This window comes from Helicobacter marmotae (genome assembly GCF_003364255.1).
Taxonomy (GTDB): Bacteria; Campylobacterota; Campylobacteria; order Campylobacterales; family Helicobacteraceae; genus Helicobacter_C; species Helicobacter_C marmotae.
Genome location: NZ_NXLR01000004.1, coordinates 1 through 57,671 on the forward strand (window position 1 = coordinate 1; position 57,671 = coordinate 57,671).

Here is a 57,671-nt window from a genome sequence, read left to right on the forward strand (position 1 = left end):
TCGGGGCGGGGGATATATAAGGGGGAGGGAGCGACTTCGCAATTCAAGCCCCTCCCCCTTATAGAAAAAGAAAAAAGAGAATCACCAGCGACTCCGTTAGTTTGTCATCACGAGGGAAGGCAACGCCTGACCGAAGAATCTCTCTTATCCGCTAAAGAATCTCTTTCAAAAACACCAAAAAGCACGACTAGTGATTCAGACAGAGATTCTTCGGTCGTTTCACTCCCTCAGAATGACAAACTTTGCTACCCGCAAGGGAAACCCACACATAATAAACACCTGCAAAGGAAATTACTTTGTCATTCTGAGCGTTATGGAGAATCTCTTCACAAAGCCACTAGACAATCCCTATCTTATTGTCATTCTGAGCGAAGCGAAGAATCTCTACCCGAATCACTAGTCGCACTTTTTAGTGACTCTAAAAGAAAGTCTCTAGTATATAAAAGAGATTCTTCGCCTGCTATGCAGGCTCTAGACATGACAATGAATCCAGCATTTACTAGAAATCCAAAAAGCAATGCTTCACAGAAAGCCCACAGAGATTCTTCACCCTTTATCAGGGGTTTAGAATGACAATGAGTCTAATCCGCAAGACAAATTACCCCCTAACCACATTAAAAAGTATAAAAAATGTAAAAGAAATGTGTAATTTCTACCAAAACATATAAAAATGATAGTATTTATTAATACATCTTTAAGTGTGAAGTGATTATAAATTCATTTGGACAAATAGCTTAAATAATAAGAATTATTTGTGATTTTCTCAAAAAGGTTTTACAATGAAACAACATACTCCAAACAAAGGTATGCGCGTGGCTCTAAGCCTTGCCTTAATCAGTGCGCTTGGTATCACAGGCACACTCGCAGATACGCTTCCTCTTAGCGCAACAAGCGAAGATTTAACGGGGGGGGGGGATAATGTAAGAAGTGTGAATCTTGGTCGCTCCGTGGTAAGTGCTACAGGGTATGAGCAAGATATTAAAGACGCTCCAGCTTCTATAGCCATTGTTCCTAGAGAAGAAATCCTAACTCGCCCTATTAGAGACTTAGGTGATGCAGTGCAAGATATTCCCGGTGTGTATGTGGAGTCCTCTAAAACAGGGGGTAATACCATATCTATGCGCGGACTTGGCTCTGCTTATACATTGATCCTTATAGATGGCAAACGTCAAAATGTCGCACAAGGCTTTGATAGCAATGGCTTTAATGGGACTTTTGCTTCATTTATGCCTCCAGCAAGTATGATCGATAGAATCGAAGTCATTCGAGGACCTGCCTCTATCATCTATGGAAGTGACGCTATGGGAGGGGTTATTAATATCATCACAAAAAAGCACAGCGATACCTTTACTTCGGGCATACAAGTAGAGACAGATTTAGCAGAGCATTCTAATACCTTTGGTCATCAATATGGAGCTAATGCCTATGCCAATATCCCATTTATCAAAGATATGCTTTCTTTAAACATTAGAGGAGGCTATAAGCAAGGGGATCAAAATGCTTTCTATAAGCCCGGCTTTGGTCCGCATTCTCCCGTTGTGCAAGGCACAAATAACCCCTATCTAGGCTGGAGTGCAGCGGCATATACCAACTGGAATGCAGGCGGACGGATAAACTACACGCCGAACAAAAACAACTATATTTATTTAGATTCTGAAGTGTATTTTGCTCGAGCAGGGACGCTTAATACCTCAGGAAATGCCATTGGTGCGATACGAGACTTTTATAAATTTAATAATGTCCTAAGCCATGATGCAAACTATGACTGGGGGAAGCTTAGCTCCTATATCCAATATAGCCAAACCCAATGGGCACCGCATGCACAAAATGGGCTAAGCAGCGGGGTAAGCCCGGGAGCTAAAAAGGGTGATAGCGTTGATTGGAGTCAGGCACGATATAATCGCGACTTGGTCTTTCAAAGTGCGTATATGAATGACTTTGACTTTGGCGGGGCGGGAAGCCTCATCTTCAATGGTGGGCTTTATTACCTCTGGGAGGAGCTAGAGACAAAAAACACAGGCTATAAAGGGCATATGAATCAAGTGGCAGTCTTTGCTGAAGGGGAATACCTCATCAACCAATATCTCTCTACCACATTAGGCTTACGATACAACTATAGTGATATATTCCAAGCTATTCCTAATCCGCGATTTTATGTGAATTACAACCCCACAGATTGGCTGACATTTAAAGCAGGGATTGCTACAGGTGTGCTTGTGCCACAGCTTAGCTACCTCTATGATGGCTATACACTCTCCACCGCTAGAGGTAGTAGTAGTACCACCACTGCGATTTATGGAAACAAAGACCTAGAGCCAGAGAGGAGTTTAAGCTATGAACTCAGCACGATAGTAGATAGTGAAAGTGCTATGCTGATACTCACAGGATTTTATACAAGCTTTAGTAATAAAATCTCAAGTGTTACAGGTATCCAAAAGGGTACTAGCATTGATGGCGTAGCATGTGACGCAGATACCGCTACAGAATGTACCTTTTATCGTAACCTTGATAGTGCGATGATTACAGGGGCAGAAGCCAGCCTTAAGGTAAAGCCCATTTATGGCATATCCTTAGATGCAAGCTATGGCTTTACTTACTCTAGGACGCTAGAGGCAAAAGAGGGGCAGGAGTATCTCGTAGGTGAGCCTGTGAATAATGTCCCCCGACATAAATTCACCATTAAGCCTACATATCAGTATAAAAACTTCAACGCCTATATCCGCTGGAGTGGGAATTATAAAACTCCAACTTCTGCTGTAGCTTCAAGCTCACTTGCTACAAGTGCTAGAGGTATTTTAGGGAATTTCTATAGAGACTATCAACTAGTGGATTTTGCCGCTACTTATAAGTTTAGCAAAGTCTTTGCCCTCACCTTAGCGGTAAATAACCTCCTCGATGTTGCCTTTTATGATGATTTAATCGCCTATTCGGGAAACAGAGGCACTACTTCCTATCTCAACCCTTATCAGAGAATCTTACCTAGCAGAAATTATTGGATAAGCTTTAGGGCTGATTTTTAATCCCATTTCACTCTTATTTCACACTTAACTCACAATCTTTAGATAAGATTGTGAGAATTTATTTCACTTCAATTTCACTTTCTTACTTAAGGAGACCCACTTATGAAACTTCACCGCAAATTTTGGATGCAACTGCATTTATACTTAAGCCTCTTTTTCCTCCCTGCAGCTCTTATTTATGCTATTACCGGTGCGCTTTTTATCTTTGAAATACGTGCAAACTCTGGGGCTACCATTGAGAAAATCCCGCTAGATTCTAAACCGGCACGGGGAGAAGAGCGAGACTTTATCATCAACATACTACAAGAGCATAATCTCAAAGTCCCTGATAACACAGAGATAAAAATGGGTAAAGGAGGCAGCCCAAGTATGGGGAATATCAAGTATTCTGCTTCGATAGTCAATGACCAAAAAGATGGCTTAGTGCTACAAGTCATAGATAGAAGCCTCTATGGAATCTTAGTGCTTATGCACTTTAGCAAGGGGGATCGATTTGAGCTTGGGGGCTTTAAGTTTATGTGGTTTGACTTTATTGCCATTACCTTTGGGCTATCGATGATACTCTTTTATCTCTCTGGGCTCATTATGACTTCATTTTGTAAAGGCAAACGCAAAGCAGGCTTTGGCGTGATGATTTTGGGCTTTATAGTAACTATAATAGCTACATACTTTAGTATATAATTCTAAGCTTAAGCCCTAAATATAGGGCTTTAAACCTTAAAATTCTTAACATACAAAAGTTTGAGTCCGCAAAAGTTTAAATTGCAAAGGTTTTAAATCCTTGCTACTCCGCTTTTAATAGCCGCCTCTGCTACGGCATTGGGCACTACTTCAATTAATCGCTCATCAAAGGCTGAGGGGATAATGTATTCCCTCCCAAAGGCTACCCTCTGCCCTAAAAGTATCTCTAGCTTTTCTGTAATCTCCTCTCTAGCAAGCTCTGCTATAGCCCTTGCCGCAGCAAACTTCATCTCTTCGTTAATCTTGCTCGCGCGTACCTTGAGCGCACCTTTAAATATAAAGGGAAATCCTATGACATTATTAATTTGATTAGGGAAGTCGCTTCTACCTGTGGCGATAATCGCATCAGGGCGCACGCTTTTAACGACATCTGGCATAATCTCTGGGATAGGATTGCTTAGGGCAAAGATAAGCGGAGATTCTTTCATACCTAAAATATCATCTGCTTTTAATAAATCTCCTTTGGATAGCCCTAATAGCACATCTGCTCCATGAAGTGCGTCTTTATATGAGCTATAGTTTTGCTTGCAGGCAAACTCTCTTTTAATATCACTAAGATCGCTCCTATCCTCGCTTATTACGCCCTTAGAATCAAACATCACAATATCTCGCACGCCAAGGGCTTTATACATCTTCGCACAAGCAATGGCTGCTGCCCCCGCACCAAAGACTACTACTTTAATATCTTCTACCTTTTTATTCACAAGATGAAGCGCGTTGATGATTGCCGCAGTAGAGATAATGGCTGTACCATGCTGGTCATCGTGCATTACAGGTATATCAAGCTCTTCAATTAATCTTCTTTCTATCTCAAAGCATTCAGGGGCTTTAATATCTTCTAAATTAATCCCACCAAATGTAGGAGAAATTGCTTTCACTATAGCGATGAATTTATCTATATCTTTTTCATTCACTTCAATATCAAACGCATCTACATCAGCAAAAGTCTTAAATAAAATCGCCTTCCCCTCCATAACAGGCTTGCTCGCTAATGCACCAATATCACCTAAGCCAAGCACCGCTGTGCCATTACTAATCACAGCTACAAGATTGCTCTTAGAAGTATAATCATACGCACTTAAGGGCTCTGCCTCTATTTGCTTACAAGGCACACTCACCCCGGGCGTATAAGCCAAGGCTAGCTCATCAATAGAGCGCAATCTTTTTTTAGGCGTAATTGATACTTTACCACCGATATGATATTTGAGGGCTTGAGGGTAGGCAGCCTTAAGACTTTCTAAATTCATCTTTTCTCCTTTATGATTTATAGAAAGCAGATTTATAATACTTTTTCACAAACAAAAATTAATATTTCAAAATTCTACAAACGCTTAAATCAAGTGCTTAGAGGCACTTTAAAAGGAGAAAGATTCCTTACTTTTTAACACTTAGGCTAACTCTAAATACACAATCTCACTTGGGGCTAAAAACCGAATCGCAGGTCCCCAAAATCCCACTCCACTACTGACATAAAGTTGTGTGTGCTTTGCATTAGGGATATGATAAAGCCCATGCACATAATGCTGATCTAACCACACAAGCAAAGAGAGCGGGAAGACTTGCCCTCCATGTGTATGCCCACAAAGCACCACATCAAAATCACTTACATCATTTTGATATACAAATTTAGGCTGATGGGCTAAGAGAATGCTAGGCTTATTGGGGTTAAGTGCGGCTTTTGCAGCTTCTAAATCTGGCTCTAGCTTACCAAAACGATAGCCCGCTAAATCGCTCACACCCGCGAGATTAAAAGACTCAAATTCAATGCTCGTATTATGCACTATATGGAGATTAAGACTCTGCAAGTGCTCTAAAATAGGCTCTATGCCATGATAATACTCATGATTACCCGCCACATAATACACTCCAAGCTTGCTTTGCAAATCTTTTAAGGGTGCTAAATCTGCCTTAACAAATGCGATTTTAGCATCAACCAAATCCCCCACAATCACCACAATATCTACATTTAGGGCATTAATCTTCTCTACAATACCCTCTAAAAACGCCTTGCCTAGTGTATTGCCTATATGCACATCACTTATCATAGCAATACTTATTTTGCTATGAAGATTCTTAACGCGCAAAAAGAGTTTTTTTACAGGCGGGAGGTTTAGGGCATTATGAAAAGCCTTAAAACTAAAGAGGCTAAAAAGTAGCGCTAAAGCCCAAGAAGTCATCTTCGCTCCAAATGCACGACGCGATTGTATGAAAGAATCTTTTGGGCTTATGCGTTTAAAACAAAAACGCACTATATCCACGCATAAACAAGCCATAAAAAGTGTATAGCTAAATACCACACAAGAGCCTACAAGGAGGTATTGCCAACGTGCGATAGGTGCGTCTCTAAGGAGCAAAAGTGCGACTTCCCCAATGGCTAAAATCACTAAAAACCCAATGCTCATATATTTAGGGATAAAGGGATTAAAGCGTAAAAAACGCAAATACACATAGCATTTCATGCCACTAAGCACGATAAAAACAATCCCCACAAAGACAAGAATCTTTAACATCTCTCCTCCTTAAAAAGCACCCCAATCAATGGGGCTTTGAGAATGCTGCTTTAAGTATGAATTTGCCTCTACAAATACATTACTTCCCACAAAGCCACGTGCTAAAGGGCTAGGGTGAGGGGCAGTGATAAGTTTATGTTTCCTTGTATCAATCAAATCTGCCTTTTTCTTCGCGTAATTCCCCCATAGCATAAAGACTAAATGCTCTTTATGCCTAGATAATGCCCTAATCACTCCATCGCTAAATTGCTCCCAACCAAAATGCTTGTGTGAAGCGGGTTTATTAGCCTGCACGGTTAAAATGGCATTAAGCAAAAGCACGCCCTGCTTCGCCCAAGCACTCAAGTCCCCATGTGAGGGCGGAGTAATGCCAAGACTAAGGGCAAGCTCTTTATAGATATTCTGCAGTGATGGCGGGGGAGGTAAGGGGTTGGGCACGCTAAAGCTTAGCCCCATAGCTTGGGGGATAATCTCGCCATTAATAATCATACTGCCATGATAGGGATCTTGCCCAAGGATCACTACTTTTAGTGAATCTAAAGGCGTTAAATTAAATGCGGCAAAAATATCCTTTGGCTTTGGGTAGATAATCTCCCCCTTATGCAAAGCCTCCATATAATGAGCCTTAATCTCTGCAAAATATGGGCTTAAAAGCTCATCTTTAAGGAGGAGTTTCCAATCATCGGGGATTTTAACAGCCTCTAAAGTAACACTACTCAATGATTTTAGGCACAATGAAGAAATTATCTTGCGCGTGTGGCGCGTGGGAGAGGACATCTTTAGCGATGTTTGCATCTTGGGGGACATCTTCTCTCAAAGGTGTTTTAAGCTGCTCTTCAAAGCAATCTTTCTGTACCTCTATGATGGAGAGATTCTCCACAAATCCTAGAATCTCTGTAAGCTGGGCTTGCGTAGAAGCGCGTTTATTCTCATCAATTTTTAACATACTTAGTCGTTCAAGCTTGGATAAAAGTGCATCATCTATCTGCATGGCTCCTCCATTACTCCTTATAAATGCGGGGGATTATATCATACATTCTCTTTTCTATTACTATTGATTTTTCAAGCACTTCTAAAAGTGTCCATACTAAAGACTGCATTGGTAATCAATGCTAAAACAATTAAACTTTTTAATTCTTCTTTTCATTTCTTGCCTTTAAGATATTCAAGTTTAAAGTTTTTGTATCCAATGTAAAATGGCTGATATATTTAATCAAATTCTATTGTTTTACAATTTGTAACAAATTCATCGTTATATATTATTGCTGATTCTGTAAGTATCACATCTTCTATCTTAAGTGTTATGTTTTTTAATCTTTTTTTGTTTATCTCATTTATCTCGTAGTCTGTTTTATTATTCCAACTCCATTCATTTTCATACCCAATGCTTTCTACACTACTTGAAATAATGTAACCCATTTTGCATTCTTGTGCTAATTTGTTTAGCTCGTTTCTTCTATTAATTGTAAATGGATTTTTTCCAATCTCGCATTTTTCTGTGTACGTCTTTAGCTTGGTTGTATAATAAAATTTTCCTAAATCTTTTCGTTCATCTGTATCTTTAATCTTAAAATCTTTCATTCCTATGCTTGCAATTTTCCACTCATTCTTAAAATCTCCCTCTTCATATCCATTTTCACAATAAATCTTAAGCGTTTTTGCTTCTACTACTGCATTTCCCATTGAAATACTTAAAAATAATCCTAATGCTAATTTATGTATCATCTCTTGCCTTTCTTGTTCTCTTAAGTTCTGTAAAGTGTTGGATATTCCTTTGTGTTAAAGTACTCCATTTAAACACTACATATTGTTCTTGGTGTTCTATTTACACAAATTATATCCTCCTTTTTAGCGCTTCATTGCTTTTAACTCAAATCTTTCTCTTGCTTCATTACCTTTTTAGTATCTTTTTATACTCGTTCATTATTCGTTGTGGCATATCTCCCTTAGCCACTAAGAAACCATCTTTTACTTCCTCTCTATAATTTTGCATTCTTCATTTTCTAGTATTTCCTTAATAACTTTGTTGTATTCCTCTGCTATGGCTTTTTCTATTTTGTTTTCTAATATATCTATATATCGTTTGTCTATCCCATATAGCTTTTTTCTTCCTGCTGGATATAACTCTTTTTCTTCTCCTTGTTGTATTTTAGCCTCATATCCCCCTTTGCATTCTTCGCATTTATATATGGTTGCATTTTGAAACCATAGGCTACTATCATCGTATTTGCATACTATCCTTACCTTGTTTTTGTCTATTATTCTTGCTTTTAGTTCTTCCTCTGCCCTTTTCTTTGCCTCTTCCTTTTCTTCTTTGTCCTTTTTTGCTTTTTCTTCTTTGTCTATTCTCTGTTGAATAAGCAAGGCATTTGTGATTATGTCGTTATATGATTTGTAAAATGCGTTTATCACTGCTTTATCAGTATTGTTTCTGTATTTTGTGTAAATTGGGCTTCCATATATACCGCTATATTCTATAATCGCTCTATAGTCGCTTATTATGCTTGTTTTATATCCTTTATCTTTGTAAAAGTCTTTTGTATTGTTTGTTCTCTCTTGCATTGCTTTTTTGTATTCTTTTTGATTTTTTATATATGCTTCTATTGCTTTACTCTTGTAAATATTAACAACTTTAAGATATTCATAGTCGTCTTTGTTTTCGTAGTCTTGCCTGTCAAATACTTCTAATGTTTTTATAAGTAATAAAAAATCTCTTAAGCTTAATAAACTTAAGTATTTGATTTCGTTGCTTTCTAGGTTTATATAACAATCTTTGTTTTGTTCTTGCCACTCTTGTAATAGTCGCCTATAAGTCTTACCTTTTTTAATAGTCGCTTGTATGTCTTCTATTCTCTTCATATATCGTAAGGAGTTACCTGTTGCTTCGTATGCTTCTATTGCTAACACCTTTTTTATGTTTTCTGTGTCTTTAATGATTTGAGTGCAAGTGAGTTCTGCTGTGTAACTTGGCGTGAGTGTAATTGTGCCTATTATTGCTAGCGATGTGAGTATGTATTTCATTGCTTTATCTGTCCTTTGAGTGTTTTTATTTCGGCATTGATGTTTGATAGCCTTATTTATTCTTGTAAGGCTTCTTTGTATCTGCTTCTACATTCTCATCGCTAAAGTAAAACCCTGCGCATAAGTGAGGCAATATCTTGTGCTTGCAAATGCAAACTTGGGAGAAAAAGCTTAAAGGCAAGGGCTGCTTGGTAAATAAGCATATCTCTGCCATCACTGCAAGTGAGATGATAATCTTTTGCCAAAGATAAAAAGGGCGTAACCTTGCCATAAATTAAATCAAAGGCATAAGAAGCTTGGTTAAAAATATCTCTAAGAATCTCCTCGCTACAAGGTAAAAGATTATCATTAAGCCCCGCACTTGTGGTATTAATAACTAAATCATAACTCCCCTCTACGCTAAATTCATCGCTTAAAAAACAATTAAAACCTCGCTGTGTGAAAAACTCAAGTTTGGTTTTAGAGCGATTAAGCAATGTAGTAGCGATATTATGCGCTTTAAGTATGAGAGCTACCGCCTTAGCTGAACCACCCGCACCAATAATGAGCGCACTTTTTACCCCATAGTCTTTAATACACTCATAAAAGCCCTCTGCGTCGGTATTATAGCCCTTAATCGTATCATCAACACTAACCCAAGTATTACACGCGCCAATCTCTTTGGCTATGCCGCATACCTCATCGCATAAATCATAGGCATATTCTTTAAAAGGAATGGTTATATTTGCCCCACTTAGATGATGTGATAAAAAGCTCTCTTTCAAGCTTTTGCCATCAGTGAGTAAAATACGACCATAATACGCGCCTATGCCTAAATGCGCATAAGTAGCATTATGCAAAAGCGGTGAGAGGGAATGTGCGATAGGATTCCCATACACGGCAAAGAAGCGAAGCATTATTTTTCTTTAGCAATAAAATGAATAGAGATGTAGCCATATTCTTTATTGGGTAAAAGAATCTTCGCCCACTCATCTTGGATTTGGAGCACTATAACGCGCGCATTATACGCAAGGCGAGTGAGAAGCGGGGCTTGCTTATCTGGCTTAGTCCTTACATTAAGAGCATTGGAGAGCACAACATAGATCTCTCCCTTATCTCCATCCTCTGCCTTATCTATAAGATGTGAAGCCACATATCCCTCTATCCCTGCGTGATTCTTAATCTTGCTCCATTCACTCTGCCAATCAAGCACCTCTAGCACTTCACCTGTATTAGCACGAGCGAGTATTTGAGCTTGAGCCGATGGGGTTTTACGAATATTAATATGATATTTTGCATAAGCATATATAGCCTTAAGCTCCTTTGCAGGTGCTATTATAGGCTCTATCACCTCTGGCGTGGGCTCTATGTAAGGCGGATTTGGATTATCATCAATATCTTTAACCCCATGAGGGAGGTTAGTTTCTAATGGAATCTGGGATTGAATATCTTTATTTTCTTTATCATTTTCTCCGCTATTTTGCTCATTTTGAGGTGGAAGTGTTTGTGTATTATCAGGTAATTCCCTTGAAGGCTCTTCTAGCGCAGGGGGATTATCAAGCTTTGATTTGGTATTTAAATGAGCAATATGCTCTAAAGTAGCTATATCTTGTGCGTCTGGACGCGAAATAATCAAATCCTTTTGCTCCATAAACATAATCAAAGCACCATATATAGCAAGTGCACATACTACGATAAAAAAGGGTAATGAATAGATTTTAAAAAAAGTGCGTATATTCAAAATAAAACCTCTAAATCTATAAATTAAAATTATATGAAATGTATGCCCTCTTGCTCGCATACCTCGCCGATAACATACCCATCAAAACTCAAAGCAAGCTGCAATATTTCATCAACTTTGGTTCTATCCACAGCAAGAATCATACCAACACCCATATTGAAAGTGCGATACATTTCACTCTCTTCCACATATTCGCCAAGAAGCCCAAAAATACTTGGGGTTTTTATGTGGCTTTTATAAATCTTTGCTCCCAATGTTTGAGGCAAAATACGCGGGAGATTCTCCACAATGCCTCCACCGGTGATATGTGCCAAACCATGCAAACAATCACGTAAAGCAGAAGCATAAATCTCTCTAAAAAGCGGGACATAAATACATGTGGGACTAAGGAGGGTATCAATCAAGGGTTTTCCCTCAAATACTTGCTCAAAAGACATTTGGAGATGTTCAAAAAGGACTTTTCTTGCCAAAGAATAGCCATTGCTATGCAAACCGCTACTTCTTAGGGCAATTAAGACATCACCCGCGAGCACGGCTTGCTTCTCTACATCTTCCCTCTCAGCAATGCCCACCGCAAAGCCCGCTAAATCAAAATCATCTTTAGCATACATTCCGGGCATTTCCGCACTCTCCCCGCCGATTAATGCACATTTAGCGATTTTGCAGCCTTGTGCTATCCCGCTAATGACTTCAAGGGCTTGGGCTTTTTGTAATTTCCCGCTTGCATAATAATCAAGGAAAAATAAAGGCGTAGCAAAATTGCAAATTAAATCATTCACACACATTGCTACCAAGTCGATACCCACGCTATCAAGCCGCTTTGAGCTAATGGCGAGTCGTAGCTTTGTCCCTACGCCATCGGTTGCCCCCAAAATCACGGGGTTTTTATACCCTTGAGGCAAGGCATAAGCCCCAGCAAATGAGCCTATACCGCCAATTACATTTTCATCAAAAGTTGATTTCACAAGAGGCTTTAAGCCCTCTACAAGGGCATTGCCCTCATTAATATCCACACCTGAATCTTTATAGCTTATCATTTTCAACTCGCTCTTCTCATCTTAAAAGAGCGCAACTATACCATAAAAAGCTTATTGAATAATGTTTTCGCCGCTTTTATGGCTTTGGGGCTTAAGCTTAAAGTTTTAGATTAATTACTTGTGCGATAACGAAATTGCCCATTTTTTAGCACAAGTTTAAGCCCACCAATGCCAAAAAGCCACTTATTTTCAATAAAATTCTTTAAAAATGCAGCCATTTCTCCGCTAATTGCCCTCTTATAGACAATACCCACACCATCGGTATGTCCAATAGAGCACACCGTCCCACGATGAGCAAAAGCAAAGGTTTCCTTTTGTGTTTGATTTTTTAAAATTTTTATAAGGCTTTTACCCACATAATCCCCCATTTGCGCGGAGAGCTGAGCTGTGGGCGCATGGATAGCATCGCGTGAGGCATAAATCGCGCAATCTCCCACCACATAGACATTATGATATTCCGGACATCGCAAAAACTCATCTACCTTTATGCGTCCCTTAGTAGTTGTAAAGCATGATTTCTCAAGGCTATCATTACCTTTCACCCCTGCACTCCATAAAATGGTATTGCCTTTAATATGCTTTATCTCATCATTATGCTTAATAATCACGCCATCTTCTCTGCATTCTTGCACCTCACCATTGCAAATAATCTCCACACCATAAGCCTCCAATTTCTTTTGAGCAAGTGCGCTTGAGGCTTTACTAAACATAGGCAAGATTCTCTCACTTCTGCCAATGCAAGTAAGCTTAGGGACATTGCGAGGAATACCACTAATCAAGCATAGCTCATCAAGCCTAGAGGCAAGCTCAGCGGCAAATTCAATCCCCGTAAAACCTGTCCCACACACAATCACACTTAAATCATCTGCATTTTTAGTATGGCAATATTCCTTGAATCTATATTCAATCAATTTATCAAGCTTTAAGGCGGCATTGAGTGAAGAAAGCTTATGGGCATACTTTTTTACGCCCTTTATACCAAAATCATCAGGGCGAAAGCCTAAGGCTATCACCAAATAATCATATTCATACACTCCTCCATTACCAATCACACGCTTTGCCTCTGGCTCAAAAGAGAGAATCTTGTCTTTAATAAAATGCACCTTATTTAAATCAAGAATCTTGCGAATGTAGATTCTCGCTTTACGCGCGCTTAATGTGCCAATGGCGACTTTATGTAAAAGGGTGGTTTGGTAGTGATAGTCATGCTTGCTAATGAGTGTAACCTCTGCTTCATCTTTAAGGTTATTTTGTAATGTAATAGCTGTGCGTAAGCCCCCATAGCCCCCACCAAGAATTAAAATTTTGGGTTTCATACTCCACCTTTTTGTGATAAGTTTTGTAATAAATATGGCGGATTCTAACGCTTTTTTGCTAGTTTTATGCTAATTTTGCCCATAAAAGTAAAAAAATAATTTATTTTTTGTGGTTTTTACTCATTTTAAGATACACTCACGCTATGGAAAAGATACCCAACCCCCTCTCTCCCCAAGACAAAGCCAAGCGCATAGCCCCCTTATGGCGTGAGCTTGTGCTCACATGGTATAAACAATATGGGCGAAGTGCTTTACCATGGCGGAATCTAAGCGGAGAAAACGCCTCTTATGGGGTATATGTCAGCGAGATGATGCTGCAGCAAACCCAAGTTAAAAGGGTATTGCACTCCTACTACAAGCCATTTATGGAATCTCTCCCTACACTTGAGTGCCTTGCTTATGCCCCAGAAGAGAGGGTATTAAAGCTATGGGAGGGGCTAGGCTACTATAGCCGCGCAAGAAATATGCTTAAAAGTGCCAAAATATGCGTTGAACGATTTAGCGGGGCTTTACCCAGCTCTTATGAAGAGCTCATAAAGCTACCCGGGATTGGCTCATATAGTGCGGGGGCGATTTTATGCTTTGGATTCTATAAAAATGTGAGCTTTGTAGATGGCAATATTAGGCGGCTTTTATGTAGAGTATTTGCCCAAAGTGAGCCAAAAATGGCACTTTTAGAAGAGCTTGCTGCATTGCTTTTAGATGTAAAAAATAGCTTTGATTATAATCAAGCCCTGCTTGATATTGGCGCTACACTTTGCACACCTAAATCGCCATCTTGCCTCCTCTGCCCTCTTATAAAGCTTTGTCAAGGGCGTAACACTCCCCATTCTTACCCGATACCCAAAAAATCTACCCTTGAAGCCCTGAGTTTGCATTTGGCTCTTTGCGTATATAATGAAAGCATAGCCCTTGTACGCTCCTCACAAGGGCTTTACCATGGGCTTTATAACCTCCCCCAACTCCCAACAAAGGGCAAAAACTGGGGCATAAAATATGGGCAATACAAACATCACTACACAAAATATGCTATCACTGCTTATGTGTATGAAGTCAGTATAGAAAGCCTCAAAGAAGATATAGCTTGGGAAGAAGTGGAGTTTTTACCAATAAAAAGTCTTCATTCTAAGCCGCTCTCATCATTATGTAAAAAGGCTCTTAAAATGGGAGGCTATAGGTTGTAAGGGAAAATAAAACTGCAGGAAACAAAGAGTTTAGCCCAAGCGATGATAATTCCCTTGTCATATCTAAGCGGGAACGAAGGAGGCGAAGAAACTCTTTTAAAACCACTAGTGATTCGCACAGAGATTCTTCGGCTTTTGTAAAGCCTAAGATATGACAATAGAATCAAGATTTGCTAGTGGATTTGTGAAGAGAGTCTCTAGTAGATAAGAGGGTTTCTGTCTTTGTGGTGGCAATTGGCTTTCTCGTGGGGGTAGCTAAATTGAGTAGGGAATTATAGAGTGGGAGGATTGTGTTAAGGGCAAGCTTTGAGAGAAAGAGGTGCATTCTCCCAAAGCAAAAAGACAGATGAGCTTAGATAACTCCTTGGTCTATCATCGCTCCTGCTACCTTTCTAAAGCCTGCGATATTTGCGCCAAGCACAAAGTTTGTAGGCTCGCCAAATTCCTCTGCGGTTTGACTGACATTATTATAAATGCTCTCCATAATGCCATGAAGACGTTTATCCACTACTTCAAAACTCCATGGATTCATACTTGCATTTTGTGCCATTTCTAAGCCACTCACTGCCACGCCACCTGCGTTTGCAGCCTTGCCGGGTCCATAGCAGATTTTGGCATTAATGAACTGATGCACAGCATCTATGGTAGATGGCATATTTGCTCCCTCACTCACGCACTTACAGCCATTAGCAAGCAATGTTTTTGCGTCATTACCATTAAGCTCATTTTGCGTAGCTGAAGGAAATGCAGCAAAGCAAGGCACAGCCCATACAGGGTTTATCCCCGCAGGATATTCGCTTACTTTAGTGTATTTTGCACTTGGTCTTTGCTTGGCATATTCTGCTAAAGAGCCTCTTTTAACTTCTTTAATCTCTTTTAATAATGCTAAGTCAATGCCCTTTTCATCATAAATCATACCTTGAGAATCACTTGCAGTTACGGGGATTGCTCCTAATTGTTGAAGCTTTTCAATCGTATAAATTGCCACATTGCCCGCTCCAGATACACTACATATCTTACCCTCTAAGGTTTCGCCTCTAGCTTTTAGCATTTCTTGTGCGAAATACACACAGCCATAGCCTGTAGCCTCCGTGCGCACAAGACTACCGCCCCAAGAGAGAGCCTTACCAGTAAGTACGCCATCAAAGCGATTAGTGAGTTTGCGATATTGCCCATAGAGGTAGCCGATTTCTCTTCCGCCTACGCCAATATCACCCGCAGGGACATCGGTAGTCGCGCCGATATGGCGATAAAGCTCATTCATAAAAGCTTGACAAAAACGCATAATTTCTCCCTCACTTTTACCTTTGGGGTCAAAGTCGCTACCGCCTTTACCACCGCCCATAGCTAGTGTAGTAAGAGAATTTTTAAAAATTTGCTCAAAACCTAAAAATTTAATCACACCCTCATTCACGCTTGGGTGAAAGCGCAAACCACCTTTATATGGTCCAATAGCAGAGTTAAATTCTATACGATAAGCTCGATTGGTTTGGATCTTACCATTATCATCAACCCAACTTACACGAAAATGTATTTCTCTATCTGGGATTGTTAGACGCTCAAGTATTGCATAAGATTCATATTTCTTATCTTTTTGCAATGCAAGATCAAGCGATTCAAAAACTTCCTCTACAGCTTGGTGAAAAAGTGTCTGTGAAGGATACTGCTCTTTGAGTTTATTGAGGATATTGGTTGCATATGACATGGTATCTCCTTCAGATATTGGATTATGCGTTAAACGCAAAGCAATTCTATGGCATATAAGCTTAAATATTCTTAATTAAGTTTATATAAAGGTATAAATTACAAACCAAGTCCTAAAACTTCCCATAATTCATTCACTTCCCAATCATCAAGCATAATGCTACTTGCGCTTTGCAAAAATTGCACGATGCTATCCTTCTTAAAAATATGCCCTCCAACACATGCGCTATGCCCAAAGAGAAACCCCCGAGAGAGGGCTATACTCTCCCCCAATGCTTCTTCGCATATAAAACATAGCGATTCTTCTCTATGATATGCCCTGCCCTCAAAGGCTAATATCTTCGCATACATTTCAAGCACCACACGTTTGGGATTTTGCACATGGAGATTCTGTGCGCCCTCTTCCAAAAGCTGGAAATAAAACTCATCAATCTCATGCACATCAAACAAATGCCTATACAAAAGCTTAATAAAATGCTGCCATATATAATAGCGCGTGTTATCAGATTCCCACTTATGTCCAAGATGTAGTATATGCTTAAGCTTAGGGAGAAAGGTTATACTCGGCTCTTCTTCAAAATCAATCTTACGTCCTATATTAATGATACTATGGCGCGCACCATAAAAGCGATAAAGCGTTTTAAGATATAAAGGAGTGAGCACTTTTACAATCAAATCCTCACCACGTGTTTTTTGTATATGCAAAATATAGCCTTGCACCAACTATCCTTAATTTAAGAAAATCTAGCGCATAATTTTAGCCCAAATTGTTACATATCACTTTCATATAAATTTCACATAAAGGGTTGCTTTGAGCGCATTTTTACACCAAGCTATTCTCGCCACAGATGAGATTATTAAAGCCATGCAAAAAAGAGAGGCGGCACTTTATGAGCTGCATGAAGTTGGCGCGGGAGGAGATAGGAGCATAGGAGCAGATTTATTAAGCGAGCAAATATATGCAAAATACCTCCTCTCACTTGCCAATATCCATTCTGAAGAAAGTGGCTTTATGCAAGGAGTGGGGGAAGATTGTGTGATACTTGATCCTTTAGATGGAAGTGATAATTTCCTCTCTCATATCCCTTATTATGGCTCTTCTCTTGCCTTATGCGACAAATCCCATAAACCCAAGGAAGCGGTGATTTTTAATTTCTGCACGCAAGAGGGCGTAGCTCGCATAAATGCAGAGGTCTTTAGCTTTTCTATCCCTGCCTATCTCACTAAAGGCAAGCAAGCCTATAAACCTCTAAAATGCTCAACCCATAGCAAATGTGGCATTTTTGAAAAAGCATATTGTAACCCCCATATTGCTGCATTATTATATGAGAAGGCTTTAAAATTCCGCTCTTTGGGGGCAAGTGCCCTCTCTATGGCTAAGGCTTATGAAGTCAATTTTATGCTCTTTGCAGGGAAGATTCGCGATTTTGATAGCAAGGCTGGATTGTTTTTATGCGAGGATTTACATCAACTTTACACAGATAATTTTACGCTTATAAGCAAAGATAAGCATATTTTTGATATGATTTATAACATTTTGAACTCAAAAGCATAAAGGATAACTGATGGGATTGGGTGATTTTTTTAAAACCAAAAAAGAAGAGAGCAAAGAAAATAACAAACATAAAAATGATACCCCGCCCAACCACTGGCTCAAATGCCCGAGTTGCAACGCACTTATGTATTATAAAGAAGTCTTTTCACAATCTCACATCTGCCCCAAATGTAACTATCACTTTAGAATCTCTGCTAATGAACGTATAGAAATGCTTTGTGATAAAGATACCTTTATTGAATTTGATAAAGACTTGCACCCTATTGATCCGCTTGAGTTTGTAGATAAAAAAAGCTACAAACAACGAATCCGCGAGAGTGAAGAAAAAACAGGCAGAGCAAGCTCGGTAATCGCAGGAGAAGGGCTTGTAAATGGCGTAGAAATGCAAATTGTGCTTTTTGACTTTGCTTTTATGGGAGGCTCGCTTGGCTCTGTGGAGGGTGAAAAAATCGTGCGCTCCATTGATAGAGCGGTAGCAAAAAGACAAACGCTTGTCATTCTCTCCACAAGTGGCGGGGCACGTATGCAAGAATCTACCTTTTCCCTTATGCAAATGGCTAAAACTTCTTGCGCACTCAATAAGCTATCTGACGCGGGCTTGCCCTTTATATCTGTGCTACTTGACCCAACTTTTGGCGGAGTGAGCGCGTCATTTGCATTTCTAGGAGATATTATCATCGCTGAACCCGGGGCGATTATTGGCTTTGCTGGACCTCGCGTTATTAAGCAAACTATAGGGGCAGACTTGCCTGAGGGATTCCAAACAGCTGAATTTCTCCTAGACCATGGGCTTATTGATATGGTCGTGCATAGAAAAGACCTCAAAAAAACATTGAGTGATATAAGTAAAATGCTTAATCCAAGCTATGCAAATCAACATTTATTCTATAGCTAAGAAAGACATCGCCTATCAAGCACTACAAGAGGAGTTAAGTATGCAATGTAAGCAATTCAATGCCCAAATCGCACATTTTGACCTCTTCCCCCAGTCTGTTAAAAACGCACAGAAAAGCTCGCCCCTAGAAGCTAAGCGTTCCTATACACAAGCATTCTTTCCTTATATCAACAAAACTGCCCTTAATATCGCCCTCACCCCACAGGGCAAAAGCTATGATTCTGTGCAATTTGCGCATTTATTAGAGCCGCACAAATTGGTGCAATTTTTTATAGGTGGTGCCTATGGTTTAGAACCCTCTTTTCTCAAACTCACGCAAACACTCAGCCTTAGCTCTATGACCCTTAGCCATAAAATCGCTAAGCTTGTGCTATGTGAGCAAATTTATCGAGCTTTAAGTATTTTGTCATCTCATCCATATCACAAATAAGGGAATTTATGATTGATTATACTTTTTTTGAGACACTTCTTAATGAGCGCCTAAAGAAGCTTTATGAAAGCATTGAGCATAAAAACACGCATATTAGCCAGATTCAAAACACTCACCACAAAGATGAGGGGGATATTGTAGGGGCGGGATTACAAGGGAATCTAGAAATGAATATGATTGATTTATATCATAATGAAATGCGTGAAATTAGCAATTCCCTAAGGAAGATAAAAGAGGGAGTTTATGGAATATGTGAGATGTGTGATGATGAAATTGACATAGAGCGTCTCAAAGTCAAACCTCATGCGAGATATTGCATTAACTGCCGTGAATTATTTGAAAAAACTAGCAAAAAGGAGCGATAGTGAAGCTGAAATATTATGTTACATTCTCTTGTATTTTTATGCTTGCTTTGGGGCTTTATGTATATAGCCTTGATAGCACATATTATACTTATACCCTACCCTTTGGCCAAAACCACCTCTCTTTGCCCATTGCGATATGGATAGTGGGCATTGTGGGTTTGTTTTTTATCGCCACGTTGATATTCTTTGCCTCTGCTTGGGCGGGAGATTTATTGGAGGGGTATTATCGTAAAAATGACTATGACAAGCTACTCTCACAAATTAACGAACAATCCCTCAATCAAAAGATAAAAAATCGTGTGTATAAATGCAAGAGTTTCTCTGAATTATCAAAAATCCTGCAACGTTTCTACCTCAAACCGCGCCTTGATTCAGTAGAGAGCTTTAATCGTAAAATTGATACGCTTTTTGAAGATTATAAAAATGTAATGAGCGGTAAGGTGGTGGATTTAAAAAGCTACCACTTAAGCAAAGATAATAAATTTAATATCCAAAATCTCAAAAATAAAATTGCTAGCAACTATAAAAATGGATTTAATATCCTAGAGCAGGACTACCCCAATGAGCTTAAAAGCTATGCTGCACAAGAGATTCTTAAAAATGCCCAAAATAAAGAGCTTGATAAGCTTAAAACCATCTTCCCCGCAGAGATTTTAGATAAAAACTTAGCCCAAGAAATCTTCAAGCTCTATCTCAAACATCATCAAAATATTGAAGATAAAAACATATATGAAGTGCTAAAAAGTGTAGGCACAAATGGGGCAGAATATGTCCAGTATGCGATTAATGCCAAGGGTGAATTGCCCCCTGATAGGTGGATACATTTCTTTGAGGCTTGCGCAGATAATGATGAAAACGCAGAAATGGCACTCTTTTATGTGTTCTTTGAACTTGAAATGATTGATAAAGCAAAAGAGAGACATCGCTCACATGCTAAAGGCGAATATAAAATCATCGATGCGTATTTGGATTTAAAAGGCATAGGCAAGCACTATCCATTTGATATATTTCTTTTGCATACCTAAGTCTCTAATAGCCTTAGGGCATTGCCACTTTGCACGCGGTAACTTATGCTTTTATGCTTGGCATAGCTTACTTTGCCACCAGAAGCAGGCTTGACAAATCGCCGCCTTGTCCAATCCACTACAAAATCCCCCACCCCCTTGCGTTGCACATAAAGCCCTATGAGTATCTCGGCTACCTTTTGCAAGGTATCGCTTGATGGCATTTGCTTCCCACAATGAATAATCCCATGCGCGCTGGGCACATCACGGATATGAAGCCATATATCATCAGCCTTTGCTAATGCCAAAAGCCTTTGATTATCTTTTGCATTACGTCCTATACTCACCTTAAAGCCATTAATATAAAGGGCTTCTGTGCTCTTTGTGCGTTTATTTTTAAGGGCTTGGCTAAATGGCTCACTCAAATCATCAAAGCGCTCTATAAGGGCGATTTGCTTATCTATAAAATCTATTTTATCTTGCAAATTTTCAATCTGTATGTCTAAATGAAGCGCCCTTTTACGATATTTTTTACTTTGCGTGAAGTACCAATTCCCTACTTCTTGCAAATCTCGCATATTTTGAGGAAGCGGTATTTCCACCTTAGCATTACCATCTTGCAAAATAAGCGATGATGAAGTGATTTTATGGGTTGAGAGTAAATGTAATGAGCCAAAGATAAGCTCTCCATAATGCGCATATAATGCAGCATGCTCTAAAAGCTTGTCATAACAAGGGAGGGAAGAGAGCGCATGAGAGAGCGAAGAGCGCTTTAGCCTTAGTATATGAAGAATTTGCTCTTTTTTAGCCTGCCTGCTCTTTTGATATGATTTTTTGTAGTTTTCTCTTAATGCAAAAGATAACTCCTCAAAGCCCAAAGGCGCATTTGTTTGTTTCAAGGCAGGTTGAGGCAAGGGCTTTAGCACTTGCCCTATGCGCACTTCACGCCAAGATTTATGCCTAGGGATATGCCGCAATGCTTCAATCACAACCCAATGTTTATCACAAAGTATCACATTGGTATGTTTGCCCGTAAATTCACATACGAGATAAAAATGCCGCATTTTATAGCTCTCTTTTTGTAAAAGCAAAAACTGCAAGATTCTATTCTCACCATCTAAGCGCAACTCTTCTATCATAGCCCCATTCAGGGAAGCAAGCTTTAAATCAAATGGTGCGCAAAACTCCTCCCCAAGTATTTGTCCCTCACTTGTAAAAATACTGCTTTGCTGGCGGGTGAGGTCAAAGTAAAATGTCTCTCTTTGCCTATTTTTATCTTCACACACAAGCATAAAAAGATTATTTCCCTTGCGTTTAAAGCAGAGCATACGCCTCATATCTTGCATATAAGCAACAAAGCCTTTTAAAAAAGCAAGATTCATTGCTTACCTAAATGTGCCTTTGCAAATTCAAGGGCTTGAGGTGTAATATTTGAGCCACTAATAATGCGTGCTATCTCACGCACTCTGCCATCATAATCTAACTTCCTAATACAGCTATGCTCTCCAACTTTTTCTACAAGGTAGTGGTTATCGGCTAAAGAGGGCATATGCGTTTGATGAGAAATAGCAAAAATCTGATAATTACGTGAGAGTGCTTTGAGAATCTGCGCTACCCCCTCGCTCTCCTCCCCACTTAAATTCGCATCAATCTCATCAAGCACTAAAATACCACTATGAGGGCTAAGTTCCGCCTCAATACACATCATCACTAAACGCAAGCGATTATACTCACCCGAAGAGAGTGTATTAACCTCACTTGAGCCAAGCTTAATGCTGCATTCACTCACACCCTTAGCATAGAGAGGTACTTCTTGCAACTCCAAAGAGCTTGGTTGTAAGCGCAATGTCTCACAAAATGTATTTATGTGTTTGTTGAGGTCTTTTACAAAGTTTAAGCGAGTAGCATGTAGCGCAAGTGCCTTTTGCTCGCATGACTGGCTAAGTGTGCTTACTTGCTTTTGTAATGAATGCTTATCAAAGCTAAGATTCTCATATTCTAAGAGTTTTTGCCTTTGCTCTTCAAGGTAGGCAAGTGCCTCTGTAATGCTCCCAAAGCGGCGAATAAGCTCTGAAAGTGCGGCGATTCTATCAAGCACTTCCTCAGGATTAATATCACTTACTCTCTCTAACTGCTCCTCTTGGTCGCTGACAATGGCTTCAAACTCACTTAAGGCATCAAACAAACTCGGGCAGCTTTTATCTACAAGTTGTAAAAATGCCTCCAAATCTCCTGTGCAATCAAGAATTTGATGCACTTTATAGAGTTGTTCTTTAATTTTCTCTTGCTTTGATAGCATTTTTTTTAAGCCCAATAACTCCTCATATTCACCCTCTTTAGGCTGAAGAGATTCTATTTTTGCTATTTCAAAGGCACAAAACTCCTTGAGTGTGGCGATATTTGCCTCTTTAGATTCTAAATCTGCAAGTTTTGCCTTTATGCAAGAGAGTTCTTCAAACTCTGCTTGGAATGCTTGGAGAAGCTCTAAATGAGCACTTTGAGACTTTGCAATAAATAAATCAAGGATTCTTAAAATATTGGCATTTTTAAGTTCATCTGCACCTTTCGTGCTGATATGCTTGGCAAAACCACTTACAATATCATGTAGTCTTTTTTTGGAGCTAGAAGTGTGGTTAATAAAATATCGTGTTTTGTCCTTTTTTAAAATACTTAAGACTATCTCTTCTTCATCATCATTGGGAATCCCCTCTGCTAGCCAATCAAAATGTATAGCATCTAAAGAAATATTTGCTTCAATCAAATCTGCATTGCTCTCTTTAATGCCAAAAATAGCGAGCAAAGATTCCATAAATACAGATTTACCACTCCCGCTTGCCCCGCTAAATACATTAAACCCCTCTTGCATATAGAGCTCTACATCTTTAAAAGCTGGGGAATTATGTATTAAGATTCGCTTAACCATTTGTATCTCCTTGCTCTCTTGCTAATCGCCCCATTTGAACTTCTCTTGCAATACATGAAAATAGTCTCGCGTGCGGGGGTAGATAAGCTTAGCGCTCTCCTTTAATGCCCTAATGCGCAAACTATAAGCGGGCATAATATCAATCATCTCCTGCCCATCGATAATAAGCTTTGCCCTCTGCTCTGCGCAAAATTCTAACACAAATTCATCACTTAAGACTAATGGTCGCTGCGTGAGGGAATGAGGCGCAATGGGAGTAAGCAAGATATTACGACAATATGGATAAATCACCGAACCCCCCGCGCTAATATTATAAGCCGTAGAACCCGTAGGTGTGCCGATAATCAAGCCATCACAACTATAGGTATTAAAAGGCTTATTATCAATGCTCGCATGGATATGCACCATACCGCTAAGCTCGTGCTTGGAGATAAGAAATTCATTAATAGCAAGAAATGTATGCAAAAGCTCTTTATTTTCATTATATACCTCTGCTTGCAGCACGAGATGATTTTGCAAGGTGTAATCCCCACTTTTAAGCTTGGGGATAAAATCATGTAGCTCATTTGGCATAAGTGCGGTTAAAAAGCCTAGACGCCCTGTATTAATCCCCATGCAAGGCAGCCCATATTCAAAAGCCCTGCGCATCATAGCAATTAATGTCCCATCACCGCCTAAGCTTAAAAGCGCATCACATTCTGTAGCAATATAGCCAAAATCCCTCCCCAATAGCTCAATCATACCTCCGCTAATGCTCTCTAACATCACTTCGATATTACCCCCGATAAGCTCTTTATGCACATGTAAAAATACGCTTTTTATCTCGGGGCTTGAGGGACGTAAGATTACGCCCACTTTATGAATTGGTGCATTGGGTTGATTGGTATTCACTTTATGCCTTATATGTGAGAGTGAGTAATTCTAGCAAACTTCTTGCTTATTGCACATAAAATGCTCGCACGATAAATCCACGTTCCTCATTCTTTTGCTGGCTTAGTCCTTCAAAAACAGCAATATCAGGCAGTGTTTTAGCAATTATATTGATAGCTTCCTTTGCACGAAAGCTAGCTAACCCCTCCTGCTTAAGCTCTGGGCTTAAGCCCGCATAAGGGCGTGTATCAACGATACCTGATACTTCAAATGCGACAATAGTATTATCCTCATTTTTCATCTCTACAACAGCATTTGAGAGCTCATCTAAGCAGTGTTTAGGTGTATCCCAACGTCCAATTTTACTATCCTTGCAGTGGGCTACGACTTTCTCCTTTGGCTTAATAAAGTAGCGTAATTTTGCAGGCACGCTTTGTTGTGCTTGCTTGATTTCTTCATTTTGAGCCTTGAGAAGTTCTATTTGCCTCTCTTTTGCTTCAAGGGCTGAATTTTGGCTATCAATATCTCTTTGCTTTTGCAAGAGGGCAGATTCTATGCTTTGAGTCATATCTTCAAGGGATTGAGAGGAGAGTGTCTTCATATAATAATACCCTCCACCAAGCACGATAAGAAGGGCAATAATGCTACCCACAAAATACCATAAGGCTTTTTTCTTTGCCATACATACTCCTTTCACGCTAATGATTTAACTTATCCAACCATAGCAAAGATGCAGCAAAAAGCATTCCTATAAATAGCACCATTATTTGGATTCATAAACTCCACCCTAACTCTTGTTTCTTATGATAAAAACTGATAAAAACGCTTGTTTAAAAAGAGATTTTATGCCTATTTCCCTACAAATAAGCGCTTAAAATGTAGAGATTCTACACACCTCACTCCGTAATGCTTGGCTGAAGTGTATAAATTAAACACACTTAGCATATTATTTATGGAAACACAAAATTTCAAAAATGGAGGAAAATATGGGCTTTATTGATTCTATAAAAGCACAGGCAAAAGCGTGTAAAAAGACTATCGTTCTGCCAGAGACAGATGATATACGCACGCTTGAAGCAGCAGTAAAAATACTTGATGAGGACTTTGCAAATCTTGTATTGCTTGGCAAGCAAGATGTGATTTTAAGCAAAGCAAAGTCTGAACTCTCTCATCTCAACACAGACATATTACAAAGGGCAACTTTTCTTAGCCTTGAAGATAAGGCTCTTTTAGAAGAGCTCACCGCCCTTGTGGTGAAGCTACGTGCGCATAAAGGTATGGATAGCGCACAAGCAAAGGAGCTTTTGCTGAAAGATTGCCTATATTTTGGCGCAGCTCTTGTAAAGTCAGAAAAAGCAGATGGTATGGTCGCGGGTGCTACTCATGCGACTTCTGCGGTTTTGAGGGCGGCATTGCAGATTGTAGGCACAGCTAAAGATTCTAAACTCGTATCAAGCTTTTTTATTATGGTAGTGCCTCATTCCCCATATGGGCTAAATGGGACATTTGTCTTTTCTGATTGCGGGCTTTGCCAAAATCCTAGCGCACAGGAGCTCGCACACATAGCTGTCTCAAGTGCGAAAAGCTTTGAATCTATCACACAAAATGAACCTATTGTCGCTATGCTTAGCCATTCTACTTATGGCAGTGCAAGCCACCCTGATGTAGATAAAGTAATCCAAGCTACACAAATTGCCAAAAATCTAGCCCCAGCATTTAAAATCGATGGCGAATTGCAGCTTGATGCAGCCATTATCCCTAGTGTGGGGCAATCAAAGGCTAAGGGCTCAAATGTAGCAGGCAAGGCAAATGTACTTATATTCCCTGATTTAGATGCGGGTAATATTGGCTATAAACTTGTGCAAAGACTAGCAAATGCGGAAGCCTATGGACCTATCACGCAAGGTATGAGTGCGCCTATTAATGACCTATCAAGAGGTTGCAGTGCTGATGATATTGTCGGCGTAGTGGCTCTTAGCGCGCTTCAAGCAAAATAAATTCACACAAAGGAAAGTCTATGAATGTTTTAGTGATTAATTGTGGGAGCTCATCGCTCAAATTCCAGCTTATGAATGTAGATACAGAGAAGATTCTTGCAAGCGGTATATGCGATAGAATCGGCATTGAGGGGAGTGTGCTCTCATATAAAGACACGCAAGGCAAAAAGTATGAATACAAAGAAGCCATGCCCAATCACACCAAAGCTATAGAAATGGTGCTTGAGAGCCTTGTAAGCAAGGAATGTGGAGTTATTAGCTCACTAGAAGAAATACGCGCTATTGGGCATCGCGTGGTGCATGGAGGGGAGTTTTTTAAAGAATCTGTGCTCATTAATGAAAATGTCATCAATCGTATTAAAGAATGCTCTGACCTCGCCCCCCTCCATAATCCTGCGCATTTAATGGGTATTGAAGCATGCCATATAAAAATGCCAAATACGCCTATGGTAGCGGTATTTGATACAGCTTTCCACCAAACAATGCCCCCCAAAGCCTATATTTATGGTGTGCCTTATGAATGGTATCAAAAGCACAAAGTCCGTAGATATGGATTCCACGGGACAAGCCATAAATATGTATCACAAAAGACTGCAGAATTTTTAGGGCTAGATTATCATAATTCTAAAATCATTGTATGCCATTTAGGCAATGGCTCATCTATTTCAGCGATTAAAAATGGGGAATGTGTGGATACAAGTATGGGGCTTACCCCACTTGAGGGCTTGATTATGGGGACTCGTAGCGGAGATTTAGACCCTGCGATATTAGAATACATCTCCAAACGCGAAGATTTAGATATTCAAAGCCTGCTTAATATCCTTAATAAAAAATCCGGTGTGCTTGGTATTTCTGGGCTTTCAAGCGATTTTAGAGATTTACTTGATGCGGATTTAGCGGGGAATGAGAGGGCAAAGCTCGCACGTACAGCATTTGCCTATCGTGTGATGAAATATGTAGGCGCATATTGTGCTGCGATGAATGGCGTAGATGCGGTGAGTTTCTGTGCGGGTGTGGGTGAGAATGCCAAATTCATACGCGGTATGATTGTAAAACAGCTCGAATTTTTAGGCGTGGAGCTTGATGAAGAGGCAAACAACATTTGCGGGAAAGAAGCAATCATTTCTACTCCTAACTCGAAAGTCAAAATATGTGTAATCCCCACAAATGAAGAGCTTGTAATCGCTAGAGATACAAAAACCATAGTCTCTCAGCTCAAACTCTAGGGGCAAATAATGAGAAGCATACTCAAAACAAAGCGTATGTTATTTGTCTGTATAGATATTCAAGACAAACTTATAGGGCATATAGCCCATAAAGAGCGGGTGATAAAAAATGCAAATATCCTTTTAGAATCTGCCGCATTGCTCCATATCCCTACACTCATCACTGAGCAATACCCCAAGGGGCTTGGCAAAACCTGTCAAGAGATAAAGATAGCAGGGCATACGCATATTTTAGAGAAAACGCATTTTGGAATCTTCGCAGATGAGCAAATCGCACATTTTATAGCTCAAAGCAAAGCAAAAACACTTGTGTTTTTTGGCATAGAGAGCCATATTTGCGTACTTCAAAGCATTATCGAAGCACAGAATCTAGGCTATGAGTGCCTGCTAGCTGCTGATGCGTGTAGCTCTAGAGATAGCCACAATCACCAGCTCGCACTTGATTTCTTTAGGCAACAAAATGTAGTAGCACTCCCTACAGAATCGCTCCTTTTTAGAATCTTAGGCGATGCCAAACACCCCTGCTTTAAGGCTATTTCCTCACTTGTGAAATAGCCTTAAAGCACAAACGCCCTCATTGTATTTTAAACCCTGCAAGCCCTACACGCTCAAAAGCTTAAATTCATCGGCTTAGCTTGCACGCAAATAACGTTTAATCTTCTCATACGCTTCTTGAATCTTCCTAAATCTATCATTATAGCTCTGCACTACCTGCTCATCTTGCCCAAAGACATTATCAGGGTGATATTCCTTAACAAGCTTGAGATAATTCTTTTTAACATGCTTAAAATCATCTTGATAATGGCATTCCAAAGTCATATAGCAGCTACGTAATACCCGCTCCTCATCGGTAAGAAATGATGATTCTAACCCGCCTAGTCCCCCGCGATTAGTAAAGCTATCATAATCAAAATCCAAAATCACATTATGTATTACCTTAAAACTAATAAGATTCATAATACTCTCCCAAAAGTAGGGCTTCGTGCTATCTAAATATATTTCACTCCTATCGCAGCCCACATAATAATCTTCAAACATATGGGCAATATAGCGTCTTGCTACACTATTTGCCTTATCCATTTGCAGAATCACACGCTTTGTATTAAGCAATCTCAAAGCGATTTTCACGCGCATAATCAAAGCATTTTTACTTACAATTTTAATGCGTATGGGCAGATAGGTAAAATCAAGCAAATACTTTAAATCAGCCAAAGGCTCCTCTGCTAAGCTATCTTCTACAGACTGCTTGCTAGCATTTTCTCTATGGATTTTTTGGTGCTTTTCATCTTGCCCAAAGGCATGATATGCCCAATTCACAAGATAATCTTTCTTAAAACGTTCGCCATCATCTAAAATAAGTACCGTGCGCGATAAACGATAACTTTTAGAGAAATATTTTTGAGCATAGGCGAGGGCTTTATGAAGAAACTCATTATCTTCTTCAACCGTGATTTGAATAAAATTTTGCGATAATGTTACATTCATAGCACCTATCTTTCCTACTTTTATTTTGTTAAAGCAAATAAAGTTCCTATAGCTACCTCACCCTCTAAGCAAATGAAAATACATTCTCATCACAAATATTTTGTGATAAAAAGAGCAAAATTGGGTAAATATGAAACATTATTTCACAAATAAAGCCTATCAAAACCTTGCATTTCACTTTTGATTCACTTTTATTAGAATACTTACAAATCATTCTTATTATTAAGAAAGATTATATATAACTAAGGAGTTTTTATGAATAAAATATTATCTTTTACATTCGCATTATGCACTCTCACCCTAGCGGATGAAGCCTTGGAAGCAAGCAGGGATAGAGATGAAAGTCTATCTCATACCTCTACTATCCATTCTGTGAATCTTTCTCGTTCTGTGGTGTCTGCCTCTGGTTTTGAGCAAGACCACACGCTAGCCCCTGCCTCTATTTCTGTTATCACCCCGCAAGAGATACAAACCCGCCCTGTGCGAGACTTAGCCGAAGCCCTAAGCAATGTCCCGGGTGTGAGTATAGATTCAGATGTAAGCAAAACAGGAGGCTATGGCATTTCTATACGCGGTATGGGAAGCTCCTATACGCTTATCTTAGTTGATGGTAAAAGAATTAATAGCGACTCTAGCCTTTTCCCTAATCGCTTTGGAGATTCTATTACTTCATTTATGCCTCCACTGAGTGCGATTGAACGTATTGAAGTCATTAGAGGTCCTGCTTCTACACTCTATGGAAGCGATGCTATAGGTGGGGTAGTAAATATCGTTACCAAAAAGTCCTTTGGAGAATGGGGAGTGAGCTTTGGCTATGATTATACTATGCAGCAAGAAAAGCATTTTGGGAACACGCAAGGCTTTAATTTCTTTGGTGCGGGGGCGTTAAATGCAGCTAAAAACTTAGGCTTAATGCTAAGGGGACGAGTTTATACGCGCGATTTTGTCTCTAATAATAATTTACGTGTGGTGCCTACAAGCAATGGCACAAATAATACTGCTAAACGCAATGAAATCGTAGGCTTAGCCCCAATGCAGACCTATAATATCGGAGCTAGGCTGCTCTATAATAGCAAAGAGGGCATAAACAACACTCCAAGAGATCATATATACCTTGATATAGATTATGCACAACAAGATTATGACAACTCACAAAGCCTTTAGGCACCTATAGCACCACAGAAACTGATGAGAGTGCAAGGAGGGGAGCAAATGGATATGGACCCGAAATGCACTTTTATAGGTTAAATACCATTCTCGCCCACAAGGGAAACTATCTCCATAGTCCAAATGTGCTTTTGCAATCCTTGCAAACCGATACATCATTGCAATATAACATCACTACCAATCCCGACCGCTTCGTGCCTAATGCGACTTTTGCAAACTCTGCTACTTCCGCTAATGGCGTGAATAGAGGCGATAGCAGGGAGCTTAGCAATGAAGATATTATCTTTGATATTAAAAGCAGGGCTTATCTTAATTTCACACCATCTTTTGGCTTAAATGCCACACTTGGGGCGAGATATTGGTATAACCGCTTTAAAGATAAGCTTTTTCAAGCAGCAGGCAATAGTGCTACACAAGACCAACATATCGGCGCGCTCTTTGCTGAAGGGGAGTTTGGGCTTTTTGATAGGGCATTTCTCACACTTGGTATAAGGGGGAACTATAATTCTATCTTTGGTTCTAATGCTAGTCCTAGAGCTTACTTTGCATATGATGTGATAGATTCTTATCTTGTATTTAAGGGCGGGATAAGCACAGGGTATAAAACCCCAGCCCTCTCAAACCTTGTCGATGGTGTAGCAAACTTAAGCACACAAGGCAAGAGCCACACCTATGGTAACCCAAACCTAAAGCCAGAGCAAAGCATTAACTACGAAGCCTCACTGCTAAGTGATAATGAATACTTTAGCGCTTCACTCACGGGCTTTTATATAGATTTCACGGATAAAATTGCCACAAGCCCAATTGTATCTACCTCCCAAGCCATAGGGGCTTATACCTGCTCTGCCACAATGGGGTGCAACTCTTATATCAATTATGACAAAGCCAAGAGTTATGGCACAGAAGTGGCTTTTAGCATAAAGCCTATAAGTGTAGGATATGGTGGCGTAAGCTTGAATGCAGCTTACACATATAACCAAACAAAAGTTACAAAAACCCTCCCAACCCCAAGAAGTGCCTCTACTATAGGCACAAGGCTAACAAATATCCCCCTGCATAACTTCAATGCCTCACTCAACTATGACACCTTTAAATTTGGAGCATACATAAGAGAGGAATTTAAAGATGGTATCTATCGAGGCAACCCCAATGTAGCAAATTCCGCTGCTGCGGTACTTGGGGAGTTTTATAAGCCTATTTATCTTACACATATTGGCGGATATTATAAATTTAAGGAGAATCTCAAACTTAATCTTGCTATCTACAATCTCTTAAACCTTGATTTTGTGGATTATCAAGTCTATAGCAACGCTCAAAATCAAATCGCTTATGCCAATAACTATAATTATATTAGAGAGGGGAGGAGATATTATTTTTCTATGCAAATGGATTTTTAGCCCCTTTAGCCTCCATTTCAAATGTTATGGCAAAGCCTCCTGCGTGCGTAGCAATGCTTTCTCATAGGCATTAGGAGGATAGAGCTTATTCCATTTGCGCATAAGCTCTAACTCCTCTTTTTCAAGCATAATATTATATGTTTCACTCATATAGAGGTAGATTCTCGCGATGATACCCTTGGAGTGATTTTGCGGATAGAATCGCTTTGCCTTAAAATCCGCATATACTTTGCATTGCCCATATTGGCTATAGACTATATCTTTAGGGGCATCAGCAAAGCTAAAATTACTTCTATCTGCATTAATCTCACCTATGGCTGGCACAAGATTGCGTCTATCTCCCTCCATTTTTATAAACTCCCCATCATTTTTGCACGCCTTTCTCCCGCCATTACGCCAACAAGGCAAATCTTTACCAAAGCGATGAGCACTCATAATATGCTCAAACTCTATCCTTTGAGTGCGGGGATTGGGTTTGTTTGCTTTAGTGGTGGGGTTACGTGGGGTATAGTGTGGAGAAGGAATAAGTGCGAGTGTGCTTGGGTCAAACTTCACACCACAATAAAATTCTTCTTCAAAGGGCTCATTCTGATAAGCCCTTTGTAATGCCCTCTTGCTTTGTGAAAAGCTTAATGTACCATCCTGCTTTGGGCTTATTTGTGGAGCTTGACAAGCACATAAAAGAAAAGCTATGCAAAAGCTAAAAACAAAGCGCACAGACGCTCCTCTATGCCTTAAGGTATTAAGATTTATGAGACTTGCGATACTCCAAAATCATCGCATAGGCTTCATCTTTCAGTCGCAATTTTTGCTTCTTAAGGACTTCTAGCTCCATATCGCTCATAACTTCCTCTCCGTCTTCTATCTTTTTGATTCTATCATCTAGCTCATTGTGCTCATCAAAAACCTTTGCAAAATGTGCATTACTTGTCTTTAATGCAGTAACTTCATCTCGATATTCATGGAACATACTCACTCCTTGTAATGTAAAATAAGCCCTTATTGTAAGATATTTTGGGTAATAGCCTATTATACCCCCACACTCCCCTTATATGCGGGAAGTTAGGCTAAGCCTTAATGCCTTTATTAAGGGCTTTGAAGCGAAGAGTCTTCTTTAGAATCACCAAAAAGTGCGGCTAGTGGCTCGGGTGGAGATTCTTCGCTCAGGCGTTGCCTTCCCGCAAGAGGTGACAAAATAATTTCCTTTGCAGGCGATTGAATTTGCTATGTATGGATTTCCCTTGCAGATAGCAAAGTTTGTCATACTAAGGCAAAAGTCAAAAATATTTGCAAATAAAAGCCATACCTACAACAACAAACATTAGCCAAAGTGGGGAAAGCAAATGCCTACTAACTCCTATAATCTGCATTAATTTTGACATACTCATGCCCCAAATCACAGCCATAAGCCACAAACTTACCTTCCCCGATGCCTAAATCACAACTCACCTTAAAGCTCTCCTTTTGCATAACTTTTGCAGCTAAGGCTTCTCTCTCTTCATCAAAGCAAATCTCTCCCCTATCAAATACCACTATATTATCAAAGGCTATGCTTAGACTTTCATACGCGCATTTCACGCCACTTGCGCCAATAGTAGAGGCTATGCGCCCCCAATTTGGGTCCCCACCAAAAAGGGCAGTTTTGACCAAAAGTGAATTTGCCAAAGCTTTTGCGGCTTTTATAGCTTCTGCCTCATCTTGTGCGCCACACACTTCAAAAGCCACAAGCTTGCTTGCCCCCTCGCCATCAGCTACCATATCCATAGCAAGCTTGTGCATAACTATACTTAATGCCTCTTTGAAAGCCTGCTCATCATATGCCCCGCTACGACCATTAGCAAACAAAAATACAGAATCGTTAGTGCTCATATCGCCATCTACACTTATGGCATTAAAGCTATGTTTTACACATTCTCGCAAGATTCTCTCCCCCGCATCTTCGGGCAGGAGTGCATCGGTAGTGATAAAGCATAGCATAGTAGCAAGGGCTGGGCATATCATACCCGCCCCCTTTGCCATAGCCCCAATGCAAAAGCTCTCCCCATTGCTAAGATTCACCCTAAGGGCGATTTCTTTGCTAAAAGCGTCTGTTGTACGTATCGCGTCTGCTGCGCGTGCATGGGCATACTCATCTTTAGCAAAAATCTCAAACCCCCCAAAAGCATTGATAATCTTTTCTTTAGGGAGATATTGCCCTATCACGCCTGTGCTTGCCATAATGGGATTTTGCACAAAGTCAAAGCGTGCTTTTAGAGAATCTAAAATCTCACACACATCTTGCACGCCTCTTTGTCCTGTCATCGCATTAGCATTCTTGGTATTAATCAGCACAAAATTGCTTTTTTTACCCTGTACATAGTGCTTAAAATGTGTAATGGGAGCGGCTTCAAAGGCATTACTTGTAAAAAGTGTGAAAGGCTTTAAAGGCTCTTCACTATAAATAAAAGCCACATCAAGCGCATTTTTGCCATTGCTTAAAGGGGGCTTTAACCCTGCACTTACGCCATCAGCATAGAATCCTTGCGGGGCATTAATGCCTCCTTTGATAGGAATAATCTCAAACACTATATGCCTCCTTAAACATAATCTACTTCTCTTGGCTTTTGCTTCTTCATAATCAATCTCTTTGTAGAACGTATATTTTCACTCGTGCCAATCACAAGGAGCTTACATTCACTTGAGACAATGGTATTACCATTAGGCATAGTAATATATGTGCCATCTTTTTGCGTAAGCCCTACTACAGAGATATTGGTTACATCACGGAAATGCGCTTCTTTGAGCTTGCGTAATACAAGCCATGAATAACGTGGTACGATAATTTCCTCCAAATCTAGCGGTGTATCATGACGATACAAAAACCGCTCTAAAATATTCTCCATATCAGGGCGCACTGCCATGGCAGAGATTCTTTGAGCCATAAGCTTTGAAGCAGAGATAACAGAATCACAGCCGAGTTTTTTAAGCTTATTATCTTCTTCTTCAGAATTCGCAGTGGCAATAATATAATAAGGCTTCCTCCCTAGCTCCTCTTCAAAAAGTCGCGCACTCACTACCATAGTGATATTATCTGCAGCATTTTTAGAAAAACTCACAATACCCTTAGCACTTGAGAGATGAGATTTAAGCATAGCAATATGTGTATGAGGGTCATCAACAATATAATAAGGATATTTTTGCTTTTGGGCTTGGGCTTCAAAGTCTGGAGAATTATCCACCACTACAAAGGGAATATGAGATTCTAAAAACTGCTGGGCAAGCTGTATTGTAAATTCGTTGTGATAGCAAATCACATAGTGGTTTTGCAAACGCGCGATTTTATACACCATTTTTTGCTCCTTAATTAATCCAATAAGTGTGCCATTATTTACCACACTCATAATAAATGCCACGCTAAAGGTTACAACCCCCGCTCCACATACCATAAGCACAGCGGTAAATATAATCGTAATCGTGCCAAAGCTATCTTCTTTCAATGAGCCAAAGCCTGTATTTGTAAAGGTATAAGAAGTTTGAAAAAATGCCTGCATTAAATCATAATCTTCTAATATTAAATACCCTAAAGTGCCAAAAAGGAGAAAAAATTGAACAAGAATAAGTGGAATGCGGAAAGGCTTGAGCTGCTCATAAAGCTCGCTTGAGAGAGAAATGTCTGGCTTGGGGTTATTCCCCCAATGAAGCAATCTCTTAAGCTTTGAAAACAAGAAAATTATAGCCCTAAGAGTATTTCTTCATCGTGCGTAAAGTAGAGGCTGCTACCTTCACGCGTACCTTTGTGCCATCTTCAAGTTTCAGCGAAACACTGCGGAGATTAGGAAGTGAGCGCTTTTTTTTCTTATTATTTGCATGACTTACGTGATTGCCAACCATAGGACCTTTACCTGTGAAAAAACATTTTTTTGCCATGAGAAAACCTTATGTGTAAAATAAACTTAAGATTCTAATCAACTTTAACACAAAACTACCTTAAATCAATCAATCAGCACGCTCATACCTACGCGCAAGCCGCTCACAGGAGCAATCGGATAAGCCTCTACTTCAAACGTCTTAATATCATAGCCCTTGTGCGCACTTGTAGCTCTCCAAGTAGCAAAATCTCCCATAACAGAGACAAACTCCACCTTAAACTCAACTTCTTTCTCTAATGAGGGAATATAGCCCTTAAAAGTACTCCCCTTAGGAAAGTCTTTTAGGCGATATTCAGGCACGTGGAAGCTAATCCACGCATCTTGCATATCAACCATAAGCACCACAGGGAATCCACTTGAAGCAAGCTCGCCCTCATGGAGCAAGACATTGCTCACTTCTCCGCTTGCTGGGGCTATGGCTTGGGTATCTTTAGCATAGCTCTCTACTTCACTCACCTGCCCCGCTGCGGCATCTTCTTTAGCTTGGGCGGCGATTTTCGTCTCACTTGTTGCACCATCAAGGGCGATTTTATACTGCTGGAGGGCGACATTTTCATTATGTTTGGCTGTAGTATAGTTTGCATAAGCTTCATCTCGCCGTTGCTGGCTTACCACGCCATCATCATACAAAGATTGTATGCGCTCATAAGTGCTTTTAGCAAGATTTGCCATAGTTTTTGCACCCTGCCACACATCTTTTGCAGACTGAATCGCCTCTGCCCTCATACCTTGCTTTGTTTCTGTACTTAAGGCTTTGGCAGCCTCATAGCCTGCCTTTGCTTGCTCTAATTTGGCTTCAAGCTCTGGGGAATTAATACTATAGACTAAATCACCCTTTTTTAGCATATCACCCTTTTTGACAAAGATATTTTCTACTCGTCCTGCGACTTTAGAGCTAATGGCATATTCACGCGCTTGCACTTGGGCATAAATCCTCTCATCTTTAGGCTCATAAGCACGAACAAAGCTCACCATAAGCCAAAGCACAAAGCAAAGTATGATGAAGATAAGTGCTACAAACTTAAGTGATACTCTCATTGTCTCTCCTTTCCCACTATTGGGTTAAAAATGTATAGAATCGCTCTACTTCATTACTTAGGGCTAAAAGTCGTGAGAGGGCAATCGTATAGTGATATGCTACACTTTGACGCTCTATAATAGCTAAAGCTAGGGCATTTTGTGCATCGCTTACTTCTGTGCTTGTGCTCATACCTTGTAAAAACGCACTTTGCCTTAGCTTGAGATTCTCTCTTGCAAGCTCGATAGAAGAGCTTAAGCTAAAATATTGGGATTTATAAGAAAGCACCTCATTATAAGTTTTCTCACAAAGTGTTTTTAAATCTTTCCTTGCTTGAGAAGTCGCATATTGGGCTTCTAGTGTGGCGATTTTGCTCGCTTGATATTTTTGGATTCTCCCGCTTGGGGTTAAAAGCGACCACCTTGCTCCAATACCTACATACCACTGGGGCATTGCCTTCTCAAGCAGTGAGGTATTATCATTTATCATATAACTCCCAAAAAGCCCCACATCTGGCAAAAATGATGAAAATTCAATATGTTTAAGCTCGTTGGCGGATTTGATTTTGTTATCCATGATTTGCAATGCTGGATACACCTCAAGTGTTTTTTCTACGAAATATGAGGCACTTTGCAAAGGGGCATCTTCTTTAATATCAATAAACTCCACAAGCTCTAAAGGCAGCGCCATATCTCTGCCCAATATCGCATTTAAAGCCATATTCGCACTCTTAAGGCTATCTTTTGCTTTTTGTACTTCAATACTTGATTTATCATAATTCACTTGTGCTTGGAGCGTTTCTAGGCGAGCGATTTGACCTTTTTCTTGGAGTTTTAAGGCATTTTGATAATGCGCTAAATGCCCGCTATTGGCATCTTGCAAGGTTTGCAAGACTTGATTAGCCAAAACTACTCCATAATAGAGCTTTGTGCAATCTTCAAAAAGGCTAAGCTCTTTAAGCTTAAGTGCAAGCGTGGCATCTTCAAGGGCAATTTGAGAAAGCTTATTGGCAAATATCTTTTTCCCTCCGCTAAAAAGTGGATAGACAATATTAATCGCACCAAAAGTGATATTCTCATCTTGCAAGGTAATAGGCTGGGCTAAAGGCGCAAGCAAGGGGGCAAGCAAAGGCTGCGTTGCGGGGTTAATTTGAGAGGTATTAACAAACTGGGCAGTTATAGGCTCTTGCAAGTGAATATAAGCTACATCAATTGAAATTTGAGGGAGATAAAGCATTTTAGTCGCACTTCGCAACTTTTCTTGCTTGCTAAGCGCGCTTTGAGAGCTCTTTAAGCCATCATTATCAAGCAAAACTTGCTGATAGGCATTCTCTAAAGTCAAATACTCCGCCTGCATGATACCCTGAAGCATTGCAAAGAGGAATATCCATTTTTTCATCATACACCTCTGAAAATGAGTTATGTTAGAATGGCAAGATTCTAACGCATAAACACAAATAATTAGGAGAGGAATGCAAAAGCTAAAAGCCACCCTTGAAGCACACTATGCCCTAGCGAACACCCCTGAAGAGCTAAGTGAAAACAAGCCCGACCCTCTCCTTGTAGCAAAATCACACCAAAATACACCCTATAGCGCAGAAATTGCCCTCATATGTGCCATGCTCTCATACGGAAATGCTAAAGCCATCGTAAAAATGCTTCAAAGCCTTGATTTTAGGCTTTTAGAATCTGCACATAAAATCCACACTAGCCCTATAGAAGCATTCCCATACTATAGATTCCAAACTAGAGATGATATAAAAAACCTCTTTTTCATCGTGGCTTTATGCTTAGAGCGTGGAGGCATTAAACAATATTTTAAACAAGCCTATAGTAATCCGCCTTTTGCACAAAAAGCTTGGAAGCAAAGTAAAAACCCCTATCATGCGCATATACTTTATGGAATCTACTGCTGCATAGATATGCTTAAAGACTATGCAAAGCAGTCTCATATCCCTATAAGTAAGGGGCTTAACTTCGCACTTGGGACATCTCTAAAAGAGCAACTTCAGCAAAAAGTCGCCCTTAGCCATAATGCCTCTGCACTGAAACGTTGGAATATGCTCCTTCGGTGGCTTGCGCGTAAAGATGAGCTTGATATGGGTATTTGGCAAGATTTTATCTCTCCAAAACATTTAATCTTGCCCCTTGATACACACACCTTCAAGCTTTGTAAGCAATTAGGCATACTACACACTCATGCTTATAATCTCCAAAGTGCGCTTTATGCAAGTGATACACTCGCCTCTTTATGCAAAGATGACCCCATTAAATATGACTTTGCGCTCTATCGCTTAGGACAAAGCGGAGAATATAGGCATTTATTTGTCTAAGATTCTATCTGTAAAGTCTTTGCACAAGGGCAAGGCTAGGGGGCAGAATATTTTGGGATTGACTAAAAATGTAGATGGCTCTATACTAAAAGAAAGGCTTTGAGTGCCAATAGTAGCAGTCAATCTATGAGGCTCAAGCACAAAGCCACATTGTGCTCTATTTGTGCGCGTGATGTTAGAAAGCAGGGAGTAAGCATAGGCACTATCAATCTTTTCTTCTCGTATGAAACTATCTGTGTAATAGGCACTTAAGGCATTTTGAGCATGACTTAGTTGTGCTTTTAAATGCAAGAGGCATTGCTTATGTGAGACATAGCCCAAATAACGCACACCTATGCTTGCTAATATAGCCACTATCATCACTACACAAAGTAATTCAAATGCACTAAAAGCGGGCTTTTTAGAATATAGCATTAGAATTGCTTAATGGCACTTCCCTTGTGGTTTTATGACGTTCAAAAAGCTTAAGACATAATGCAGAATCTGCCTTTTGCTGCACAGAAAAAACCAACTTGCCATTATCTTGGGCAAGTGTAATGCAATCATTTTGGCTATCAAGAACGCCATTTTTAGCAAGTTTCACACCATTGCCTTGTGCTACCCAGCGAGAATGACTAAGCCCAGCAAGTTCTAAAATCTTTACGCCATCAATACTGGAAGGCTCAATATTTTGACTAAATACTTCGCGTTGGAGGGCATTTAAAGCACTAATAATGTCATTTTCCACAGCAATTAACTGCGCATCAGAGCGCGTAAGTGAGAGGCGAGGGATAGCAATAGCTGCAAGAATCCCTAAAATGATGATAACAAACACAAGCTCCATCATACTAAATGCCCCGCGTTTGCAATTCATTTTTACAAACAATCTCATTTTCTAAAATCTTCAAGCATAAATGGGGGTAAAATAAAGTCAATGCTCGCACTTGCCTCAATATTACCCTCTGGGTTATCATTAATGATAAAACGCATAAGAACGCCCTTAGGCACAAGTGCGCGGAAAGAGGGGCAAAGGTAGGTAGCAAAGCTCTTTAAATCTGGCTGATGTCCTACAATAAGCACATTTGAAGCCTTCTGAAATGCCTTTGTCTGTGTGAGTTTCATATATCCCTCAAGCCCACAATCAGGGGCAATCTCCTCACAAATATGAATGCAATTTGCGTTAATGTATTTCTTCAGAGGTTTGAGGGTTTGCTGCGTTCGCTTAGCAGGGGAGCAAAAAATGGCATCAAAGTCTAAATGTGCTTTGGCAAAAAGGGCAATACTCTTACTTTGGCTTTTGCCAAGCTTGCTTAAAGGGCGAAAAATATCGCTTTTATCTTTCTTATTTCTTAGCTTATATTCTTCCCTACTAATCGTATCTGCATGTCGCAAAAGTGTAATAGTCTTCATATTTCCTCCTATTGTAGAATCTTCGCACACATCTGCACCACAAAATCTGCACTTCTTTTTGCAGAACTCTCCAAAAATTCATCAAAGCTTATATCCGCGCTTCCATCGGCATTATCACTAATAGAGCGCAAAATGCAAAATGGTATCCCGCACGCATCGCATACAACCGCCACTGCTGCGCCCTCCATTTCTACCGCTATGGCATTAAATTGCCTAGCTATCCACTGCTTTTTTTCTCCATTAGCAATAAAGCAATCACCCGAGGCGATAATTCCCTCTTTTAATGGAATTGCCTGTGAGTTTGCAACCTCTCTGGCAATGGCATTAAGTGCGGGGCTAGATTCCACATATAGCTTACTCTCAGGGATAAAGCCTAGAGCATGTCCAAATGCACTAATATCCACATCATGCTGGCATAATTTTAAACCTAGCACTAAGTCTCCTACTTTCAATTCAGCACTCAAAGCCCCCGCGACACCACTAAAAATAATCTGCTCACAGCCAAAGCTTAGAATCATCGCCCCCGCGCTCAAAGCAGCATGCACTTTGCCAATCTTGCTATAGGCAATAAAGATTCTATGCTCACCCTGTGCGATTTCATAATACACATTACCGCCCTTATGGTGCTCTTTATAATGACCAAAGTGTGCTAACAAAGGGGTGATTTCTTCTACCATTGCTCCAATAATGCCAATAACCATTTCTCCTCCTTACTTGACTTCTTCCAAAGCCTCGATACATTCTTTTAAGCTTGCAAGATTTGATACATTATATGTAGGGTGCTTGCTTAGACGTTTATTCAACCCACGCAAGATATTCCCATGACCAAATTCAATAAATACATCAACCTCATCTTCAAGCTTTGTGATACCTTGCTTATAATGCACAGGCTGCACAAGCTGGGAGCTTAAAAGCTCTTTTGCCCTCTCTTTAGTATTATAAAGCTCCAAAGTCGCATTAGAGAGAATGGGTGTATTGAAAGTAGCATTTAATGTCTGTTCTAAAAGCTCTTTAAAAGCTAAAGTCGCGCGTTCTAGCAAAGGGCAATGACTAGCTACTGACATAGGCAAAAGCAAGGCACGTTTTGCTCCTAATGCCTTAATATCTCCCTCAAGTGCGCTAAGATCGTTCTTTAGTCCTGCTAAAACGACTTGACCATCGCCATTATAGTTCGCACACCAAATACTTTTGCCTGCCTTTTGTGCATTTTTACAAAATCCCTCTAATACCTCATCACTTAAGCCTACAACAACCATCATACCAGCATTTTTGCCCTCACATGCCTCTGCCATAAGCTCTCCTCGCTTATAAATAAGTCTTATAGCAGAGCTAAAGCTAGCCCCTCCGCTTAGTGCAACCGCACTTACCTCACCAAGAGAATGCCCCATAGCTACATTTGGACTAATGGGATATTCATTTTGCAAGATATTATAAGCAACTGCGCTTACAAGAAAAATAGCAGATTGTGTATATTGTGTGAGATTTAGCTTATCATTTTCTTCAAAAAGAAGCTTTTTCATATCGATTTTTAAGACTTCTGCTGCTTCTGCAAAAAGCGTTTTTGCTATTGCAAAGTTTTCATAAAACTCCTTACCCATACCTACGCTTTGTGAGCCCTGCCCGGGGAATATAAAAGCATATCTCATTCTTATCCTTTAAGTAATCTTCAAATGCGTGAGATTGTAGCAAAAAGTTTGCGTAATTTACAATTTAAAGCTCCACTCTCTTGCTCCCCATTTATTTAATGTTAAGTGTTTTTTTATGATTACTTCCATATAATGCACACTCTTTTTAGCAATGGACAGGTGGGTGAGTTGGCTGAAACCACATCCCTGCTAAGGATGCGTAGTCGCAAGATTACCGAGGGTTCGAATCCCTCCCTGTCCGCCATACCCCCGTTTCATTGAATCCGCCCCTTTTAATCTATCTGTTACCTTGTCATTCCCAAATACATTTTAAATTGCAAATATGATAATACATAAAAGAGCATTGCACGCACAATGCCACGTACAATGCAGAGACCAAACACTATGTTTATTTAATCGCATTTATCTTTTAAGGTACTATCTTTAATAAAAATAGGATTAGAAGAGCCCCAAATACCTAAACTTTCTGAAAGTATCGTACCTGTGTGCTTTTCTATCTCGCTCTGTGTGATTGCTTGAGTGCATTGCTTCCCAAAAAGCACAACTTCATCACCGCTGCTAATTTGGGGATAATCGCTCACATCAACCATAAAGGTATTTTTTGTAACCCTCCCCACGATAGGAAGTTTATGCCCTCTAATAAGCACATGCCCCTTATTGCTAAAAGACTTCGCATAACCATCATAATAGCCCATAGGGATATTGGCAAGGAGTGAATCTCGCTTTAATGTATAAGTGCCATCATAGCTAACCTTACTGCCCTTGGGGTAAGCATTAACACCTGCCACTTGAGATTTAAGACTCATAACCTGCTCTATACCTAAAGCTTTTTCATCTCCACCATAGCCGTAAATGAGCTTTCCGGGGCGAATCATATCAAGCCTTGATTCTCTCACATGCACTGCCGCCCAAGAAGCTGCTGCATGAAGCGTGAGAGATTTTGGGTTTAAATGTGCATTTTCTATCACAAACGCACTATCGGCTTGAAATCTCTTCAAACCCTCTTTGATTTTTTTCACATCTTCATAAGGGAAGTGCGTCATTAAGCCCTCAACTTTAAGATGTGGCAAAGTAGCGATACTCACTACATCTGTTTTACCACGACTTGTGCTTAAATCAATGCCATTTCTATCCATACCGCCAGAATTAAGATTAATGTGAATAGGGAGTTTCTTGCCCTTTGCTAGGGTATCAAAATATTTAGCTTGCTCTAAATTCCCTATCGTTTCAGTGATGTGATACGCCAAGCCATCTTTTAGCTCTCCTGGGGTTGCCATACGTATTCTTAACACCTGCCCCTCATAGCCTAACTCCCTAACTACCCTTGCCTCTTCATTACTTGTGATAGCCACGCAAGGGATTTTGGCTTTTATCACACTGGGAAGGACATTAGCTATACCCGCTCCATAAGCATCTGCCTTTAAAACAGCACAAACCTTAGCATTCCCTGCAATGTCTTTAGCAACTTGGAGATTCTTTTCAAACGCATTCAAATCTACTTCCATAAAGGCATTCGCATTTTCGCGCGTGATAGTCGTATTTTTATGCAAAATAGGCGAGGCAAAGCCCACACTTAAAAAGCTGAAAACAAAATAAGTTGCAATAATATATTGTTTCATCATATATCCTTTATTTAGTGATTGTATGGCATAGCCATATATGATTTTTATGTATAAAGATTAATATTTAATGTTTGTGAGCTTCTCCCTTGACAAACACTAAGTGTCAAGCTCTATAATATACATCTAATCTCATCTTATAAGGAGCATATATGCTATTAGAAAATAATCTCACGCAAGCCATAAACGGGACACAAATCGACGCATTGGGCTATAGTGTTGGGCATAAAAATGACACTTTTAAGCCCTTTAGATTCAAACGTCATGCCATGGGAGAATATGATATTTTACTAGAAATTCTCTATGCGGGAATCTGCCATAGTGATATACACGCAGCAAGAAGCGAGTGGAGGGAGGGCATTTACCCTATGGTGCCCGGACATGAGATAGCAGGCAAAGTTGTAGCTATTGGTAACAAAGTGAGTAAATTTAAAGTAGGAGATTATGCGGGAGTGGGTTGCATGGTGAATTCCTGCGGAGAATGCGAATCTTGCAAAGCAAGCCAAGAGCAATTTTGCGAAAATGGAAAAGTAGTCTTTACCTATGATTGCCTTGATTGCTTCCATGATAATGTGCCCACTTATGGTGGATATGCCAATAATATAGTGCTAAGTGAAAAATTTGCCATAAAAGTGCCACCAAATGCCCCGCTAGAAAAGGTAGCCCCATTGCTTTGTGCGGGCATTACTACCTACTCTCCTCTACAATTTAGCAAGGTCAAAAAGGGAGATAAAGTAGCAGTAGCAGGATTTGGCGGGCTTGGAATGATGGCAGTAAAATATGCCCTTGCTTTGGGAGCTGAAGTCTATGTCTTCGCAAGGAATCAAAACAAAGCCCAAGATGCACTTAATATGGGAGCAAAAGCACTCTTTAGCCAGACAAAGGGCATCAAAGAGAGATTTGATTTTATCATCTCCACTATCCCCACAGCCTATGATGTAAAGGCTTATCTCAAATTATTAAAATCAGGGGGAGAAATGGCAATCGTGGGCTTACCTCCCATAGAGGCAAAAACGCATATTGATGTCTCAAGCCTTGTCTTTAATGCCAATAAAAAGGTGTATGGCTCGCTTATTGGGGGTATTAAAGAAACGCAAGAAATGCTTGATTTCTCACTTAAACATAACATTTACCCCGAAGTAGAAATTATCAATATCACACAAATTAATGAGGCTTATGAGAAACTCACTAGTGGCAAGGCGAGATTCCGCTATGTCATTGATATGAGCAGCCTTAAGGCATAAAACTTAGGGCTGCAGGGCGAGATTGACAAAAATCTCCCCCCGCTCTTTATAGGAGCTAAATTGATCTAAACTTGCTGCTGCTGGAGAGAGCAAAACCACATCGCTAGCATGCTCCTCCCGCTTTTGCTTAATGCAATCCATAGCTTTATATATATCTCCGCATAATTGCAAAGGAATATGATAGCTTTTAGCAAGTGTATGTAAGCGCTCTTGATTAGCCCCTATGGCAAAAATCTCAATATCCTTATCTTGCATATATTCAAAAAGTGGCACTAAATTCGCTCCCTTATCATCACCACCAAGAATAAGCATAATATGCCTTGATGTATAGCGCCCAATAGCACAAATAGTCGCATCAACATTTGTCCCCTTACTATCATCAACCCAAAGGCGATTGTGCTTATCATAAAACTCTGCGATTCTATGAGCGCCAATATGAAAGGTATTTAAAAGTGCTATATTATCTGCATTAAAGGCATATTTAGCCACTCCAAGCGCAAGAAGAGAATCTAGCAAAAATGGCTCTTTAAAAGCAATATCCTCTAAAGTAATGCCAAGCTGCTCGCTTAGATCCTTGCTCCCCTCATAGCATATAAGTTTCCCTTTAAAAGATGAAACCAAAGCATGAGAGCCAAGCTCCACAGGGATAAATGCTACAGAATCTAAAGCCATGCGCGCTAGTGGGCTAAGCTTATCATCAATATATGCCTCAAAACTCCCATGCCAACTTATATGGTCTTCTCTCACAGGGAGGAGGGCATAAATATGAGGAGTAGCCTTATGCGTATAATGCAAGCTAAAGGAGCTTGTCTCAAGCACCCATACTTTTGTCTTTTGTGTGTAGAGATGCACAAGTGGCGTGCCGATATTCCCCCCACTTTGTGCGCCAAACTCCTTTAATAAAAGCGTGCTCATCTCTGTTGTCGTAGTTTTACCATTTGTCCCGCTTATCCAAACCATAAAAGGCATTTCTTTATTATCTTGGGCTAAAAGCGTGGCAAAATAATCATATTCACTTATAAGGTGTTTGGCACTGCACACAAGAGGGTGAGAAGGAGGTATCCCCGGACTAAGAATCTCCATATCGCTTTTATTAGGGTCAAAAGCAGATGAGGGAAGCAGGGCATTACCATAGCTATCCATGCTCTTCTCTTGGAACTTATCATCATAAATATGAAGTGTATGCCCCTGATTGTTTAAAAATGCCACTAAAGGATGGGTTGTTACACCATAGCCAAAAATACTTATGCGCATGATGTCTCCTTTAACGAATCTTGAGACTTAAGAGGGCAATAAGATTTGCCAAAATCGCAATAATCCAAAAACGCACTATGATTTTGTTTTCTGCCCAGCCTCTGACTTCAAAATGATGATGAATAGGCGCCATAGCAAAGATTCTCTTATGCCGATACCTATAACTCCCCACTTGCAAAATCACAGAAAGGGCTTCGATAACAAAAATAACGCCAATAAGCAAAAGAAGAATTTCATTATTTGAAACGATCGCCATAAATGCTATAAATGCCCCCAAAGCAAGGCTTCCGCTATCCCCCATAAAGACTTGTGCGGGGTGGCAGTTATACCACAAAAACCCAAAAAGTGCCCCAATAAGTGCCACAGAGAGAATCACTAACTCCCCGCTATCTACGACTTTGGGCCAAAGCAAATAGCCTGAAAATCCCGCATGTCCAGCCACATAAACAAAAATAGATAATGAAAAGAGCGCACAAATACTTGGCACGGTGGCTAGCCCATCAAGCCCATCGGTAATATTTACCGCATTGCTCGTGGCTAAAAATACAAGTATCCAAAAAGCCATTGCTATAGGGGGAATATGGGCGATTTTAAACGCACCCATATCAAAAAGAGGATATTTCATAAAAGGCAGATAGAAGTTGGTATTATGCCCAATATACACAAGTGCGCTTGTAATGACTAATGAAGCCAAAAAAAGTAAAAAAAACTTCATTTTCGCACTCATGCCTGCATTGCTCTTAGCAGCAATTTTCATATAATCATCTCTTGCACCAATAAGGCTAAAGCTCACAATACAAAATAACCCTAACAACACATAAGGATTAAATAAATTCGCACAAAGCAAAGATGAGAAGAACATACTCATAATGAACACAATGCCCCCCATTGTTGGGGTGTTTTTCTTCCCTTCATGTGCAGCTACATAAGTAGAGATAGGCTGATTTGCCTTTTTTGCCTTAGCCCATTTGATAAAATAAGGCATAAAGAACATACTAAAGCCAAAAGCAAGGAAAAATGCCACCCCTGCACGGAAAGTAATGTAAGAAAAAATATTAATACCAAAATGCTGATAAATCCAATAAAGCATCGGCAATCCTTATGTGTCCCTAGAGTTTAAGTAAAGCCCTTAGAAGAGTTAGTGTTTATTTAGTGAAAGGTTTTGGATTTTAGCTACAATAAGTTAATGCTAAATCTCTATTCAAGGAGTGTGTATGAAAACGATTCTTGTGATTACTGATGGCATAGGCTATAGCCATAAAACACAACACAACGCTTTCTATCATGCTAAAAAACCTACTTATGATTATCTCTTTGCACATGTGCCTTATAGTATGATAGATACTTTTGGCTTAAGCGTGGGCTTACCAAAGGGTCAAATGGGGAATTCTGAAGTGGGGCATATGTGTATTGGCTCAGGGCGAGTGCTCTACCAAGACTTAGTGAGAATCTCACGCGCTATTGAAAGCAATGAACTCAAAGATAATCCAGCCCTCCTACAAGCAACTAAAGACAAAGATGTAGTGCATTTATGTGGGTTATTAAGCGATGGAGGGGTGCATTCTCATATCGAGCATTTCAAAGCGTTAATAGAGATTCTTAGCCCCAAAGTGAAAAAGCTCTATCTCCACCTTATTACCGATGGACGCGATGTATTACCCCAAAGTGCGCAAAAATACATAGCAGATATAGCCACTCTTTGCAATGAAAATGTGCAAATAGCAAGTATTGCGGGGAGATTCTATGCCATGGATAGAGACAAGCGTTGGGAGAGAGTGCAAAAAGCTTATGAAAGTATAGTAGCGGGGGCAAACCCCACTCCTCTCTCCCCAAGAGACTATGTAGATTCTATGTATGAAAAGGGGATTTATGATGAATTTATCGAGCCTGCGAGCTTTTATGAATATAAAGGTATGAATGATAATGAGGGCTTTGTGTTTATTAATTTCCGTTCAGATAGGGCGCGCGAGATTGTTGATGCCTTAGGGAATGCACAATTTAACGGCTTTATGCGCTCGCGAGTAGTGCATTGTGATATTGCCACGATGACAGAATATGATGCTACTTTCCCCTACCCCATTCTCTTCCCAAAGCAAAAATTACAAAATACCCTTGCTGAAGTGATTGCCTCACATGGCTTAAAGCAACTCCACACAGCTGAAACTGAAAAATACGCACATGTTACATTCTTCCTTAATGGTGGCGTTGAGGAGCCATTTGAAGGAGAAAAGCGCATACTTATCCCCTCTCCTAATGTCAAAACCTATGACTTGCAACCACAAATGAGTGCCCATGAAGTAGGTGATGAGGTGCTAAAGGGTATAGAAGAGGGCTATGATTTTATCGTGGTGAATTTTGCCAATGGCGATATGGTAGGGCATACGGGGAATTTTAATGCCGCCATAAGTGCGGTAGAAGCGGTGGATAAGGAGTTGGGACGTATTTTACAAAGTGCTAGGGTAAATGGTTATGCGCTTTTTATCACAAGCGATCATGGGAATTGTGAAGAAATGCAAGATGAAGAGGGCAATATACTCACAAACCACACTGTTGGGCAAGTATGGTGCTTTTGTGCAGCAGAGGGAGTAGCCAAGCTTCATAATGGGGGATTAAATAATATCGCCCCGAGTATATTAAAAGTTATGGGCTTGCCCATTCCCAAAGAAATGGATAAACCCCTATTTTAAAGGTGAGAGATGAGCATTGAAGTGCTACTTTTAATTGGCTGTGTAAGTGGAGTGGCTGCGGGATTCTTTGGCATAGGGGGAGGCGTGATTATTGTGCCCTGCCTTTTATTGCTGGGTATGGAAATGGAATATGCCATTGGCGTATCGATTATGCAAATGGTATTTTCATCAACCTTTGGTTCTATTATCAATATCTATCAAAAAAAGCTTGATGTGACTCATGGTATATTTGTAGGACTAGGGGGGCTTATGGGGGCTGCTTTTAGCGGAATTATTGTAGATACGCTTCCATCTCAAGTGCTGCTTTTGTGCTTTTTAGCCCTCTCTTGCATAAGCTTTTATAAATATGCCTTTAATGTCAAAACCACTGCAAACCCCACGCCGCCTATTACTGACCCAATCAAGCAAAAGTGCCTTATGATTGGGGCTGGCTTGCTTACAGGAATATTTGCAGTAAGCTTAGGGGTAGGCGGGGGGCTGATACTTGCGCCTATTTTGGCATACTATTTGGGATTTGATTCTAAAAAAGTCGTGCCTATTTCGCTCTTTTTTATTATCTTTGCCTCCATTTCAGGCAGCATATCGCTTGCTTCACATAATCTTATCGACTTCCAAACAGGTATTATTGTAGGTATATCATCAATGTTTGGTGTTTCTTTTGGAATCTACCTTATAAGTAAAGTTACTTTGCTTAATCACCGCTACGCCCTCATTGGCATATATGCTATTTCTATTTTGCTCACCTTATGGAAAGCCATAGATTATTGGCACTAAAGCATAAACTTACTCAATCCACAAGCAAAAGAGCTTCTCTAAGAAGCCATATATAATGAGGCATATGCAAAATATGCAAAATTTTAATTAAGAATGGTTATTAATTTATATTTAAGCTTTGGTATATTAAAATAAGACTTGTTTTTAAAACGATGTTTTCCAACGAAATCATAAACCTTATGATTTGGCAGGGTGGGTGGGTTAGAAAGCATCTTTTCCTTCCTTATTTGTTGTTTGATTGCATAAATAGGCTATCTTAAACCATAAAGATAGCCTATGGACGCAACTTCACATCTTAATCTTACAAACCTTAGGAGCTCACATGGATTTTGAAACTATCCTTAAACATATGAATGACCATCATAATAATGAAATTATTGCACTCTGCAAAAAATATGGCAAAGCAGAAAATCTCATTAATGGCGAAGTGCAAAATGCCACCTTAGAGGGGGTGGATTTTGAAGGCTTAGATATTGTATATAACAACAATGTCTCTCTCCGCATAGAATTCCCGCAAAAAGCCGATCATAGCACGATTAAAGATGCTATTATCTCCCTATGCCAAGGGGCAAAAACACCCGATAGCAAAGATATTAGTGATGAAATTGCTGCATTTAAAAAGGAATTTGGCTCAATTATCATTGCAAGCATTGATAAAAATGGATACGCCATTGCCTCATATGCACCCTTAATGCAGGTAGAAAACAAACTCTACATTTACATAAGTGAAGTCGCAGACCACTTCCAAAGCATTTCTGCCAATCCCGACAAACTAGAAATACTCTTCCTAGAAGATGAAAGCAAGGCAAAATCTGTGATTTTAAGAAAACGTTTGAAATACCGCGCACAAGCAAGATTTATCGAGCGCGATTGTGAGGAATTCCAAAAAGCACTTGATAGTTTGCAATCAGCCATGGGCGGAGCAGGGGGCATTAAAACAATTCGTGGAATGCATGATTTTCATTTAATAGAGCTTCAATTGGGCTTAGGGCGGTTTGTCAAAGGATTCGGACAGGCATACGACATTCTTCCTGGTGGTGAAATTAAGCATATCGGTGGCTCTGCTAACCCTCACTCTACTTCACCGCACTCACCGCACAAAGCACATTAACCAAATATGTATTTGGCTTATATTCACTATAAGCCAAATATTCATAGCAATACAACCACATAAAACACACCAACAATGATAAAATTACCCTCAATACACCTTGAATTCAAACCCACTTTTTCAAAAAATATCTCATAGCATTACTCTCAAATAAAGGGAGTTGGGTTTTTATTAAAGCCAAAGAAAATGTATCGCCTCAAAATTTCTCGCTTCTAGTGAAAACACAAACAAGTGAAGAATCTCTTAATACAAGCTTGCTGGTAATTTTACACTGGATTCTATATTTTCCTTGCCCTAAGAGTGTGCTATAATACCCCCACACATCGCAAAACAAAGGCTTATTTTGTCTATCTATGAGCAGCTCTCTCCAGCGACGCAATCCCTTAAAGGTGGCAAACATCTTCTTGGATTCTCTGGAGGTGTAGATTCTGTAGCATTATTTTTTATTCTTCTTAGGCTTAATGTGAGTTTTGATATTGCCATTGTGCATTATCATGTGCGTAAGCAAGCCGATGAGGAAGTCCTCTATGCCAAAGAGTTAGCACAAAAGTACCACAAGCAATGTTTTATCGCACATGCTCCACATTTTCACTCAGATTTTGAGCATAATGCCCGCAATTTCCGTTTTAGGTTTTTTAATGACATTATGGCTACACATCATTATCATAGCCTTATCCTTGCCCATCAGCTTAATGATAGGTTTGAATGGTTTATAATGCAGCTCACACAGGGGGCTGGGCTAAATACATTGCTAGGCTTTGATAATAAACGCACATATCCTATTGTGCGCCCTTTAGAATCTATCCCTAAAAATAGGCTTTATGAGTTCTGCAGCGTGCAGAAGCTTAAATATTTTGAAGATATAAGTAACACAAATACACATTTCAAACGTAACTACTTCCGCCATACATTTTGCAATCAAATGATTGAGCACTTTAGTGGAGGCATCGCTAAAAGTATGGCATATTTAGAGCAAGATAAACTTGCCCTTCTTGCCCAACTCTGCCCACAAACCCTTCATTTAGAATCTTTAAGTCAAAAACTTTCCTGCACGGATAAAACCACTATCTTTGCCTTTGATAATAAAAATGAACATCTCTTATTGCTCGCTTGTGATAGGGTAGCAAAATATTATGCATATATCCTTAGCAGCAAGCAAAGAGATGCCATTAAAAAAAGCCATTTTAATTGCAAGATTCACCATATTATCATTGCCAAAGCCCCTCATAAAATGTTCATTGCTTTTGACATACTTTCTGCCTATAATATCTCCACACATTCACCTATGGATAAGGCTTTTAAGGCATTATGTGCTTCTTTATATATCCCCCCCAAACTCCGCCCTCTCCTATGGAGTGAATTTTGCCTTTTTGCTCAAATAAGCGACTTTCCACAAAAAAATACAAATACCGACAAAAGCACCTTAAATAAAGAAATACACCACTTTTGCCACATCTTTTATTCCAAAATTAAAGACTTTTTTTCCCCATAAATTTTTTTTATTATTTTTACATTAACTTTTTAAGGTATCTATAATTGCAAGGCTATTAAAATCTCTCTTGCATTTAAATAAAAATAAGGAGAGTACATGCAGACAAACACACTCGAGTACGATTACTCAATTGCTAAATTATTTGTTTTCTCTGCGATGGCATTTGGATTTGTGGGGCTACTCATTGGGGTTATTATCGCATTTCAAATGGCTTTTCCAGATTTAAACTATTTAGCTTCAGAGTATGGGACTTTCGGCAGGCTTCGACCACTCCATACCAATGGCATTATCTATGGTTTCACACTTAGCGGTATTTGGGCTTCGTGGTATTATTTAGGGCAAAGGGTGCTGAAAATCACCTATAAAGAGCATCCTTTCTTGCGAGGAGTGGGGCTAGCACATTTTTGGATTTATATTGTGCTTATGGTTCTTGCGGTTATTTCGCTTTTTGCAGGATTGACACAATCAAAGGAATACTCTGAACTTATTTGGCCCCTAGATATTATGGTGGTCGTTGTATGGGTATTATGGGGAGTGAGTTTATTTGGGAGTATGGGTGTAAGACGCGAGCAAACCATATATATTTCATTATGGTATTTTATTGCTACATTTGTTGGAATCTCTGCACTTTATATCTTCAATAATCTCTCCGTTCCAACTTATTTTATTGCAGGTGTGGGTAGCATTTTACATTCTATTTCATTCTATGCAGGCACAAACGATGCGATGGTGCAATGGTGGTGGGGGCATAATGCCGTTGCATTCGTCTTTACTTCTGGTATTATTGGGTTAATCTATTACTTCCTTCCTAAAGAATCTGGGCAGCCTATTTTCTCATACAAACTCACACTCTTCTCATTCTGGGGTCTTATGTTTATCTATATCTGGGCTGGCGGACATCATTTAATCTACTCTACTACACCTGATTGGATTCAAACATTAGGCTCGGTGTTTTCTGTTATCCTTATTTTGCCCTCATGGGGGACAGCCATTAATATGCTTCTTACCATGCGCGGACAATGGCATCAAATCAAAGAATCGCCGATGATTAAATTCCTCATTCTCGCCTCAACTTGGTATATGCTTACCACACTTGAAGGTCCTATTCAATCGATTCGTTCAGTCAATGGACTAGCGCATTTCACAGATTGGATTATCGGGCATGTGCATGATGCCGCTCTTGGCTGGGTAGGATTTATGGTGATTGCCGCGTGCTTCCATATGGTGCCTCGTATATTCAAACGCGAGCTTTACTCCAAAAAGCTTATGGACGCACAATTTTGGATTATGACCACAGGGATTATCCTTTACTTCTCAAGTATGTGGATTGCAGGTATTACACAAGGTATGATGTGGAGAGATATTGATAGCAATGGGAATCTTGTCTATAGCTTTATTGACACCGTATCCGCACTCTTCCCATACTATCTTATCCGTGCCATTGGGGGCTTGATGTATCTTGCAGGATTTGTTATGTTTATCTATAACATTCTTATGACAATCTCATCAGGCAGGGTTCTTGAGAAAGAACCTCAAAACGCTACGCCAATGGCTGCATAAGGAGGAATAAATGTTTAGTTTTTTAGAAAAAAATCCATTCTTTTTCACAGTCGCATTTTTATTGGTTTTTTCTATTGCGGGGCTTGTAGAGGTATTACCCGGCTTTGCTAAAAAGGCTCAGCCTATTGAGGGTTTAAAGCCTTATTCACTCCTTGAGACTGCAGGGCGACAAGTCTATATTGCTGAGGGTTGCTATAACTGCCACTCTCAACTTATCCGCCCATTTAAAGCAGAAACAGATAGATATGGTGCATATAGCTTAAGTGGGGAATACGCCTATGATAGACCTTTCTTATGGGGTTCTAAACGAACAGGACCTGATTTGCACAGAGTGGGCGATAGCCGCAATGCCGTGGATTGGCATGATGGGCATATGAGAGATCCAAAATCTCGCGTGCCAAACTCCATTATGCCCGCTTATGAGCATCTCTATACTAAAAATGCTGATTTTGAAACTGCATTTGCTGAAGCCTATACGCAAAAAGTTGTTTTTGGTGTGCCTTATGATACAGAAAATGGCGTGCAAATTGGGGCACAAGATTATCAAAAAGGAAATGAGGAGACACTCAAGGCTGCAAAAGAAATCTTTATGCAAGAGGCAAGGGCTATCGTTGATGATATGGTAAGTCAAGATGTCAAAGACGCGTTTGAAAAAGGTGAAGTCAAGCAAATTGTCGCACTTATTGCCTATATGAATAGCCTTGGGCAATCTCGCCGCACATCAGCACAAATATCACAGGCAGCACAATGATAGTCCAGTTCGTCATGACTCATCAAAAAGAGATCTATCTTGTTGTTACACTTTTGCTCGTAGCATTTTTGTATGGATATGTCTATCATCTCTATTCTTCACAAGCTAAAGGCGTGAAAGATTATGAGAAATATGCCAAACTTGCATTAGATGATAATTTAGAGGACGAACCCATTGAACCACGAAAACAAAATCCAATAAAGGGGAAATAGATGAATTGGTCAGATAATATAACAACGCTAGGGCTACTAGGTGCATTTGTTATCTTAATACTCACTATCTCTGTAATGGGGATATATCTTAAAAAAATTAAAGATAGCAAGGCTGAAGGTGAGAGCATAGGTGAGAGCTGGGATGGTATCGGCGAGCAAAGCAATAATATCCCTGTTGGCTGGGCTGCGTGCTTTTTAGGTGTGATTATTTGGGGATTTTGGTATATCTTCTTAGGCTATCCACTCAATGCCTATTCACAAATAGGAGAATATAACAAAGAAGTCCAAAATTACAACAAAAAATATGCCACAGCTTGGGAGAGCCTCGACCAAAAAGGGCTAGAAGAAATGGGCAGTCAAATTTTCTTAGTGCAATGCTCTCAATGCCATGGCATTAGCGCAGAGGGAATGGATGGCAAGGCAGGAGACCTCACAAAATGGGCTAAAGAAGAGGGGATTATTGAGGTCATTCAAAAAGGAAGTAAGGGGCTAGAATATATGGCAGGAGAAATGACCCCACTAGGCTTAGAAGATGATGAAGCCAAAGCCATAGCCGCCTATGTTATGCAAGATATTTCAGCAGTTAAAAGCACAAAATACCCACTAGAAGTAAGCAAAGGCAAAGAACTTTTTGCACTTAATTGTGCTGCGTGTCATGGAGATGAAGGTAGAGGCGATGGCGGCGGTATTGAAGGATTCGCACCCGATTTAAGCAAATACGGCACAACGGAATTTCTCGCAGAAGTGTTGCAAAAGGGTAAAAAGGGCTTGATTGGCGTTATGCCATCATTTGGATATGCCAATCTCGCAACAAGTCAAAAAGAAGCTCTCAATAGCTTTATCCGCAGCTTAGAATCTCAAGCAGAATAAGGAGGCTAATATGAATGGTTTATTTGGTTTAAATGGTTTGAGCGGTTATATTATTGCTGTGGTGCTTTTATTAAGTGTGGTTGCAGGCTTAGGCACTTGTGCTATCCTCACTCAAAAATCAGTAGCAACTCAATATTACACCATTGATACAAAAGATATTGAGCAAATTAATGCTGATAACGCAAAATACCGCACCGATGTGCAATAAGGAGAGAATATGAAATTTACACCTATTGAAAAGCTACTTGGGGCATTGCTCATTATTACTATTGTTGTGACCATTGTCATTCCTTTTATTCCTAATTTCTTTTTGCACTTGGTTTAATAATGCTTTCTTTGATAAAGAGGTTAGTTCTTGCTAGCCTCTTGTACATCTCTATACTTTATGCTCAATATACCCCCATAGATTCCCAAACTTCTTATATATGTGATAATTCAGACTGGCTACTCGTGCCAAAAAGCGTTGATTTTGTCCAAACCTTATCAGAAGAGCTATATGCGAAAACAGGCTATTTTCTCTGCGTGGCTGTGATTAATAAACTTCCACAAAGCAAGGAGCAAAAGCCTCAAAACTCCACACAAGCAGCACTTGCTAAACTTAGCCGTGATGAATATAGAAATAATCTCACAAAGCATCTCCCCAAGCCATACACGCTTATTTACTTTATGAAAGATTCCCAAAAAATGGGCATTATAAGCTCAGAGCCTCGCACATACCTTGATGAGGATAAAATATATTTTGAATACATGGTGCCACTCTTACCAAAGACCAAAAACGATGAGCTCACACCGCAGCTCATATCTGCTATCGTGCTTAATGGCTATGCGAGCGCTGCGGATATGATAGCCAAACACTTTAATGTGGCACTTCAAAATAATATGCCCCTTGATGAAAGCGGTGGGCGAGAGTTTGTGCGCTTTAGTATGTATGCTATGTTGCTAATTATGTTTGCCATTATTGGTGCTCTTTATCTCACGCGTAAAAGTAAAACTTAAGGAGAATATATGAAAGAAAAAAATTATTGGCCCCTAGCGATTATTGGTGTCTTGCTTTTTGGTGTGTTTATGGTGAGTGTGTCTATCACTATCGCACTTAAAAACCCCGTGCAAGATGAAGATACTTACCTTAGCTCAAAACGCGATGTCGATGAAAGAATTAATGAAATCATCAAAGACCAACATCATTTCTTGCATATGTATAAGCCAACTTTTTCATTCCTTGATTCACAAGGTTATGCTATCACGCTCAATGACTTTCACTTCCCCTATATTACTAAGCCTAAACGCAATAAAAAAGAGCAGCAAAGCTCTAAAGAATATCTCCCCAATCAAGGACAGCTCTACATCGAGCTAGCCCCACTTACACAAGAGTCAAATATCCCCCTATCAATGCGACTTTTCCTCGCCTCATTTCATAAGGCAAATGCACTTGAAGATTTAGGAATACTCACCGAATCCACCAAACCCTTTGTGTATATCTCCGATTTACTCTCTCTGCCTTTTGGTCGTTGGAAATTTATCCTTGAAGTTACATATGATGAAGATAATAAAAAAGCCTATTTTGAGCGCGAGATTTTTGTAAAAGCAATCAACCTATGAGGAATACCCGCCCTGCCTTTATGCTCCTTGATGCAGTAATGGGAATCTCCATTTGTGCAAGTGCCTTTATGCTTGCCTTTACATTCCTCCATACGCTCACACCTAGCCCTACCCCCTCTACCTACAGGGCATATAAATATCTTTTTCTCTCACCCCAAAGCTCCCCTCTTAGCATAAGCACCTCTTCTGCGCCCACGCTTACCTATGAGCTAAGAGAGCAAAGCTATAGCGACCCACTTACCTTTGAGAAATTACGATTTTATATCCCCACCAGCCTCCGATAATGCCAAAGCTCCATAAATTTACCCATAATGCTTTCTCGCTCTTTGAAGCCCTGCTTTGCATTGTGATTTTAGGCATTATTGGCGTGATTTGTAACTCCATGCTATTAAACATCACGCAAAACATCACTTACGCCAAAAGCTTAAATAGCACAAGCGCGCATATTGCTTTATTACAGATAGAAAATCTCCTCCAATATGCCATTATAGAATCTATCCAAACGCAAAATGCCGCCCTACTCAATGCACCCACTTCTGCTATTACCTTCTCTAGCATACAAGAGCCCTTGCTTTTTGGCGGTGGGGTGAAAGCCTCTAACCAAGAAGTACTAAATAACACGCTTTTACCCCATATAT

60 protein-coding genes, 1 tRNA gene and 1 pseudogene (1 of these 62 running past the window's edge) are annotated in these 57,671 nt (G+C 39.9%); 30 read left to right on the top strand and 32 right to left on the bottom strand.

From position 1 onward, the window contains the following. From CQA63_RS09710 to CQA63_RS03220, 3 genes are all read left to right on the top strand, one after another. Nucleotides 1-573: hypothetical protein (locus tag CQA63_RS09710; protein WP_170128360.1), on the top strand; the 573-nt coding region annotated here is incomplete at its 5' end. A gap of 206 nt (nucleotides 574-779) precedes the next feature. After that, complete coding sequence (locus tag CQA63_RS03215) at nucleotides 780-3,020, top strand: TonB-dependent receptor domain-containing protein (RefSeq protein WP_104699485.1); 2,241 nt, start codon at nucleotides 780-782, stop codon at nucleotides 3,018-3,020. A gap of 102 nt (nucleotides 3,021-3,122) precedes the next feature. Continuing rightward, complete coding sequence (locus CQA63_RS03220; protein WP_104699486.1) at nucleotides 3,123-3,701, top strand: hypothetical protein; 579 nt, start codon at nucleotides 3,123-3,125, stop codon at nucleotides 3,699-3,701. A gap of 92 nt (nucleotides 3,702-3,793) precedes the next feature. On the opposite strand, the gene CQA63_RS03225 is transcribed toward CQA63_RS03220, so the two are convergent. The 10 genes from CQA63_RS03225 to CQA63_RS03270 form a co-directional block, all read right to left on the bottom strand. Then, a complete protein-coding gene (locus tag CQA63_RS03225) occupies nucleotides 3,794-5,008 on the bottom strand; it encodes a malic enzyme-like NAD(P)-binding protein (RefSeq protein WP_104699487.1) in 1,215 nt (404 codons plus the stop codon). A 141-nt stretch (nucleotides 5,009-5,149) separates the two neighbouring features. Then, nucleotides 5,150-6,271: a metallophosphoesterase gene (locus CQA63_RS03230; RefSeq protein ID WP_104699488.1), complete on the bottom strand. Its 1,122-nt coding sequence runs from the start codon at nucleotides 6,269-6,271 to the stop codon at nucleotides 5,150-5,152. A gap of 9 nt (nucleotides 6,272-6,280) precedes the next feature. Beyond that, on the bottom strand, nucleotides 6,281-6,991 hold the full coding sequence (gene ung / locus CQA63_RS03235) for a uracil-DNA glycosylase (RefSeq protein WP_233706565.1): 711 nt from the start codon (nucleotides 6,989-6,991) through the stop codon (nucleotides 6,281-6,283). Continuing rightward, the gene (gatC, locus tag CQA63_RS03240) at nucleotides 6,984-7,262 is read right to left on the bottom strand and encodes an Asp-tRNA(Asn)/Glu-tRNA(Gln) amidotransferase subunit GatC (RefSeq protein ID WP_104699490.1); all 279 of its coding nucleotides are present in this window, start codon (nucleotides 7,260-7,262) and stop codon (nucleotides 6,984-6,986) included. Before gatC ends, ung begins: the two co-directional genes overlap by 8 nt. Before the next feature lie 218 nt (nucleotides 7,263-7,480). Then, nucleotides 7,481-7,996, bottom strand: a complete 516-nt coding sequence (locus tag CQA63_RS03245) for a hypothetical protein (protein WP_104699491.1) — start codon at nucleotides 7,994-7,996, stop codon at nucleotides 7,481-7,483. A gap of 243 nt (nucleotides 7,997-8,239) precedes the next feature. Next, a complete protein-coding gene (locus CQA63_RS03250) occupies nucleotides 8,240-9,292 on the bottom strand; it encodes a hypothetical protein (RefSeq protein WP_104699492.1) in 1,053 nt (350 codons plus the stop codon). A gap of 101 nt (nucleotides 9,293-9,393) precedes the next feature. Beyond that, entirely contained in the window at nucleotides 9,394-10,188 is a 795-nt protein-coding gene (locus CQA63_RS03255) for a shikimate dehydrogenase (protein ID WP_104699493.1), read from the bottom strand. Next, complete coding sequence (locus CQA63_RS03260; RefSeq protein ID WP_158655439.1) at nucleotides 10,188-11,012, bottom strand: SH3 domain-containing protein; 825 nt, start codon at nucleotides 11,010-11,012, stop codon at nucleotides 10,188-10,190. The genes CQA63_RS03255 and CQA63_RS03260 overlap by 1 nt, the downstream gene beginning before the upstream one ends. A 29-nt stretch (nucleotides 11,013-11,041) precedes the next feature. Next, nucleotides 11,042-12,049, bottom strand: coding sequence for a phosphoribosylformylglycinamidine cyclo-ligase (gene purM / locus CQA63_RS03265; protein ID WP_104699495.1), 1,008 nt, complete (start codon nucleotides 12,047-12,049; stop codon nucleotides 11,042-11,044). Between the two features lie 110 nt (nucleotides 12,050-12,159). Continuing rightward, nucleotides 12,160-13,365 (bottom strand): NAD(P)/FAD-dependent oxidoreductase, encoded by a 1,206-nt coding sequence (locus tag CQA63_RS03270; RefSeq protein ID WP_104699496.1) that lies wholly within the window; start codon nucleotides 13,363-13,365, stop codon nucleotides 12,160-12,162. 143 nt (nucleotides 13,366-13,508) lie between these two features. Between CQA63_RS03270 and mutY the strand changes: the two genes are divergently transcribed. Further along, nucleotides 13,509-14,549: an A/G-specific adenine glycosylase gene (gene mutY, locus CQA63_RS03275; RefSeq protein ID WP_104699497.1), complete on the top strand. Its 1,041-nt coding sequence runs from the start codon at nucleotides 13,509-13,511 to the stop codon at nucleotides 14,547-14,549. 352 nt (nucleotides 14,550-14,901) lie between these two features. Here mutY and gdhA read toward each other — a convergent pair whose 3' ends face one another. Next, on the bottom strand, nucleotides 14,902-16,254 hold the full coding sequence (gene gdhA / locus CQA63_RS03280; RefSeq protein ID WP_104699498.1) for an NADP-specific glutamate dehydrogenase: 1,353 nt from the start codon (nucleotides 16,252-16,254) through the stop codon (nucleotides 14,902-14,904). A gap of 98 nt (nucleotides 16,255-16,352) precedes the next feature. After that, nucleotides 16,353-16,973 carry a recombination protein RecO gene (gene recO / locus CQA63_RS03285; protein WP_104699499.1) on the bottom strand — a complete coding sequence of 207 codons (621 nt, stop codon included), beginning with the start codon at nucleotides 16,971-16,973 and terminating at the stop codon, nucleotides 16,353-16,355. Nucleotides 16,974-17,064: 91 nt separating this feature from the next. Here recO and CQA63_RS03290 point away from each other — a divergent pair, with 91 nt between their 5' ends. Genes CQA63_RS03290 through CQA63_RS03310 form a run of 5 tightly spaced genes read left to right on the top strand, consistent with a single transcriptional unit; the run spans nucleotide 17,065 to nucleotide 20,523 of the window. Continuing rightward, nucleotides 17,065-17,808, top strand: coding sequence for an inositol monophosphatase family protein (locus CQA63_RS03290; protein ID WP_104699500.1), 744 nt, complete (start codon nucleotides 17,065-17,067; stop codon nucleotides 17,806-17,808). Nucleotides 17,809-17,818: 10 nt separating this feature from the next. Beyond that, nucleotides 17,819-18,703, top strand: a complete 885-nt coding sequence (accD, locus tag CQA63_RS03295) for an acetyl-CoA carboxylase, carboxyltransferase subunit beta (protein WP_104699501.1) — start codon at nucleotides 17,819-17,821, stop codon at nucleotides 18,701-18,703. Further along, entirely contained in the window at nucleotides 18,675-19,133 is a 459-nt protein-coding gene (gene rlmH / locus CQA63_RS03300) for a 23S rRNA (pseudouridine(1915)-N(3))-methyltransferase RlmH (protein WP_104699502.1), read from the top strand. Before accD ends, rlmH begins: the two co-directional genes overlap by 29 nt. 8 nt (nucleotides 19,134-19,141) lie before the next feature. After that, entirely contained in the window at nucleotides 19,142-19,498 is a 357-nt protein-coding gene (gene dksA / locus CQA63_RS03305; protein ID WP_104699503.1) for an RNA polymerase-binding protein DksA, read from the top strand. Further along, the gene (locus CQA63_RS03310) at nucleotides 19,498-20,523 is read left to right on the top strand and encodes a hypothetical protein (protein WP_104699504.1); all 1,026 of its coding nucleotides are present in this window, start codon (nucleotides 19,498-19,500) and stop codon (nucleotides 20,521-20,523) included. Before dksA ends, CQA63_RS03310 begins: the two co-directional genes overlap by 1 nt. Here CQA63_RS03310 and CQA63_RS03315 read toward each other — a convergent pair. From CQA63_RS03315 to CQA63_RS03330, 4 genes are read right to left on the bottom strand one after another with little or no spacing between them, the layout of a single operon-like run. Further along, the gene (locus CQA63_RS03315; protein WP_104699505.1) at nucleotides 20,520-21,884 is read right to left on the bottom strand and encodes an NFACT family protein; all 1,365 of its coding nucleotides are present in this window, start codon (nucleotides 21,882-21,884) and stop codon (nucleotides 20,520-20,522) included. The genes CQA63_RS03310 and CQA63_RS03315 overlap by 4 nt on opposite strands. Continuing rightward, on the bottom strand, nucleotides 21,881-23,425 hold the full coding sequence (locus CQA63_RS03320) for an AAA family ATPase (protein WP_104699506.1): 1,545 nt from the start codon (nucleotides 23,423-23,425) through the stop codon (nucleotides 21,881-21,883). The genes CQA63_RS03315 and CQA63_RS03320 overlap by 4 nt, the downstream gene beginning before the upstream one ends. Nucleotides 23,426-23,446: 21 nt before the next feature. Then, the gene (locus tag CQA63_RS03325; protein ID WP_104699507.1) at nucleotides 23,447-24,316 is read right to left on the bottom strand and encodes an NAD(+)/NADH kinase; all 870 of its coding nucleotides are present in this window, start codon (nucleotides 24,314-24,316) and stop codon (nucleotides 23,447-23,449) included. 46 nt (nucleotides 24,317-24,362) lie between these two features. Next, nucleotides 24,363-24,977, bottom strand: coding sequence for a hypothetical protein (locus CQA63_RS03330; protein WP_104699508.1), 615 nt, complete (start codon nucleotides 24,975-24,977; stop codon nucleotides 24,363-24,365). 304 nt (nucleotides 24,978-25,281) lie between these two features. On the opposite strand from CQA63_RS03330, the gene pta reads away from it, so the two are divergent. From pta to CQA63_RS03345, 3 genes are read left to right on the top strand one after another with little or no spacing between them, the layout of a single operon-like run. Further along, nucleotides 25,282-26,292, top strand: coding sequence for a phosphate acetyltransferase (pta, locus tag CQA63_RS03335; protein WP_104699509.1), 1,011 nt, complete (start codon nucleotides 25,282-25,284; stop codon nucleotides 26,290-26,292). Between the two features lie 20 nt (nucleotides 26,293-26,312). Next, nucleotides 26,313-27,518, top strand: a complete 1,206-nt coding sequence (locus CQA63_RS03340; RefSeq protein WP_104699510.1) for an acetate/propionate family kinase — start codon at nucleotides 26,313-26,315, stop codon at nucleotides 27,516-27,518. Between the two features lie 9 nt (nucleotides 27,519-27,527). Then, nucleotides 27,528-28,073 carry an isochorismatase family protein gene (locus tag CQA63_RS03345; RefSeq protein WP_104699511.1) on the top strand — a complete coding sequence of 182 codons (546 nt, stop codon included), beginning with the start codon at nucleotides 27,528-27,530 and terminating at the stop codon, nucleotides 28,071-28,073. Nucleotides 28,074-28,148: 75 nt separating this feature from the next. On the opposite strand, the gene CQA63_RS03350 is transcribed toward CQA63_RS03345, so the two are convergent. Next, on the bottom strand, nucleotides 28,149-29,003 hold the full coding sequence (locus tag CQA63_RS03350; protein ID WP_104699512.1) for a J domain-containing protein: 855 nt from the start codon (nucleotides 29,001-29,003) through the stop codon (nucleotides 28,149-28,151). Nucleotides 29,004-29,258: 255 nt separating this feature from the next. On the opposite strand from CQA63_RS03350, the gene CQA63_RS03355 reads away from it, so the two are divergent. Together CQA63_RS03355 and CQA63_RS03360 are read left to right on the top strand one after the other, a co-directional pair. Further along, nucleotides 29,259-30,167, top strand: a complete 909-nt coding sequence (locus CQA63_RS03355) for a TonB-dependent receptor plug domain-containing protein (protein ID WP_104699513.1) — start codon at nucleotides 29,259-29,261, stop codon at nucleotides 30,165-30,167. A gap of 62 nt (nucleotides 30,168-30,229) precedes the next feature. Further along, nucleotides 30,230-31,567: pseudogene (locus tag CQA63_RS03360) on the top strand (TonB-dependent receptor domain-containing protein); the annotation flags it as partial. A gap of 24 nt (nucleotides 31,568-31,591) precedes the next feature. Here CQA63_RS03360 and CQA63_RS03365 read toward each other — a convergent pair. The 7 genes from CQA63_RS03365 to CQA63_RS03395 all read right to left on the bottom strand — a co-directional run bounded on the left by CQA63_RS03365 (nucleotide 31,592) and on the right by CQA63_RS03395 (nucleotide 37,891). Further along, nucleotides 31,592-32,224, bottom strand: coding sequence for an endonuclease (locus tag CQA63_RS03365; protein WP_104699600.1), 633 nt, complete (start codon nucleotides 32,222-32,224; stop codon nucleotides 31,592-31,594). A gap of 85 nt (nucleotides 32,225-32,309) precedes the next feature. Continuing rightward, nucleotides 32,310-32,537 (bottom strand): HP1242/YdcH family protein, encoded by a 228-nt coding sequence (locus tag CQA63_RS03370; RefSeq protein ID WP_104699515.1) that lies wholly within the window; start codon nucleotides 32,535-32,537, stop codon nucleotides 32,310-32,312. A 380-nt stretch (nucleotides 32,538-32,917) separates the two neighbouring features. After that, nucleotides 32,918-34,132, bottom strand: a complete 1,215-nt coding sequence (argJ, locus tag CQA63_RS03375) for a bifunctional glutamate N-acetyltransferase/amino-acid acetyltransferase ArgJ (RefSeq protein ID WP_104699516.1) — start codon at nucleotides 34,130-34,132, stop codon at nucleotides 32,918-32,920. 11 nt (nucleotides 34,133-34,143) lie between these two features. Next, entirely contained in the window at nucleotides 34,144-35,277 is a 1,134-nt protein-coding gene (locus tag CQA63_RS03380) for a potassium channel family protein (protein WP_411710136.1), read from the bottom strand. Between the two features lie 7 nt (nucleotides 35,278-35,284). After that, a complete protein-coding gene (gene rpmB / locus CQA63_RS03385; RefSeq protein ID WP_104699518.1) occupies nucleotides 35,285-35,473 on the bottom strand; it encodes a 50S ribosomal protein L28 in 189 nt (62 codons plus the stop codon). 65 nt (nucleotides 35,474-35,538) lie between these two features. Then, nucleotides 35,539-36,513, bottom strand: a complete 975-nt coding sequence (locus CQA63_RS03390; protein WP_104699519.1) for an HlyD family secretion protein — start codon at nucleotides 36,511-36,513, stop codon at nucleotides 35,539-35,541. 16 nt (nucleotides 36,514-36,529) lie between these two features. Then, complete coding sequence (locus tag CQA63_RS03395; protein ID WP_104699520.1) at nucleotides 36,530-37,891, bottom strand: TolC family protein; 1,362 nt, start codon at nucleotides 37,889-37,891, stop codon at nucleotides 36,530-36,532. Nucleotides 37,892-37,964: 73 nt separating this feature from the next. Between CQA63_RS03395 and CQA63_RS03400 the strand changes: the two genes are divergently transcribed. Further along, nucleotides 37,965-38,825 (top strand): TIGR02757 family protein, encoded by an 861-nt coding sequence (locus CQA63_RS03400; protein WP_104699521.1) that lies wholly within the window; start codon nucleotides 37,965-37,967, stop codon nucleotides 38,823-38,825. Here CQA63_RS03400 and CQA63_RS03405 read toward each other — a convergent pair. The 5 genes from CQA63_RS03405 to fabD are packed head-to-tail and all read right to left on the bottom strand — an operon-like array spanning nucleotide 38,814 to nucleotide 41,860. Beyond that, nucleotides 38,814-39,239 carry a type IV pilin protein gene (locus CQA63_RS03405; protein WP_104699522.1) on the bottom strand — a complete coding sequence of 142 codons (426 nt, stop codon included), beginning with the start codon at nucleotides 39,237-39,239 and terminating at the stop codon, nucleotides 38,814-38,816. The genes CQA63_RS03400 and CQA63_RS03405 overlap by 12 nt on opposite strands. Continuing rightward, on the bottom strand, nucleotides 39,226-39,678 hold the full coding sequence (locus CQA63_RS03410; RefSeq protein ID WP_104699601.1) for a prepilin-type N-terminal cleavage/methylation domain-containing protein: 453 nt from the start codon (nucleotides 39,676-39,678) through the stop codon (nucleotides 39,226-39,228). Before CQA63_RS03410 ends, CQA63_RS03405 begins: the two co-directional genes overlap by 14 nt. A gap of 14 nt (nucleotides 39,679-39,692) precedes the next feature. Beyond that, nucleotides 39,693-40,214 carry a SixA phosphatase family protein gene (locus tag CQA63_RS03415; RefSeq protein ID WP_104699523.1) on the bottom strand — a complete coding sequence of 174 codons (522 nt, stop codon included), beginning with the start codon at nucleotides 40,212-40,214 and terminating at the stop codon, nucleotides 39,693-39,695. 8 nt (nucleotides 40,215-40,222) lie between these two features. Next, nucleotides 40,223-40,915, bottom strand: coding sequence for a 5'-methylthioadenosine/adenosylhomocysteine nucleosidase (locus CQA63_RS03420; protein ID WP_104699524.1), 693 nt, complete (start codon nucleotides 40,913-40,915; stop codon nucleotides 40,223-40,225). A 9-nt stretch (nucleotides 40,916-40,924) separates the two neighbouring features. After that, nucleotides 40,925-41,860, bottom strand: coding sequence for an ACP S-malonyltransferase (fabD, locus tag CQA63_RS03425; RefSeq protein ID WP_104699525.1), 936 nt, complete (start codon nucleotides 41,858-41,860; stop codon nucleotides 40,925-40,927). Between the two features lie 153 nt (nucleotides 41,861-42,013). On the opposite strand from fabD, the gene CQA63_RS03430 reads away from it, so the two are divergent. Next, nucleotides 42,014-42,104: transfer RNA gene (locus tag CQA63_RS03430), tRNA-Ser, on the top strand. Nucleotides 42,105-42,252: 148 nt separating this feature from the next. Here the strand turns inward: CQA63_RS03430 and alr are convergent. Next, nucleotides 42,253-43,482, bottom strand: a complete 1,230-nt coding sequence (alr, locus tag CQA63_RS03435; protein ID WP_104699526.1) for an alanine racemase — start codon at nucleotides 43,480-43,482, stop codon at nucleotides 42,253-42,255. Between the two features lie 149 nt (nucleotides 43,483-43,631). Here alr and CQA63_RS03440 point away from each other — a divergent pair, with 149 nt between their 5' ends. Continuing rightward, nucleotides 43,632-44,723: an NAD(P)-dependent alcohol dehydrogenase gene (locus CQA63_RS03440; protein ID WP_104699527.1), complete on the top strand. Its 1,092-nt coding sequence runs from the start codon at nucleotides 43,632-43,634 to the stop codon at nucleotides 44,721-44,723. Between the two features lie 3 nt (nucleotides 44,724-44,726). Here the strand turns inward: CQA63_RS03440 and murD are convergent, their stop codons facing one another. Then, entirely contained in the window at nucleotides 44,727-45,977 is a 1,251-nt protein-coding gene (murD, locus tag CQA63_RS03445) for a UDP-N-acetylmuramoyl-L-alanine--D-glutamate ligase (protein ID WP_104699528.1), read from the bottom strand. 10 nt (nucleotides 45,978-45,987) lie between these two features. Then, entirely contained in the window at nucleotides 45,988-47,067 is a 1,080-nt protein-coding gene (gene mraY / locus CQA63_RS03450; protein ID WP_104699529.1) for a phospho-N-acetylmuramoyl-pentapeptide-transferase, read from the bottom strand. A 118-nt stretch (nucleotides 47,068-47,185) separates the two neighbouring features. On the opposite strand from mraY, the gene gpmI reads away from it, so the two are divergent. The 13 genes from gpmI to CQA63_RS03515 form a co-directional block, all read left to right on the top strand. After that, the gene (gene gpmI / locus CQA63_RS03455; protein ID WP_199770684.1) at nucleotides 47,186-48,664 is read left to right on the top strand and encodes a 2,3-bisphosphoglycerate-independent phosphoglycerate mutase; all 1,479 of its coding nucleotides are present in this window, start codon (nucleotides 47,186-47,188) and stop codon (nucleotides 48,662-48,664) included. A gap of 9 nt (nucleotides 48,665-48,673) precedes the next feature. Then, nucleotides 48,674-49,438 (top strand): sulfite exporter TauE/SafE family protein, encoded by a 765-nt coding sequence (locus CQA63_RS03460; protein ID WP_104699531.1) that lies wholly within the window; start codon nucleotides 48,674-48,676, stop codon nucleotides 49,436-49,438. A 322-nt stretch (nucleotides 49,439-49,760) separates the two neighbouring features. Next, entirely contained in the window at nucleotides 49,761-50,549 is a 789-nt protein-coding gene (locus CQA63_RS03465) for a HugZ family heme oxygenase (protein WP_104699532.1), read from the top strand. A gap of 343 nt (nucleotides 50,550-50,892) precedes the next feature. Next, nucleotides 50,893-52,041: a tRNA lysidine(34) synthetase TilS gene (gene tilS / locus CQA63_RS03470; RefSeq protein ID WP_158655440.1), complete on the top strand. Its 1,149-nt coding sequence runs from the start codon at nucleotides 50,893-50,895 to the stop codon at nucleotides 52,039-52,041. Nucleotides 52,042-52,137: 96 nt separating this feature from the next. Continuing rightward, nucleotides 52,138-53,601, top strand: a complete 1,464-nt coding sequence (gene ccoN, locus CQA63_RS03475; RefSeq protein WP_104699534.1) for a cytochrome-c oxidase, cbb3-type subunit I — start codon at nucleotides 52,138-52,140, stop codon at nucleotides 53,599-53,601. A gap of 10 nt (nucleotides 53,602-53,611) precedes the next feature. Continuing rightward, nucleotides 53,612-54,352 (top strand): cytochrome-c oxidase, cbb3-type subunit II, encoded by a 741-nt coding sequence (gene ccoO, locus CQA63_RS03480; RefSeq protein WP_104699535.1) that lies wholly within the window; start codon nucleotides 53,612-53,614, stop codon nucleotides 54,350-54,352. Between the two features lie 14 nt (nucleotides 54,353-54,366). Next, nucleotides 54,367-54,564: a cytochrome c oxidase, cbb3-type, CcoQ subunit gene (locus CQA63_RS03485; protein WP_425323540.1), complete on the top strand. Its 198-nt coding sequence runs from the start codon at nucleotides 54,367-54,369 to the stop codon at nucleotides 54,562-54,564. Continuing rightward, on the top strand, nucleotides 54,565-55,434 hold the full coding sequence (locus CQA63_RS03490) for a c-type cytochrome (protein WP_104699537.1): 870 nt from the start codon (nucleotides 54,565-54,567) through the stop codon (nucleotides 55,432-55,434). It abuts the gene before it with no gap. A 10-nt stretch (nucleotides 55,435-55,444) separates the two neighbouring features. After that, the gene (locus CQA63_RS03495) at nucleotides 55,445-55,642 is read left to right on the top strand and encodes a DUF4006 family protein (RefSeq protein WP_104699538.1); all 198 of its coding nucleotides are present in this window, start codon (nucleotides 55,445-55,447) and stop codon (nucleotides 55,640-55,642) included. 242 nt (nucleotides 55,643-55,884) lie between these two features. Then, nucleotides 55,885-56,430, top strand: coding sequence for a hypothetical protein (locus tag CQA63_RS03500; RefSeq protein ID WP_244916266.1), 546 nt, complete (start codon nucleotides 55,885-55,887; stop codon nucleotides 56,428-56,430). A 9-nt stretch (nucleotides 56,431-56,439) separates the two neighbouring features. Further along, nucleotides 56,440-57,033: a hypothetical protein gene (locus CQA63_RS03505; protein ID WP_104699540.1), complete on the top strand. Its 594-nt coding sequence runs from the start codon at nucleotides 56,440-56,442 to the stop codon at nucleotides 57,031-57,033. After that, nucleotides 57,030-57,317, top strand: a complete 288-nt coding sequence (locus tag CQA63_RS03510; protein WP_104699541.1) for a hypothetical protein — start codon at nucleotides 57,030-57,032, stop codon at nucleotides 57,315-57,317. The genes CQA63_RS03505 and CQA63_RS03510 overlap by 4 nt, the downstream gene beginning before the upstream one ends. Beyond that, a protein-coding gene (locus tag CQA63_RS03515; protein WP_104699542.1) for a hypothetical protein crosses the window boundary here: on the top strand, nucleotides 57,317-57,671 show its start. 401 nt of this gene lie beyond the right edge of the window; 355 of the gene's 756 nt are visible here — the first part of the coding sequence; its start codon is at nucleotides 57,317-57,319; its stop codon lies off the right edge, out of view. Before CQA63_RS03510 ends, CQA63_RS03515 begins: the two co-directional genes overlap by 1 nt.

Bases quoted from the DNA above. Each gene is read 5' to 3' on its own strand.
- CQA63_RS03370 (WP_104699515.1), bottom strand. From the start codon at position 32,537: ATGTTCCATGAATATCGAGATGAAGTTACTGCATTAAAGACAAGTAAT.
- CQA63_RS03245 (WP_104699491.1), bottom strand. From the start codon at position 7,996: ATGATACATAAATTAGCATTAGGATTATTTTTAAGTATTTCAATGGGA.
- CQA63_RS03400 (WP_104699521.1), top strand. From the start codon at position 37,965: ATGCAAAAGCTAAAAGCCACCCTTGAAGCACACTATGCCCTAGCGAAC.
- CQA63_RS03505 (WP_104699540.1), top strand. From the start codon at position 56,440: ATGAAAGAAAAAAATTATTGGCCCCTAGCGATTATTGGTGTCTTGCTT.
- CQA63_RS03330 (WP_104699508.1), bottom strand. From the start codon at position 24,977: ATGGCAAAGAAAAAAGCCTTATGGTATTTTGTGGGTAGCATTATTGCC.
- CQA63_RS03320 (WP_104699506.1), bottom strand. From the start codon at position 23,425: ATGGTTAAGCGAATCTTAATACATAATTCCCCAGCTTTTAAAGATGTA.
- CQA63_RS03350 (WP_104699512.1), bottom strand. From the start codon at position 29,003: ATGAATGTAACATTATCGCAAAATTTTATTCAAATCACGGTTGAAGAA.
- CQA63_RS03345 (WP_104699511.1), top strand. From the start codon at position 27,528: ATGAGAAGCATACTCAAAACAAAGCGTATGTTATTTGTCTGTATAGAT.
- ccoN (WP_104699534.1), top strand. From the start codon at position 52,138: ATGCAGACAAACACACTCGAGTACGATTACTCAATTGCTAAATTATTT.
- rpmB (WP_104699518.1), bottom strand. From the start codon at position 35,473: ATGGCAAAAAAATGTTTTTTCACAGGTAAAGGTCCTATGGTTGGCAAT.
- CQA63_RS03270 (WP_104699496.1), bottom strand. From the start codon at position 13,365: ATGAAACCCAAAATTTTAATTCTTGGTGGGGGCTATGGGGGCTTACGC.
- gatC (WP_104699490.1), bottom strand. From the start codon at position 7,262: ATGCAGATAGATGATGCACTTTTATCCAAGCTTGAACGACTAAGTATG.
- CQA63_RS03460 (WP_104699531.1), top strand. From the start codon at position 48,674: ATGAGCATTGAAGTGCTACTTTTAATTGGCTGTGTAAGTGGAGTGGCT.
- CQA63_RS03215 (WP_104699485.1), top strand. From the start codon at position 780: ATGAAACAACATACTCCAAACAAAGGTATGCGCGTGGCTCTAAGCCTT.
- CQA63_RS03340 (WP_104699510.1), top strand. From the start codon at position 26,313: ATGAATGTTTTAGTGATTAATTGTGGGAGCTCATCGCTCAAATTCCAG.
- mutY (WP_104699497.1), top strand. From the start codon at position 13,509: ATGGAAAAGATACCCAACCCCCTCTCTCCCCAAGACAAAGCCAAGCGC.
- fabD (WP_104699525.1), bottom strand. From the start codon at position 41,860: ATGAGATATGCTTTTATATTCCCCGGGCAGGGCTCACAAAGCGTAGGT.
- alr (WP_104699526.1), bottom strand. From the start codon at position 43,482: ATGATGAAACAATATATTATTGCAACTTATTTTGTTTTCAGCTTTTTA.
- rlmH (WP_104699502.1), top strand. From the start codon at position 18,675: ATGCAAATCAACATTTATTCTATAGCTAAGAAAGACATCGCCTATCAA.
- CQA63_RS03355 (WP_104699513.1), top strand. From the start codon at position 29,259: ATGAATAAAATATTATCTTTTACATTCGCATTATGCACTCTCACCCTA.
- CQA63_RS03420 (WP_104699524.1), bottom strand. From the start codon at position 40,915: ATGGTTATTGGCATTATTGGAGCAATGGTAGAAGAAATCACCCCTTTG.
- CQA63_RS03230 (WP_104699488.1), bottom strand. From the start codon at position 6,271: ATGTTAAAGATTCTTGTCTTTGTGGGGATTGTTTTTATCGTGCTTAGT.
- CQA63_RS03255 (WP_104699493.1), bottom strand. From the start codon at position 10,188: ATGCTTCGCTTCTTTGCCGTGTATGGGAATCCTATCGCACATTCCCTC.
- CQA63_RS03250 (WP_104699492.1), bottom strand. From the start codon at position 9,292: ATGAAATACATACTCACATCGCTAGCAATAATAGGCACAATTACACTC.
- CQA63_RS03220 (WP_104699486.1), top strand. From the start codon at position 3,123: ATGAAACTTCACCGCAAATTTTGGATGCAACTGCATTTATACTTAAGC.
- murD (WP_104699528.1), bottom strand. From the start codon at position 45,977: ATGCGCATAAGTATTTTTGGCTATGGTGTAACAACCCATCCTTTAGTG.
- dksA (WP_104699503.1), top strand. From the start codon at position 19,142: ATGATTGATTATACTTTTTTTGAGACACTTCTTAATGAGCGCCTAAAG.
- CQA63_RS03465 (WP_104699532.1), top strand. From the start codon at position 49,761: ATGGATTTTGAAACTATCCTTAAACATATGAATGACCATCATAATAAT.
- CQA63_RS03390 (WP_104699519.1), bottom strand. From the start codon at position 36,513: ATGAGAGTATCACTTAAGTTTGTAGCACTTATCTTCATCATACTTTGC.
- CQA63_RS03410 (WP_104699601.1), bottom strand. From the start codon at position 39,678: ATGAATTGCAAACGCGGGGCATTTAGTATGATGGAGCTTGTGTTTGTT.
- CQA63_RS03490 (WP_104699537.1), top strand. From the start codon at position 54,565: ATGAATTGGTCAGATAATATAACAACGCTAGGGCTACTAGGTGCATTT.
- gdhA (WP_104699498.1), bottom strand. From the start codon at position 16,254: ATGTCATATGCAACCAATATCCTCAATAAACTCAAAGAGCAGTATCCT.
- CQA63_RS03225 (WP_104699487.1), bottom strand. From the start codon at position 5,008: ATGAATTTAGAAAGTCTTAAGGCTGCCTACCCTCAAGCCCTCAAATAT.
- ccoO (WP_104699535.1), top strand. From the start codon at position 53,612: ATGTTTAGTTTTTTAGAAAAAAATCCATTCTTTTTCACAGTCGCATTT.
- CQA63_RS03495 (WP_104699538.1), top strand. From the start codon at position 55,445: ATGAATGGTTTATTTGGTTTAAATGGTTTGAGCGGTTATATTATTGCT.
- pta (WP_104699509.1), top strand. From the start codon at position 25,282: ATGGGCTTTATTGATTCTATAAAAGCACAGGCAAAAGCGTGTAAAAAG.
- CQA63_RS03405 (WP_104699522.1), bottom strand. From the start codon at position 39,239: ATGCTATATTCTAAAAAGCCCGCTTTTAGTGCATTTGAATTACTTTGT.
- mraY (WP_104699529.1), bottom strand. From the start codon at position 47,067: ATGCTTTATTGGATTTATCAGCATTTTGGTATTAATATTTTTTCTTAC.
- CQA63_RS03510 (WP_104699541.1), top strand. From the start codon at position 57,030: ATGAGGAATACCCGCCCTGCCTTTATGCTCCTTGATGCAGTAATGGGA.
- CQA63_RS03395 (WP_104699520.1), bottom strand. From the start codon at position 37,891: ATGAAAAAATGGATATTCCTCTTTGCAATGCTTCAGGGTATCATGCAG.
- CQA63_RS03315 (WP_104699505.1), bottom strand. From the start codon at position 21,884: ATGAATCTTGCTTTTTTAAAAGGCTTTGTTGCTTATATGCAAGATATG.
- accD (WP_104699501.1), top strand. From the start codon at position 17,819: ATGGGATTGGGTGATTTTTTTAAAACCAAAAAAGAAGAGAGCAAAGAA.
- purM (WP_104699495.1), bottom strand. From the start codon at position 12,049: ATGATAAGCTATAAAGATTCAGGTGTGGATATTAATGAGGGCAATGCC.
- CQA63_RS03415 (WP_104699523.1), bottom strand. From the start codon at position 40,214: ATGAAGACTATTACACTTTTGCGACATGCAGATACGATTAGTAGGGAA.
- CQA63_RS03440 (WP_104699527.1), top strand. From the start codon at position 43,632: ATGCTATTAGAAAATAATCTCACGCAAGCCATAAACGGGACACAAATC.
- CQA63_RS03485 (WP_425323540.1), top strand. From the start codon at position 54,367: ATGACTCATCAAAAAGAGATCTATCTTGTTGTTACACTTTTGCTCGTA.